The organism is Microbacterium sp. MAH-37 (assembly GCF_009758255.1).
GTDB lineage: Bacteria > Actinomycetota > Actinomycetes > Actinomycetales > Microbacteriaceae > Microbacterium.
In genome coordinates this window covers 1-56,324 of sequence record NZ_WSEN01000003.1, presented here as the reverse complement: position 1 = coordinate 56,324, position 56,324 = coordinate 1, and the positions used below count along the sequence as shown (strand labels likewise).

The 56,324-nt window shown below is 69.9% G+C and carries 56 protein-coding genes, 1 tRNA gene and 1 riboswitch (1 of these 58 running past the window's edge); of the genes, 43 read left to right on the top strand and 14 right to left on the bottom strand.

Translation table 11 applies throughout. The features are described 5' to 3' along the window. On the bottom strand, window positions 1-1,546 hold the 5' portion of the coding sequence (locus tag GON06_RS02645; RefSeq protein WP_157310756.1) for an ATP-dependent DNA ligase. Its footprint begins 848 nt before the window's first position; 1,546 of the gene's 2,394 nt are visible here — the first part of the coding sequence; the start codon lies at window positions 1,544-1,546; its stop codon lies off the left edge, out of view. 83 nt (window positions 1,547-1,629) lie between these two features. Between GON06_RS02645 and ku the strand changes: the two genes are divergently transcribed. Continuing rightward, on the top strand, window positions 1,630-2,439 hold the full coding sequence (ku, locus tag GON06_RS02640; protein WP_157310755.1) for a non-homologous end joining protein Ku: 810 nt from the start codon (window positions 1,630-1,632) through the stop codon (window positions 2,437-2,439). Window positions 2,440-2,472: 33 nt separating this feature from the next. On the opposite strand, the gene GON06_RS02635 is transcribed toward ku, so the two are convergent. Then, window positions 2,473-3,231 carry a DedA family protein gene (locus GON06_RS02635; protein WP_157310754.1) on the bottom strand — a complete coding sequence of 253 codons (759 nt, stop codon included), beginning with the start codon at window positions 3,229-3,231 and terminating at the stop codon, window positions 2,473-2,475. Window positions 3,232-3,384: 153 nt separating this feature from the next. On the opposite strand from GON06_RS02635, the gene GON06_RS02630 reads away from it, so the two are divergent. The 8 genes from GON06_RS02630 (at window position 3,385) to GON06_RS02595 (ending at window position 8,077) form a co-directional block, all read left to right on the top strand. After that, a tRNA-Leu gene (locus GON06_RS02630) sits at window positions 3,385-3,466 on the top strand. A gap of 207 nt (window positions 3,467-3,673) precedes the next feature. Continuing rightward, entirely contained in the window at window positions 3,674-4,816 is a 1,143-nt protein-coding gene (locus GON06_RS02625; protein ID WP_332837099.1) for a CpaF family protein, read from the top strand. Beyond that, window positions 4,813-5,670 carry a type II secretion system F family protein gene (locus GON06_RS02620; protein WP_157310753.1) on the top strand — a complete coding sequence of 286 codons (858 nt, stop codon included), beginning with the start codon at window positions 4,813-4,815 and terminating at the stop codon, window positions 5,668-5,670. Before GON06_RS02625 ends, GON06_RS02620 begins: the two co-directional genes overlap by 4 nt. Continuing rightward, window positions 5,667-6,605: a type II secretion system F family protein gene (locus tag GON06_RS02615; protein WP_157310752.1), complete on the top strand. Its 939-nt coding sequence runs from the start codon at window positions 5,667-5,669 to the stop codon at window positions 6,603-6,605. Before GON06_RS02620 ends, GON06_RS02615 begins: the two co-directional genes overlap by 4 nt. A 20-nt stretch (window positions 6,606-6,625) precedes the next feature. Next, window positions 6,626-6,814, top strand: a complete 189-nt coding sequence (locus GON06_RS02610) for a hypothetical protein (protein ID WP_157310751.1) — start codon at window positions 6,626-6,628, stop codon at window positions 6,812-6,814. Between the two features lie 24 nt (window positions 6,815-6,838). After that, the gene (locus GON06_RS02605; protein ID WP_157310750.1) at window positions 6,839-7,225 is read left to right on the top strand and encodes a TadE/TadG family type IV pilus assembly protein; all 387 of its coding nucleotides are present in this window, start codon (window positions 6,839-6,841) and stop codon (window positions 7,223-7,225) included. Then, window positions 7,194-7,643: a TadE family protein gene (locus GON06_RS02600; RefSeq protein WP_157310749.1), complete on the top strand. Its 450-nt coding sequence runs from the start codon at window positions 7,194-7,196 to the stop codon at window positions 7,641-7,643. The genes GON06_RS02605 and GON06_RS02600 overlap by 32 nt, the downstream gene beginning before the upstream one ends. After that, on the top strand, window positions 7,640-8,077 hold the full coding sequence (locus tag GON06_RS02595; RefSeq protein WP_157310748.1) for a pilus assembly protein TadG-related protein: 438 nt from the start codon (window positions 7,640-7,642) through the stop codon (window positions 8,075-8,077). The genes GON06_RS02600 and GON06_RS02595 overlap by 4 nt, the downstream gene beginning before the upstream one ends. 12 nt (window positions 8,078-8,089) lie before the next feature. Here the strand turns inward: GON06_RS02595 and GON06_RS02590 are convergent, their stop codons facing one another. Beyond that, window positions 8,090-9,283: an MFS transporter gene (locus GON06_RS02590; RefSeq protein ID WP_157310896.1), complete on the bottom strand. Its 1,194-nt coding sequence runs from the start codon at window positions 9,281-9,283 to the stop codon at window positions 8,090-8,092. A 100-nt stretch (window positions 9,284-9,383) separates the two neighbouring features. Here GON06_RS02590 and prfB point away from each other — a divergent pair, with 100 nt between their 5' ends. After that, window positions 9,384-10,496 carry a peptide chain release factor 2 gene (prfB, locus tag GON06_RS02585; RefSeq protein ID WP_157310747.1) on the top strand — a complete coding sequence of 371 codons (1,113 nt, stop codon included), beginning with the start codon at window positions 9,384-9,386 and terminating at the stop codon, window positions 10,494-10,496. A 6-nt stretch (window positions 10,497-10,502) separates the two neighbouring features. Here the strand turns inward: prfB and GON06_RS02580 are convergent, their stop codons facing one another. Next, window positions 10,503-11,453, bottom strand: a complete 951-nt coding sequence (locus tag GON06_RS02580) for a DUF2510 domain-containing protein (protein WP_157310746.1) — start codon at window positions 11,451-11,453, stop codon at window positions 10,503-10,505. A 92-nt stretch (window positions 11,454-11,545) separates the two neighbouring features. Beyond that, on the bottom strand, window positions 11,546-12,433 hold the full coding sequence (locus tag GON06_RS02575) for a DUF2510 domain-containing protein (RefSeq protein ID WP_157310745.1): 888 nt from the start codon (window positions 12,431-12,433) through the stop codon (window positions 11,546-11,548). 186 nt (window positions 12,434-12,619) lie between these two features. Between GON06_RS02575 and ftsE the strand changes: the two genes are divergently transcribed. From ftsE to smpB, 3 genes are read left to right on the top strand one after another with little or no spacing between them, the layout of a single operon-like run. Then, window positions 12,620-13,648, top strand: a complete 1,029-nt coding sequence (gene ftsE / locus GON06_RS02570; RefSeq protein ID WP_157310744.1) for a cell division ATP-binding protein FtsE — start codon at window positions 12,620-12,622, stop codon at window positions 13,646-13,648. Continuing rightward, window positions 13,645-14,559: a permease-like cell division protein FtsX gene (ftsX, locus tag GON06_RS02565; protein ID WP_332837098.1), complete on the top strand. Its 915-nt coding sequence runs from the start codon at window positions 13,645-13,647 to the stop codon at window positions 14,557-14,559. The genes ftsE and ftsX overlap by 4 nt, the downstream gene beginning before the upstream one ends. 40 nt (window positions 14,560-14,599) lie before the next feature. Then, complete coding sequence (gene smpB / locus GON06_RS02560; protein WP_157310743.1) at window positions 14,600-15,076, top strand: SsrA-binding protein SmpB; 477 nt, start codon at window positions 14,600-14,602, stop codon at window positions 15,074-15,076. Window positions 15,077-15,088: 12 nt separating this feature from the next. Here the strand turns inward: smpB and GON06_RS02555 are convergent, their stop codons facing one another. The 3 genes from GON06_RS02555 to lexA all read right to left on the bottom strand — a co-directional run bounded on the left by GON06_RS02555 (window position 15,089) and on the right by lexA (window position 19,290). After that, entirely contained in the window at window positions 15,089-16,621 is a 1,533-nt protein-coding gene (locus tag GON06_RS02555; RefSeq protein WP_232528106.1) for a fatty acyl-CoA synthetase, read from the bottom strand. Between the two features lie 27 nt (window positions 16,622-16,648). Next, window positions 16,649-18,505 (bottom strand): S9 family peptidase, encoded by a 1,857-nt coding sequence (locus GON06_RS02550; RefSeq protein WP_157310742.1) that lies wholly within the window; start codon window positions 18,503-18,505, stop codon window positions 16,649-16,651. A gap of 98 nt (window positions 18,506-18,603) precedes the next feature. Beyond that, entirely contained in the window at window positions 18,604-19,290 is a 687-nt protein-coding gene (gene lexA / locus GON06_RS02545) for a transcriptional repressor LexA (protein ID WP_157310741.1), read from the bottom strand. A gap of 274 nt (window positions 19,291-19,564) precedes the next feature. On the opposite strand from lexA, the gene GON06_RS02540 reads away from it, so the two are divergent. The 7 genes from GON06_RS02540 (at window position 19,565) to GON06_RS02510 (ending at window position 24,713) form a co-directional block, all read left to right on the top strand. Beyond that, entirely contained in the window at window positions 19,565-19,921 is a 357-nt protein-coding gene (locus tag GON06_RS02540) for a LysM peptidoglycan-binding domain-containing protein (RefSeq protein WP_157310740.1), read from the top strand. A gap of 31 nt (window positions 19,922-19,952) precedes the next feature. Continuing rightward, entirely contained in the window at window positions 19,953-21,035 is a 1,083-nt protein-coding gene (locus GON06_RS02535; protein WP_332837097.1) for a histidinol-phosphate transaminase, read from the top strand. Then, window positions 21,032-21,634, top strand: a complete 603-nt coding sequence (gene hisB, locus GON06_RS02530) for an imidazoleglycerol-phosphate dehydratase HisB (RefSeq protein WP_157310739.1) — start codon at window positions 21,032-21,034, stop codon at window positions 21,632-21,634. The genes GON06_RS02535 and hisB overlap by 4 nt, the downstream gene beginning before the upstream one ends. Further along, entirely contained in the window at window positions 21,631-22,266 is a 636-nt protein-coding gene (gene hisH / locus GON06_RS02525) for an imidazole glycerol phosphate synthase subunit HisH (protein WP_332837096.1), read from the top strand. Before hisB ends, hisH begins: the two co-directional genes overlap by 4 nt. A gap of 121 nt (window positions 22,267-22,387) precedes the next feature. Then, complete coding sequence (priA, locus tag GON06_RS02520; protein ID WP_157310738.1) at window positions 22,388-23,134, top strand: bifunctional 1-(5-phosphoribosyl)-5-((5-phosphoribosylamino)methylideneamino)imidazole-4-carboxamide isomerase/phosphoribosylanthranilate isomerase PriA; 747 nt, start codon at window positions 22,388-22,390, stop codon at window positions 23,132-23,134. Then, window positions 23,118-23,912 carry an SseB family protein gene (locus GON06_RS02515; protein WP_157310737.1) on the top strand — a complete coding sequence of 265 codons (795 nt, stop codon included), beginning with the start codon at window positions 23,118-23,120 and terminating at the stop codon, window positions 23,910-23,912. The genes priA and GON06_RS02515 overlap by 17 nt, the downstream gene beginning before the upstream one ends. 42 nt (window positions 23,913-23,954) lie before the next feature. Beyond that, window positions 23,955-24,713, top strand: a complete 759-nt coding sequence (locus GON06_RS02510) for a DUF3626 domain-containing protein (protein ID WP_157310736.1) — start codon at window positions 23,955-23,957, stop codon at window positions 24,711-24,713. On the opposite strand, the gene GON06_RS02505 is transcribed toward GON06_RS02510, so the two are convergent. Next, entirely contained in the window at window positions 24,706-25,110 is a 405-nt protein-coding gene (locus tag GON06_RS02505) for a DUF1844 domain-containing protein (RefSeq protein ID WP_378735754.1), read from the bottom strand. The two genes, GON06_RS02510 and GON06_RS02505, sit on opposite strands and share 8 nt — an antisense overlap. Window positions 25,111-25,384: 274 nt before the next feature. On the opposite strand from GON06_RS02505, the gene infC reads away from it, so the two are divergent. From infC to GON06_RS02465, 8 genes are all read left to right on the top strand, one after another. Beyond that, window positions 25,385-25,978: a translation initiation factor IF-3 gene (infC, locus tag GON06_RS02500; RefSeq protein ID WP_378735751.1), complete on the top strand. Its 594-nt coding sequence runs from the start codon at window positions 25,385-25,387 to the stop codon at window positions 25,976-25,978. Window positions 25,979-26,057: 79 nt separating this feature from the next. Then, window positions 26,058-26,252: a 50S ribosomal protein L35 gene (gene rpmI / locus GON06_RS02495; RefSeq protein ID WP_116243323.1), complete on the top strand. Its 195-nt coding sequence runs from the start codon at window positions 26,058-26,060 to the stop codon at window positions 26,250-26,252. Between the two features lie 30 nt (window positions 26,253-26,282). After that, a complete protein-coding gene (rplT, locus tag GON06_RS02490; protein WP_157310735.1) occupies window positions 26,283-26,669 on the top strand; it encodes a 50S ribosomal protein L20 in 387 nt (128 codons plus the stop codon). A gap of 81 nt (window positions 26,670-26,750) precedes the next feature. Further along, a complete protein-coding gene (locus GON06_RS02485; protein WP_332837095.1) occupies window positions 26,751-27,551 on the top strand; it encodes a TrmH family RNA methyltransferase in 801 nt (266 codons plus the stop codon). 91 nt (window positions 27,552-27,642) lie between these two features. Continuing rightward, a complete protein-coding gene (locus GON06_RS02480; RefSeq protein WP_157310734.1) occupies window positions 27,643-28,398 on the top strand; it encodes an amino acid ABC transporter ATP-binding protein in 756 nt (251 codons plus the stop codon). A gap of 51 nt (window positions 28,399-28,449) precedes the next feature. Beyond that, complete coding sequence (locus tag GON06_RS02475) at window positions 28,450-29,367, top strand: glutamate ABC transporter substrate-binding protein (protein ID WP_157310733.1); 918 nt, start codon at window positions 28,450-28,452, stop codon at window positions 29,365-29,367. A gap of 60 nt (window positions 29,368-29,427) precedes the next feature. Continuing rightward, a complete protein-coding gene (locus GON06_RS02470) occupies window positions 29,428-30,075 on the top strand; it encodes an amino acid ABC transporter permease (RefSeq protein ID WP_157310732.1) in 648 nt (215 codons plus the stop codon). Next, the gene (locus GON06_RS02465; RefSeq protein WP_157310731.1) at window positions 30,072-31,004 is read left to right on the top strand and encodes an amino acid ABC transporter permease; all 933 of its coding nucleotides are present in this window, start codon (window positions 30,072-30,074) and stop codon (window positions 31,002-31,004) included. Before GON06_RS02470 ends, GON06_RS02465 begins: the two co-directional genes overlap by 4 nt. A gap of 15 nt (window positions 31,005-31,019) precedes the next feature. Here GON06_RS02465 and GON06_RS02460 read toward each other — a convergent pair whose 3' ends face one another. Further along, window positions 31,020-32,525 carry a gluconokinase gene (locus tag GON06_RS02460; RefSeq protein ID WP_157310730.1) on the bottom strand — a complete coding sequence of 502 codons (1,506 nt, stop codon included), beginning with the start codon at window positions 32,523-32,525 and terminating at the stop codon, window positions 31,020-31,022. Between the two features lie 93 nt (window positions 32,526-32,618). Between GON06_RS02460 and GON06_RS02455 the strand changes: the two genes are divergently transcribed. The 3 genes from GON06_RS02455 to pheT are packed head-to-tail and all read left to right on the top strand — an operon-like array spanning window position 32,619 to window position 37,601. Then, window positions 32,619-34,037: a GntP family permease gene (locus GON06_RS02455; RefSeq protein WP_157310729.1), complete on the top strand. Its 1,419-nt coding sequence runs from the start codon at window positions 32,619-32,621 to the stop codon at window positions 34,035-34,037. Window positions 34,038-34,062: 25 nt separating this feature from the next. Beyond that, the gene (pheS, locus tag GON06_RS02450) at window positions 34,063-35,103 is read left to right on the top strand and encodes a phenylalanine--tRNA ligase subunit alpha (RefSeq protein ID WP_332837094.1); all 1,041 of its coding nucleotides are present in this window, start codon (window positions 34,063-34,065) and stop codon (window positions 35,101-35,103) included. Further along, window positions 35,103-37,601, top strand: a complete 2,499-nt coding sequence (gene pheT, locus GON06_RS02445) for a phenylalanine--tRNA ligase subunit beta (protein WP_157310728.1) — start codon at window positions 35,103-35,105, stop codon at window positions 37,599-37,601. The genes pheS and pheT overlap by 1 nt, the downstream gene beginning before the upstream one ends. A gap of 84 nt (window positions 37,602-37,685) precedes the next feature. Here the strand turns inward: pheT and GON06_RS02440 are convergent, their stop codons facing one another. Genes GON06_RS02440 through GON06_RS02430 form a run of 3 tightly spaced genes read right to left on the bottom strand, consistent with a single transcriptional unit; the run spans window position 37,686 to window position 40,998 of the window. Beyond that, the gene (locus GON06_RS02440; RefSeq protein WP_157310727.1) at window positions 37,686-38,906 is read right to left on the bottom strand and encodes a M20 metallopeptidase family protein; all 1,221 of its coding nucleotides are present in this window, start codon (window positions 38,904-38,906) and stop codon (window positions 37,686-37,688) included. Window positions 38,907-38,938: 32 nt separating this feature from the next. Further along, window positions 38,939-40,378, bottom strand: coding sequence for an MFS transporter (locus GON06_RS02435; protein WP_157310726.1), 1,440 nt, complete (start codon window positions 40,376-40,378; stop codon window positions 38,939-38,941). Window positions 40,379-40,392: 14 nt separating this feature from the next. Further along, entirely contained in the window at window positions 40,393-40,998 is a 606-nt protein-coding gene (locus tag GON06_RS02430; RefSeq protein ID WP_157310725.1) for a TetR/AcrR family transcriptional regulator, read from the bottom strand. Between the two features lie 91 nt (window positions 40,999-41,089). Then, window positions 41,090-41,183: riboswitch (TPP riboswitch) on the top strand. Here GON06_RS02430 and thiM point away from each other — a divergent pair. The 12 genes from thiM to GON06_RS02370 all read left to right on the top strand — a co-directional run bounded on the left by thiM (window position 41,175) and on the right by GON06_RS02370 (window position 54,740). Continuing rightward, window positions 41,175-42,023: a hydroxyethylthiazole kinase gene (gene thiM, locus GON06_RS02425; RefSeq protein ID WP_157310724.1), complete on the top strand. Its 849-nt coding sequence runs from the start codon at window positions 41,175-41,177 to the stop codon at window positions 42,021-42,023. Its footprint overlaps the riboswitch before it by 9 nt. Then, complete coding sequence (locus GON06_RS02420) at window positions 42,020-44,158, top strand: bifunctional hydroxymethylpyrimidine kinase/phosphomethylpyrimidine kinase (RefSeq protein WP_157310723.1); 2,139 nt, start codon at window positions 42,020-42,022, stop codon at window positions 44,156-44,158. Before thiM ends, GON06_RS02420 begins: the two co-directional genes overlap by 4 nt. A 251-nt stretch (window positions 44,159-44,409) precedes the next feature. Then, window positions 44,410-45,462 carry an N-acetyl-gamma-glutamyl-phosphate reductase gene (gene argC / locus GON06_RS02415; RefSeq protein WP_157310722.1) on the top strand — a complete coding sequence of 351 codons (1,053 nt, stop codon included), beginning with the start codon at window positions 44,410-44,412 and terminating at the stop codon, window positions 45,460-45,462. Beyond that, window positions 45,459-46,616: a bifunctional glutamate N-acetyltransferase/amino-acid acetyltransferase ArgJ gene (gene argJ / locus GON06_RS02410; RefSeq protein ID WP_332837093.1), complete on the top strand. Its 1,158-nt coding sequence runs from the start codon at window positions 45,459-45,461 to the stop codon at window positions 46,614-46,616. Before argC ends, argJ begins: the two co-directional genes overlap by 4 nt. After that, the gene (gene argB / locus GON06_RS02405) at window positions 46,613-47,521 is read left to right on the top strand and encodes an acetylglutamate kinase (protein WP_157310721.1); all 909 of its coding nucleotides are present in this window, start codon (window positions 46,613-46,615) and stop codon (window positions 47,519-47,521) included. The genes argJ and argB overlap by 4 nt, the downstream gene beginning before the upstream one ends. A 19-nt stretch (window positions 47,522-47,540) precedes the next feature. Continuing rightward, a complete protein-coding gene (locus GON06_RS02400; protein WP_332837092.1) occupies window positions 47,541-48,743 on the top strand; it encodes an acetylornithine transaminase in 1,203 nt (400 codons plus the stop codon). After that, window positions 48,740-49,711: an ornithine carbamoyltransferase gene (gene argF / locus GON06_RS02395; RefSeq protein ID WP_157310719.1), complete on the top strand. Its 972-nt coding sequence runs from the start codon at window positions 48,740-48,742 to the stop codon at window positions 49,709-49,711. The genes GON06_RS02400 and argF overlap by 4 nt, the downstream gene beginning before the upstream one ends. After that, entirely contained in the window at window positions 49,708-51,132 is a 1,425-nt protein-coding gene (argH, locus tag GON06_RS02390) for an argininosuccinate lyase (RefSeq protein WP_332837091.1), read from the top strand. Before argF ends, argH begins: the two co-directional genes overlap by 4 nt. 87 nt (window positions 51,133-51,219) lie before the next feature. Continuing rightward, on the top strand, window positions 51,220-51,861 hold the full coding sequence (locus tag GON06_RS02385; RefSeq protein WP_157310718.1) for a SatD family protein: 642 nt from the start codon (window positions 51,220-51,222) through the stop codon (window positions 51,859-51,861). After that, window positions 51,858-52,550, top strand: coding sequence for a hypothetical protein (locus tag GON06_RS02380; protein WP_157310717.1), 693 nt, complete (start codon window positions 51,858-51,860; stop codon window positions 52,548-52,550). Before GON06_RS02385 ends, GON06_RS02380 begins: the two co-directional genes overlap by 4 nt. Before the next feature lie 47 nt (window positions 52,551-52,597). Beyond that, complete coding sequence (tyrS, locus tag GON06_RS02375; RefSeq protein WP_332837090.1) at window positions 52,598-53,899, top strand: tyrosine--tRNA ligase; 1,302 nt, start codon at window positions 52,598-52,600, stop codon at window positions 53,897-53,899. A gap of 40 nt (window positions 53,900-53,939) precedes the next feature. Beyond that, on the top strand, window positions 53,940-54,740 hold the full coding sequence (locus GON06_RS02370) for a DUF4184 family protein (RefSeq protein ID WP_332837089.1): 801 nt from the start codon (window positions 53,940-53,942) through the stop codon (window positions 54,738-54,740). A gap of 7 nt (window positions 54,741-54,747) precedes the next feature. Here GON06_RS02370 and GON06_RS02365 read toward each other — a convergent pair whose 3' ends face one another. Next, window positions 54,748-56,013, bottom strand: coding sequence for a CoA transferase (locus tag GON06_RS02365; RefSeq protein WP_157310716.1), 1,266 nt, complete (start codon window positions 56,011-56,013; stop codon window positions 54,748-54,750). Window positions 56,014-56,324 lie beyond the last annotated feature (311 nt).

Sequence of the window (56,324 nt, the reverse complement as noted above, 5' to 3'; positions counted from 1 at the left end):
ACCAGGTGCCCAGCGCGCGGATGCCATCCCACTTGATCTCGGCCCAGCCGCGAGAGCGGGCGAGGCCGGCCGTGCCGTTCTCGGCGAGCATCGGCCGCGGGGTGGCCGCCGCGGCATCCGCGTTCGATGGAGGCACGGGCGCGGAAACCGGATGCCGGTGGCCTCGGCCCTCCTTCATCCGATGCAGCAGCCACTGCGACTTCTCACCGCTGCCGGAGGTGCGGATCAGCGCGAGGCGGGCCGTGCCGAGCCGCCCGCCAGGGCGGCCGGTGAATGTGCCGATCACCTCGTCGTCGCGCCACTTCTCGAGGTCGACGGTGCCCGTGTCCCAGATCGTCATCCCGCCGGCGCCGTACTCACCGTGCGGGATGGTGCCCTCGAACTCGAGGTACTCGAGCGGATGCGGCTCGGTCATGACCGCGAGATGGTTGCGGGCGGGGGAGTCCGGCACACCCTTGGGCACGGCCCAGCTGATCAGCACGCCGTCGCGCTCGATGCGCAGGTCGTGATGCAGGCTGCTGGCGTGATGCTCCTGGATCACGAACCGTGTGGTGTGCCCACCGGCCGCCGCGGCGGACGGCATCGGCTCCGGCGTCTTCGACGCATCGCGCTTGGCGAGGTACGGCGCCAGCGCGGCGGGGACCGGGGCAAGAGCGGCGAAGGGGTCGATGCCGGCCTCCACCCGGGCGATCACCTCGTCGAACTCGAGCTGGGCGAGGTCCGGATCGTCGAGTTCCTCCCAGGTGCGCGGCGCCGCGACCCAGGGGCGTGCCCTGCCGCGCAGCGAGTACGGGGCGATCGTCGTCTTGGACGCGTTGTTCTGGCTCCAGTCGATGAACACCTTGCCGGGGCGGAGCGCCTTCGACATCACGCTGGTGGCGAGGTCGGGATGGTCGGCCTCGATCGACCGCGCGAGCTCCTTGGCGACCGCGGAGGTCTGCTCGCTGGTCTGCGCGCCGGTGCCGTCCTCTTCGACGGGCAGCGCGGCGTAGAGGTGGATTCCCTTGCTGCCGCTCGTCACCGGCACCGGGTCGAGACCCATGCCGGTGAGGATGACGCGCGCGATGCGGGCGATCTCGGCGCACTCGGCAAGCCCCGCGCCAGGCCCAGGATCGAGGTCGAGGACGAGTCGGTCCGGGCGGCCCCGTCCGCCGGAGGAGGTGAACCGCCACTGCGGCACGTGCAGCTCGAGGGCGGCGACCTGCGCCAGCCAGACCAGCGTCGGCACGTCGTCGGCGAGCGGATACTCCTTGGTGCCCTCGGAGTGCTCGATCGGCATCCGCCGGATCCACTCCGGGGCGCCCTGTTCCAGCTGCTTGGTGAAGAAGGACGACTCCGGGGCATCCGCCGTTCCGACGCCCTCGACCCAGCGCTTGCGCGTCACGGGTCGTCCGCGCAGATGCGGCAGCATCACCGGCGCGACGCGGGTGACGTAGTCGATGATCTCGCCCTTGGTCGTGCCGGTGGACGGGTAGACGACCTTGTCGAGATTGGTGATGCGCAGACGGCGGCCGTCGATCTGCACGACCTGCCCGCCCGAAGCCATGGGGAAAGGCTAGGGCACATCGATCGCTGCCGGTATGTCAAGGGGGCTGGCCCGCGCCCGTGCCGCTGGTGTGTACTGGTGCCATGAGGACGATCTGGAAGGGCGCCCTGACCTTCGGGCTGGTGAACGTGCCGGTGAAGGTGTATTCCGCCACCGAGGACCACGACGTGTCGCTGCACCAGGTGCACGACGAGGACGGCGGACGCATCCGCTACCAGCGCGTGTGCGAGGTGTGCGGGCAGGTGATCCCCTACGCGGACATCGACAAGGCGTACGTCGACGAGGACGGCACCACGGTCGTTCTCACCAAGGACGATCTGGCGGCCCTGCCCGCGGAGAAGAGCCGCGAGATCGACGTGCTGGAGTTCGTGCCCACCGAGCAGGTCGATCTGCTCACGCTCGACAAGGCCTACTACCTGGAGCCGGACTCGAAGTCTCCGAAGGCGTACGTGCTGCTGCGCAAGACGCTGGAGCAGACCGATCGCACGGCGATCGTGCGGTTCACGCTGCGACAGAAGACGCGGCTCGCCGCGCTCCGGGTGCGGGGAGATGTACTGGTGCTCCAGACGCTGCTGTGGGCCGATGAGGTGCGCGAGGCCGCGTTCGCATCGCTCGACGAGGACGTGAAGATCAGCAAGAAGGAGCTGGAGCTCTCGTCGTCGCTGGTGGACAGCTACTCGAGCGACTTCGATCCGGAGGAGTACGTCGACGAGTACCAGCGCGAGCTGCGTACCCTCATCGACGCGAAGATCGAGGCCGGCGAAGGCTTCGACGTCTCGGAGACCTTCGCCGAGGAAGGCGCGGAGGAGGGCGGAGAGGTCATCGACCTGATGGCGGCGCTGCGCGCGAGCGTCGAGAAGTCGAAGGCCGCGCGCAAGAGGGATGCCGGCTGACCGGCATCCCTCTTGCTCAGCGGGTGACGACGCTCAGTGCTTGCCGTCGCCGTCGAAGTCGGGCGCGCGGTCGAAGACCTCCGGGTCAAGAGCCAGGGCCGAGGTCTCGGGAGCGACGACACCGGCAGCGGCATCCTCCGCGGCCTCGCGGCGCACCTTGCGGCGCTCGGAGAGATAGTGCCAGACCGTGATCAGCGCGGTGCCGAGCACAGCCGCGATCAGGATCAGATCGATGTACTCCTGCACGAAGTGGCTCAGCCACGGGATGTAGGCGATCAGATAGCCGAACATCGTCAGCCCGAAGCCCCAGAGCACCGCACCGATGAAGTTGTACAGCGAGTAGCGCTTCCACGGCATGTGGCCGACGCCCGCCGCGACAGGGGCGAACGTACGCACCATCGGCACGAAGCGCGCGAGCACGATGGTCAGCCCGCCGAATCGCTCGAAGAACGCGTTCGTGCGTTCGACGTTCTTCATGCTGAAAAGGCCCGATTCCTTGCGTTCGAAGACAGCGGGGCCGCCCTTGTGGCCGATGTAGTAGCCCACCTCGCCGCCGATGAACGCGGCGAGGGCGATCAGCAGCGCGACCGCCCAGATGTTCACGCCGAAGATGTCACTGGTGTGGGTGAGCAGTCCCGAGATCACCAGCAGCGTGTCGCCGGGCAGCAGGAAGCCCACCAGCAGACCGGTCTCGGCGAAGACGATGAAGCATACGACGAGGAGCGCCCAGGGCCCCGCTCCGGCGATGATCGTCTCAGGGTCGAGCCAGGGAATGAGTCCGGCGTGGTGCAAAAGAGGCTCCCGTCGAATGGCTGTGAAGCGGGCATGCGGGAACGACCGAAGAACGGCACCCCTGCCCGCGTTCCAGCATAGGGGCGCGAGGTGTTGTGCTGGCTGTGACTCTGCCTGACGTGCTGCGAGCGCTCAGTAGACTGAGGACACCGCGCGGGAGTGGTGAAATCGGTAGACACGCAGGATTTAGGTTCCTGTGCCTTCGGGCGTGTGGGTTCAAGTCCCACCTTCCGCACAGTGGGCGCGGGGCGGAGCCTCGCGCCCAGTGGGTGGAAGTCAGGCCCCTTGGACAACCGGGCCCCACCGGCGCGGAGGCTCCGCGCGACGCGCAGCGGCGCGTGGAGTGCGCCGGAGGGACTCAAGTCCCACCTTCCGCACTCGAGTTCGGGTCCCCTGTGGATAACTTTCGAGGCCGTTTCGCGATTTCTGACACGATGCCCTCGTGAGTCATCCGTCCGTGGTCGTCGCCGAGCGCGTCAGACGGCGCCTGCGCCTGGAGAACACCGATCCGTCCACGGCGCCCGAAGAGGCGCGGCGAATCGCGCAGGCAGAGGTGCGGCGGCACAACGACCTTGCGCTCGCCCGAGGCGAGGTGTTCATCGACGATGAGCTGGCCCTGGTGCGTGACGTGCTGGCATCCGTATCTGGTTTCGGCCCGCTGCAGCCGCTGCTCGATGATCCCGAGATCGAGGAGATCGTGATCAACGCGCCGGATCGGATCTTCGTGATCCGCCACGGCGAGAAGATCCGGCTCGACCTGCGCCTCACCGACGTGATCGTCCGCGATCTCGTGGAGCGGATGCTGCACGCGACGGGCCGCCGGGTCGACATCAGTCAGCCCTTCGTGGACGCCTCGCTTCCCGACGGCTCCCGACTGCACGTCGCGATCGCCGATGTCGTCCGGGGTTCTTGGGCGGTCAACATTCGCAAGTTCCTTCCGCTGCACCGCACACTCGACTCCCTCGTCGCCGCAGGCTCGATGCCGCCCGACGTCGGCCGGATGCTGCGATCGGCTGTCGCCGAAGGGCGGAGCTTCATCGTGTCCGGCGCCACGCATGCGGGCAAGACGACCCTGCTCGGAGCGTTGCTGGCCTCCTGCGCCCACGAGCAGCGCATCATCACGGTCGAGGAGACCTTCGAACTCGCCGTCGAAGGGCCTGACGTCGTCGCTCTCCAGGGCCGGCAGGCGAGCCTCGAGGGCAGCGGCGAGATCACCCTGCGCCGACTGGTCAAGGAGGCGCTGCGCATGCGCCCGGAGCGGCTGGTCGTCGGTGAAGTGCGTGACGCCGAGGCGCTCGACCTCGTGCTCGCACTGAACACCGGAGTTCCCGCGGCCGGAACCATCCACGCGAACTCGGCGTCCGAGGCGCTAGACAAGCTCTGCCTGCTGCCGCTGCTTGCCGGTCGGAACATCGACCGCGCATTCATCGCGCCTGCGCTCGCCTCATCCGTGTCGCTCGTCGTGCACGTCGTCCGCGACGCGGGCGGGCGACGCCGGGTGGCCGAGGTCCTGGCGCCGACCGGGGAAGTCTCCGGAGGACGCATCCTCACCCGTCTCGTCTACCGGGCGGAGGGCGCCGTATGACGCTGCTGCTCGGTGCGATGCTCGCCGCTGGACTCGTGCTCGTCGCATCCCCCTGGCTGTGGCCCGCAGGGGCACGCGCCGCGCGACCGGCGCGAGAAGGCGCCCTTTCGCGGCTGCTCGGTGAATCCGGCTATGGACGCACCGCGCCCCGCGCACTGATCGCGGTGATGATCGCCGCGGGGCTGGGCGCGGCAGCCATCGCGTGGCTGCTCACCTCCCTCCCCGTGCTCGGGGTCCTCGCCGGTCTCGTAGGCGCGGCCGCTCCGGTGCTGTACCTGCGCGGAAGGCGGCTTCGACTGCGCAAGGCCCGACGCCAGCTCTGGCCGGACGTGTGCGATCTGCTCGTCGCCGCGATCCGCGTCGGACTGTCCCTGCCCGACGCCGTGGCCTCACTCGCCGACACCGCACCTCAGGCGGTGCGACCGGCCTTCGCCGTGTTCGCCCGCGATCTGCGGGCGACCGGCCGTTTCGAGACCAGCCTCGACCGGTTGAAGGACACCCTGGCCGACCCCATCGCCGACCGCATCGTCGAGACGCTCCGCATGGCGCGCCAAGTGGGCGGCACCGAGCTGACCGGTGTGCTGCGCGCGCTCTCCTCATCGGTGCGTGCTGATGCCGCTCTGCGTGGCGAAGTGGAGGCCAGACAGTCCTGGATCCGGGGCGCCGCGGTGCTCGGCAGCGTCGCCCCGTGGGTGATCCTCGCGCTGCTGGCGATGCGTCCGGAGGGCGCGAGGGCGTACTCGACGCCCGAGGGCGTGATGGTGATCTGCTTGGGCGCGATCGTGTCCGTGGTCGCCTACCGGATCATGCTCCGAATCGGACGGCTGCCCGAACCCGGACGGTGGTTCGGATGAGCGGGGTGACCGATGCCGCGATCGCAGTCCTCCTCGGCGGGGCGCTCGCCGCAGGGCTGATCTCGGTCCTGTTCGCGCTCCCGCGCTGGCGTGCACTGCCGCTCGACCGCCGCATCGCGCCGTATGTGCGCGACGTCGTTCCCGACGAACTGATGCCGGCGGGGGTGCTGCCCAGCTCTGGACTGCTCCCGGTGAGCGGTCGTGGACTGCGTCCTCGACTGCAGGCCGGACTCGAGCGGATGCTGGGCGGCGGCGAGGTTCTGCGACAGCGGCTGTCCCAGGCGGGCAGCGACCAGGAGCCGGCGACCTTCCGCGCGCGTCAGCTGGGCTGGGCTCTCGCCGGTCTCGTGGCCGGTGCGGCCGTCGTCGTCGCGCTGGCGATGTCCGGGCGGCTGAGCGTGCCGACGGCGCTGCTGCCGATCATCGGCGCGGCCGTCGCCGCGGTCGGCTACGACGCGCAGCTGACGGCTCGGGCGAAGGCGCGTCGCGCGCGGCTGGTCGACGAGCTGCCGACGATGCTGGAGTTCCTCGCCCTGTGCCTGTCGGCGGGGGAGTCGCTGCCCGACGCGCTGAAGCGGGTCTCCTCGATCGGCACGGGCGAGCTGACCACCGAGTTGCGCAGGGTGGTGCTGTCGGTGAACACCGGCTCGCCGCTCGCCGACGCCCTCACTGAGATGGCGAGCCGGTTGCAGCTGCCAGCACTGAGTCGCGCCGTGGATCAGCTGGTCGCGGCGCTGGAGCACGGCGCGCCGCTGGCAGGAGTGCTGCAGGCGCAGGCGGGCGATGCCCGCGAAGAGGCGAAGCGGGTGCTCATCGAACAGGCAGGGCGCAAGGAGATCCTCATGCTTCTCCCGCTTGTCTTCCTGATCCTGCCCTTGAGCGTTCTGTTCGCCATCTACCCGGGGATGTTCATTCTGCGGCTCGGCCTCGGCTGAGTCAAGATCGGAGGAGACACATGAAGACCATCAGACGCTGGTTCCGCGACGCGCAGGAGCTCGCCGCAGACGAACGCGGCGATGTGCCGGGCTGGGTGCTCGTGACCTTGATGACAGCAGGGTTGGTCGTGCTGATCTGGGCCGTCGCCGGCCCGGCACTGACCGACCTGTTCAAGCAGGCGATGTCCAGCGTGTCCGGCATCGGCTGAGCGCAGATGCCGAGACGGGAGTGGATGCCGGCGGACGAACGCGGGTCGAGTCCCGTGGAGTTCGTCCTCGTCGGTGCGCTGCTCACCGCACTGACTCTCGCCGTCCTGCAGCTCGGGTTCGCCGTGTACGTCCGCAACGTCGTGCACGACGCGGCGGTGGAGGGGGCCCATTACGCGGCGCTGGCCGACACATCACTCAGCGAGGGCGCCGCGCGCACCGAACAGGTCATCACCAGGGCCGTCGGTACGGACTTCGCGGAGGATGTCGCGGTCGGCGAGAGCGGATCCCTCGGGCATCCGACCGTCGTCGTGCGGGTGCGCGCGACCCTGCCGGTGGTCGGCCTGATCGGCATCCCGTACGCGATGGAGGTGGAAGCGCATGCGCCGGTGGAGACCCTGGGCGAAGGATGAGGAGGGCTCGGCCGCGTTGGAGTTCATCGCCGCGGGCGTCCTGCTCCTCGTCCCGCTCGTCTACCTCGTGATCGCTCTGGGCGCTGTGCAGGAGCAGACCCTCGGCGCCGAGGCCGCAGCCCGGCACACCGCCCGCGCCATCAGCCAGGCGGCCGACCAGGGAGCAGCGAACGCGCGCGCTGAGGCCGTGCTCGCCAGCGTGCGGGACGAGTACGGGATGAGCGACGTCGATGTCGCGCTGAGCTGCGTCCCGGCGGGCGGCGCGTGTCCCCGGGCGGGAGCGACCGTCGTCGTGACCGTGTCCACGCGGGTGACCCTGCCGTTCATGCCGCCCGTGGCAGGGCTGGACCAGCTCACGGCGATCCCGATCGAGGCCTCCGCCGCGCAGAAGACCTCACGGCTGTGGGGTGCCGGATGACGATCCTGACCAGGCTCCGTGCCGCCGCGCTCGAGGACGAGGACGGCAGCATCCTGCCGCTCATCCTCGGCTACGTGCTGCTCGCGATCGCCGTCATCGTCGTCTGCGTGTGCGCGACCGACATGTACATCGCGCAGAAGCGCCTGGACGCACTCGCCGATGCCGCCGCGCTCGCCGGGTCGGACGGCTTCAGCCTGAACGTCGAGGGCGACGGGGTCCGTGCGGAGCTCGCCGACGATCTGATCCTCGAGCAGGCTGAGGCGATCGTGTCAGCGACGGCTCCGGAGGCCACGCTCGTGTCGGCCTCGAGTCCCGACGGAGTCTCCGCCAGGGTGACGGTCGCCGCGGCGTGGCATCCGCCGCTGTTCTCGCCGTTCGTCCCCGACGGCGTGCCGCTGCGCGCCACCGCCACCAGTCGCACGGCCCTGCAGTGAACCAGCCCGGGACTACTCGGTCATCCGCGGCACGTACCGGGGGATCCAGCGCAGGAACCCGGCGGCGCCGAGCAGCCCGACCGCGCCCATCACCGCCACAGCGAGGGGGAGGGCGGTCGCCGCGGTGATCGCCGACACCAGCAGCGGCGCCGCTGCGGCGCCGGCGTTGGTCAGCGTGCGCCAGGAGCCGAGGAACGCCGCCGGCTCGGCCTGCGGCGCGGTGTCGGCGCCGAGGGTCATCAGGATGCCGCTGGAGAGGCCGTTGCCCAGGCCCAGCACCCCGCCGAGGACGACGAACCAGACCGTCGCGGAGTCGAGGTCATGCGTGAAGGAGAGTGCCAGGAAGCCGAGCCCCATCAGGATGGTCGCAGGCAGCGCTGCCCACAGCCGGCCGAAGCGGTCCATGACCTGCCCGCTCGCATAGAACAGGGCGAAGTCGATCGCGCCGGAGACTCCCACCACGATCGCGATCGTCTGCGCATCCAGACCCAGCGAGACGCCCCACAGCGGCAGCACCACCTGCCGTGTCGAGCGCACCGCTGAGAGCGCGGCCGCCGCCACCCCGAGACGCCCCAGGACGGCGCGGTTGTTCCACATCGTGCGGATGACGCCGGTGCCCGGCGCCGTGCGCGGGCCCGGACCGTCAGCCGCCGACGGCGTCGCCGCGGCGAACTCCTTCTCAGGATCCGGACCGAACGCCACCAGCACGACGGTCGCTCCCACGCACACCAGGAAGAACCAGATCGCTGAATACGGCGTGCCGAACAGCCCGAGCAGCGCGGCAGCGACGAACGGGCCGATGAACACCCCGAGCCGGTTGCTGCCGCCGAGTAGTGACAGCGCCCTGGCGCGGAACGCGATCGGCACCCGCGTGGTCATGAACGCGTGCCTCGCCAGCCCGAACGCCGCGGCGCAGAAGCCCATCAGGAACACCGACGCCGTGAAGCCCCACAGCTCCGACGAGAGCAGCATCATGCCGGCGGAGCCCATCGACACGAGGCCCGCGATGATCATCGTCCAGCGCTCGCCGAGCCGGGCGACCGCCCAGCCGGCGGGCAGGTTCCCGCACAGCTCGCCGACGACGAGAGCGGATGCCACCAGAGCGGCCAGCGCGACGTCGGCGCCCAGCCGCGAGGCGATGATCGGGATCAGCGGGATGATCGCCCCGTCTCCGATGGAGAACAGGACCGTGGGTGCGTACACCATCGGCCCGAACTGTCTCAGGACCGATCCCGCACTCGTGCTCACCCCTCTCACGGTACTGGCATCGGGAGATCGAACCGCGCGGCGGTAGGCTGGTGGGACCATGCTCGAACTCGATCTCTCCGCCGACATCCAGGCCCTGCGACTCACCTTCGGCGACATCCGCGAGGTCGTCGACGTCTCCCGACTGCGCGACGAGATCGCGCGACTCAGTGAAGAGGCCGGCGCGCCCGACCTCTGGGACGACACGGAGCGCGCCCAGAAGGTCACCAGCGCGCTCAGCCACCGCCAGTCCGAACTCGCGCGCATCGAAGGAATCGCCCAGCGCCTCGACGACCTCGAGGTGCTCGTCGACCTCGCCAACGAGATGGGTGACGAGGACTCCGCGCAGGAGGCCCGCAACGAGCTCGCCGTGCTGACCGACACCATCAACCAGCTCGAGGTGCAGACGTTGCTCGACGGCGAGTACGACGAGCGTGCCGCGATCGTGACGATCCGCTCCGGCGCCGGCGGCGACGACGCCACCGACTTCGCCGAGATGCTCATGCGCATGTACCTGCGCTGGGCTGAGCGTCACAAGTACCCCGTCAAGGTGATGGACACCTCCTACGCCGAGGGCGCCGGCATCAAGTCCGCCACCTTCGAGATCGACGCGCCCTACGCGTTCGGCACCATCTCGGTCGAGGCCGGCACGCACCGCCTCGCGCGGATCAGCCCGTTCGGCTCCGCCGACAAGCGCCAGACCTCCTTCGCCGCGGTCGAGGTCATCCCGCTCATGGAGGAGGCCACCGAGGTCGACATCCCCGAGGCCGACATCCGCGTCGACGTGTTCCGCTCGTCCGGCCCCGGCGGCCAGTCGGTCAACACCACCGACTCGGCCGTGCGCCTCACGCACCTCCCCACCGGCATCGTCGTGTCGATGCAGAACGAGAAGTCGCAGATCCAGAACCGCGCCGCCGCCATGCGCGTGCTGCAGACCCGCCTGCTGCTGCTGCAGAAGGAGCAGGAGGCGGCGAAGAAGAAGGAGCTCGCCGGCAACATCACCGCGAGCTGGGGCGACCAGATGCGCTCCTACTTCCTCTACGGCCAGCAGCTGGTCAAGGACCTGCGCACCGGCTACGAGTCCGGCAACCCGGCGAATGTCTTCGACGGCGACCTGGACGGCTTCATCTCGGCCGGCATCCGGTGGCGCAAGCGCCGCGACGAGGACGACTGATCGGGATCAGCGGGCCGCGCCGCGCAGGCTCCCCGTGACGACGTCGCCCACAGGGTCGTAGACGATGCACTGCACGCTGCGATCATCGCCGAACTCCCAGGTGTCCTCGTTCGGCCAGAACCCGTAGAAGTCCAGCTCGGACTCTTCGTAGGGTGTTCCGACGAACTCCGTGAACGCCTCCTCGCAGGCCCTCATGGCCTCGACCTCGGTCGCCTTGTCGCCGGGGAAGTCGTCCTGCGTCATCGCGTACTCGTGGAAGACCTCCTCCGAGTGCTCAGTGGCGCACGGCAGGATGACCAGCTCGCCGGTGTCCTCATAGAGCGGCTGGTCGGTGGGCAGGCAGTCGCCGACCTGCAGCTCCCACCAGTCGATGGTCTCCGATCCGGGCGGTGCTGTCGCCGCCGGTGGCTCCGCGGACTCGCTGGGGAGAGGCCACGTGCTGGTGGGGTCGTCCGCGAGGCGGTCGAAGGAGCTGCTCACGAACGACACGAACAGCACGACGAAGGCGATCATCACGCCGACGGCCGAGACGATGAGTCCGGTCACTCCCGGCCACCGGGCGCCGGGACGCACCAGCGCGATGATCGACAGCACGATGGCGGCGAGGAGGACCAGCAGGCCGACGCCCACGACGGGCGGGATGCAGGCGAGCACGAGACCTGCGATCGACAGCCCGAACCCGACCCAGCCGGGGACGGACGGACGCCGGGCCGCCGCCTCCGCCGGCACGGAGCCGTAGGCGACGGGCAGTTGCGCACCCGGATATCCGGATGTCGCCGGGCCGGTGCTCGAAAGAGACCACTGCCGACCAGCCGCCGCGTCATCCGCGACGTAGGGCGGTTCGAAGACGGGGACCGGGGCAGCCTCGACCGGAGCGTAATGCTCGGTCCACTGTGCTCCGTCCCACCAGCGCTGGCGACCGGAACCGTCGTCGTACCAGCCTGCGGGGATGCTCATGGCTCATCTTCGCACGACGGAGGCGCTCCGGGATACGACGAAGGGCCCGGCGAGCCGGGCCCTTCGTGATCGGTCTCGATCGGTGCGGCGGATCAGCGCAGGGCGCAGGTCGGCGCCGCGTCCATCAGCTCCTGGCTGAAGGCGGCGAGAGCCTCCGCGTCGGTGAGCGCGGGCTCGCCGGAGGCGATCACCTGCAGCACGTCGTCGGAGATGTCGGAAGCCACGAACTCCTCGCCGAAGCACTGCATCTGGGATTCGGTGAAGGTGTCGGTGGTGCCCGTCGCGGTGATGATCGTCTCGATGCCGCTCGTGACCTCCTCGGCGGTCGGGCGGCCCGTGCTCGACGACGAGTCGGCGCTGTCGTCGGTGGTGTCATCGGTGCTCTCGGACTGGGTGTCAGAGCTGCTGCCGTCCGACGAGCCCTCGTAGGTGTTCGCACGGTTGATGGCGAACACGAGGAGTCCCGTGATGATGGCCGCGACGATCAGGCCGACGATCGACACCGCAAGGCCGACGATGCCGGGCCACTTGGCGCCCTTCATGAACAGCGCGATGATCGAGAGCACGAGGCCAACGAACGGCAGGAACGGGCCCACGAACGGGATCCAGCAGAGCAGCAGGCCGAGGATCGCGATGCCGAAGGCGATCCACGCGAGCACGGAGACCTTCTTCTTCTCCGGCCCGCCGGGGACGCCGCCGACCGGGTACGCGCTCGGCGTGTAGGCGCCGGGATACGCTGCTCCCGTGGCCTGGCCGGTCAGCGGGTAGCCGTCCGATGCGAAACCGGGACCCTGGTGCCCGGCGGGCTCCGGGATGCCCGCTGCGGCCAGCTCGGCCGAGAGGGTCTGCTCGGGCGAGCTCGCCGAAGTCGGCGCGCCGCCCTCGAACTGCTCGGGGGCGAACTGATCGGTCCACTGCGCGCCGTCCCACCAGCGCTGCCGGCCGGAGCCGTCGTCGTACCAACCTGCGGGAATGCTCATGATGCTCCTCGTCGCGCCGTCATCGCCGGCGCCGATCCTCCGTGTCGGGCGGAATCGCCCCGTGTACGTGTATATCAGCCGTGACGGACGGCGGCCATGGGCATCGCTCCCCATCGCGCGGCGGTCCGTGCGCGGGGGAGTGTCGCTGAGAGCCTGCGCGCCCCGCCCGCTTAGGCTCGAAAGGCCATGATCCGATTCGAGAACGTCACCAAACGGTACCGCGGCACCAAGCGTCCCGCCCTGGACGAGGTCGACTTCGAGGTGGAGCGGGGCGAGTTCGTCTTCCTCGTGGGAGCCTCGGGGTCGGGCAAGTCCACGTGCCTCCGTCTCATCCTGCGCGAAGACGTGCCCACCACAGGCCGCGTCGCCGTGCTGGGCCGCGACCTGCGCTCGCTCGCCAACCGCAAGGTGCCTTACTTCCGGCGCAACATCGGCTCGGTGTTCCAGGACTTCCGCCTGCTGCCGTCGAAGACCGTCTATCAGAACGTCGCGTTCTCGTTGCAGGTGATCGGGTCGTCGCGCGGATTCATCCAGCAGGCCGTCCCCGAGGCGCTCGCGCTGGTGGGGCTGGAGGGCAAGGAGAAGCGGATGCCGCATGAGCTCTCCGGCGGAGAGCAGCAGCGCGTCGCGATCGCCCGGGCCCTGGTCAACCGCCCGCAGGTCCTGCTCGCCGATGAGCCGACCGGAAACCTCGACCCCGCGACCTCCGTCGGCATCATGCAGCTGCTCGCCCGGGTCAACGCCGGCGGCACGACGGTGCTGATGGCGACGCACGAGGCGGGCTTCGTCGACCAGATGCAGCGCCGCGTCATCGAGCTGCAGGACGGCGTGATGGTCCGCGACGAGAGCAGCGGCGGCTACGGCGACACCTCGAACATCCCACGGCTCACGCCGGAGGCGCTGCGCGGGGCTGCCGCGACGGCCGCGCTCACCGCGGTGCAGGAGGTACAGCGGCAGACCGAGGCGGTGCCGGTGATCGTGCGGGATGCGGCGGAGAGCGAGCCCGTGCCGCTCACGGCGCCCGCTCAGAAGCCGGACGCTGAGGAGGCGCCGCCTGCGGCCCCCGAACCGACTGCTCCTGCACTCCCGCCGGACGGGCAGAGCCCTCGCACGCATCCGATCGTCCTGCCCGACGTCGACGTCGCCGAGCTCGGCGTGGCCGGCCGCCTCGGGCTGAGCGATGACGATGACGAGGAAGTGGGACCCACGTCGTGAACTTCGGACTCATCCTGAAAGAGGCGCTCGGCGGGCTCCGCCGCAACCTGTCGATGGTGATCTCGGTCATCCTCGTCACCTTCGTGTCACTGACCTTCGTCGGCGCCGCGATGCTGATGCAGACCCAGATCAGCACGATGAAGGCCTTCTGGGGCGAACGTGCCGAGGTCACCGTCTACCTGTGCTCGCCGCTGTCGACCACGGAGGGCTGTTCCACCGGCGCTGCCACGCAGGACCAGATCGACGCCGTCAAGGCGCAGCTCGGAGGCGAGGCGCTGAAGCCGCTGATCAGCGACCTGCGGTTCGAGACGAAGGAAGAGGCCTTCAAGGACTTCGTCGATCAGTTCGGTCAGGAGCAGGCGGACGTCTACGGCGTCGATGCGATGTCCGAGTCCTTCCGGGTCACTCTCAAGGACCCCAGCAAGTCCGACGTCATCACCGAGGCCGTGGGCGGCATGCCGGGTGTCGATGAGGTCAACGACCAGCGCAAGCTGCTCGATCCGCTGTTCTCGGCGCTGACCGTCGCGACCTACATCGCCGTCGGCATCGCCGTGCTGATGCTCATCGCGGCCGTGCTGCTGATCGCCACCACGATCCGGCTGTCCGCCTATGCACGGCGCAAGGAGATCGGCATCATGCGCCTCGTCGGTGCGTCCAACCGGGCCATCCAGACGCCGTTCGTGCTCGAGGGGGTGTTCTCGGCGTTCATCGGATCGGTGCTGGCGGGCGTCGCCGTGCTGGCCGGAGTGAAGTTCGGCGTCGAGGGCTATCTCGCTGAGCGGGTGCCGTTCATGCGCCCGCTGGTGGGCATGCAGGATGCGATCTTCGTGGTGCCCGTGCTGATCGGCATCGGCGTGCTGCTGGCCGCCCTGTCGGCGGGGTTCGCGATCCGGCGCTGGCTGCGCACCTGACCGTGTAGGCTGAAGGGCTGTCTGTCGTCAGGAGAAGAACATGCCCAGGGAACGCGGTGAGAAGGTCATCGCGACCAACCGTCGCGCACGCCACGACTACAACCTCGAGAAGTCGTATGAGGCGGGCCTCGTGCTCACCGGCACCGAGGTGAAGTCGCTGCGCCAGGGTCGCGCGAACCTCAGCGACGGCTATGCGTTCATCAAGGGCGGCGAGGCCTACCTCGACGCCGTGCACATCCCGGAGTACTCGCAGGGGCACTGGACGAACCATGCGTCCAAGCGCATCCGCAAGCTGCTGCTGCATCGCGAGGAGATCGCCAAGCTCGAGCACGCCGTGTCGGCGGGCGGCTACACGCTCATCCCGCTGCGGCTGTACTTCTCGGACGGGCGCGCCAAGGTCGAGATCGCCCTGGCCAAGGGCAAGCGCGAGTTCGACAAGCGGCAGACCCTGCGGGAGCGTCAGGACAACCGCGAGGCCGAGCGCGCGATGCGCATGCGCAACCGCATGGGGGAGTGAGCAGAGTTCTGCTCAGGCGTCGCGCAGCTCCCGCTTGAGGATCTTCCCACTCTGGTTCCGCGGCAGCGCGTCGATGAACCGGACGGCCTTGGGCACTTTGAACGGCGCTAGCCGCTCTCGCACATGCGCGATCAGCTCCGTCTCCGTCACGGATGCATCTGGCCTGCGCACCACGCAGGCCACGATCGCTTCGATCCAGCGTTCGTCCGGCACGCCGATCACCGCCACTTCGGCGACCTCAGGATGCGTGTAGATGGCGTCCTCCACCTCACGGGACGCCACCATGATGCCGCCTGTGTTGATGGCGTCCTTGATGCGGTCGACCACGGTCAGGTATCCCGCCTCGTCGCGGGTGACGAGGTCGCCGGAGTGGAACCAGCCGTCGCGGAAAGCCTCCGCGGTCTCCTCGGGCTTGTCCCAGTAGCCCTGCGCCAGCTGCGGTGAGCGGTACAGCACCTCGCCGGGTTCTCCGGCGGGGACGTCGTCGCCGTTCTCATCGACGACGCGGGTCTCGACGAAGAGGATGGGCCGTCCCGCCGACGCGGGCCGCTCCTCGTGTTCCTCCGGACGCAGCACGGTGGCCAGCGGTCCGATCTCGGACTGTCCGAAGCAGTTGTAGAACCCCAGCGCGGGGTAGCGCTCGCGCAGCCGGTTCAGCACGGTGACGGGCATGATCGAGGCGCCGTACTGCGCCTTGGTGAGCGAGGACAGATCGGCGGTGTCCAGGTCCGGATGGCCGGCCAGCGGCACCCACACCGTCGGCGCGAGGAACAGCGACCCGATGCGCTCCTCCGCGACGGTGCGCAGGATGCGGGGGATGTCCGGTGCGGGCAGCAGGCGGACGGTCGCGCCGATGGCGAGGTAGGGGAGCATGAAGACGTGCATGGCAGCGGAGTGGTACAGCGGCATGCAGATCAGAGGTGCGTCGCCGGGCTTCAGGTCGAGAGCCACGATCACCGAGGAGTACTCGGCGACGAGCGCGTCGTGGGTGAGCATCGCGCCCTTGGGCTGGGAGGTGGTACCGGAGGTGTACAGCAGCTGCACCAGGGAGTCGCCGTCCACATGGGCGGAGAGCTCGGACACATCGCCGGTGCTCGCGCCAGTAAGGAAGGAATCGTCCTCGTCGCGCAGCGGGGCGACGAGCTCCACGGCCGTGTCGGCGCGCACGGTGTCGAAATGCGCGCGCAGCTGCGGGTCGACCAGTGCAGCCCTGGCACCGGACTGCGCGATGAGGTAGGCGAGCTCGGCGCCGTGCAGTGCGTAGTTGACCGGCACGTGCACGAGACCCGCCCTGGCGATCGCGAGGAAGGCGATGACATACGCGTCGGAATTCGTGCCGTACGTCACCACGCGATCTCCGGCGTCGAGCCCCCAGGCCCGCAATCCCGCGGCGGCGCGCGTGACGGCGTCGTCGAGTTCCCGATAGGTCCAGTCCCGGCCTTCGAAGCGGAGTGCGACGGCGAGCGGGTCGCGGGAACTGCTGCGCCGCAGGACGGCATCGACGGTGTTGGTGCGCCAGGGCTGAGGAGGGGACGTCATCGTCATGACGATCACGCTATCTCAGCTCGTATCTCACGCCGGAGCGAACCCGAACGTCCGGCCGAGGAAGCGCAACTCTGTCTCGAGGGACGTGATGATCGACTGGGCGGCACGGAATCCGTGTCCCTCGTCAGGGAAGAGGACGTACTCGTGATCCACGCCGCGCGCGGCCAGCGCTTCGGCGATCGCCTCGGACTGGGACGGCGGCACCACGCGGTCCTCGCCGCCCTGTTCCAGCAGCACGGGTACGTCGATGCGGTCGATGTGCGTCAGCGGTGAGCGGTCGATGTACACCTGCTCGGCCTCGGGCAGCGGTCCGACGAGCCCCGTGAGGTAGTGCTTCTCGAAGTCGTGGGTCTCGGCTGCCAGCATCCGCAGGTCCGCGACGCCGTACCGGCTGATCCCCGCGGCGAACACACCGCCGCGCACCAGCGCGCTGAGCACGGTCCATCCGCCTGCCGAGCCGCCGCGGATCGCGATGCGGGCAGGATCCGCGGCACCGGATGCCGCAAGTCCCCGCGCGGCGGCGATCACGTCGTCCACGTCCACCACGCCCCACTGGCCGTCCAGTCGCTCGCGGTAGGTGCGGCCGTAGCCGGTGGACCCGCCGTAGTTGACGTCGAGAACGCCGATGCCGCGACTCGTCCAGTACGCATACGCGGTGGATGCCGCGCCGCCGACGTGCGCGGTCGGGCCGCCGTGCACCATCACGATGTACGGCGGGAGCTCGCCGTCCGGAGCCGTGGCATCGGGGTTCGTCGGCGGGTAGTCGAACGCGTGCACGGGGCCGTGCGGGCCGTCGAACGTCACCGGCCGGGGGGTCGCGATCCAGTCCCGGTCGACCGGGGTCCCGCCGCGCACTGCGAAGCTCTCGCCGGTCGTGGTGTCCAGCAGCCACAGGCCTCGGTCGACGGTCGCCCCGGCGCCGGAGACCAGGATGCGGCCGCCCGCGGCATCGTCGATGCTCGCCTCGGCCGTGACCGGCAGCGGCAGGCGCGCGGTGCTGCCGTCGCGCTCGATCAGCACGATCTCGTCGGAGCCGTTCGTCCGCACCGCCACGACGCGACCGTCGCCGAGCGGACGGTACCAGCGGGTGCCGAGCACCCACAGCCCGCCGCCGGTGTCGGCGTCGGCCGGGTACGTCGTCCGTGAGAGCACATGCAGGCCGTCCAGCTCCACCCGCTCCAGGTTCCACCGTCCGGACGGATCGTCCACGAAAAGCAGCTCGCGATCGGAGACCCACTCCGGCTGCAGCGCGGTGCTGCTGCCGATCGTCGCGAGGTCATCCGTGCCGATCCTCGCGATGTGCAGCAGGCACTGCTCCCACGGCATCCGGATCGTGCTCCACTGCACCCACGCGATCCGCGTGCCGTCCGGAGACAGCGCGGGGTGGGCGACGAAGCCGCTCGTCGAGATGAAGATGCGCACCGCCGTCTCGTCCTCGGCGGCGGAGCCGTCCGTCGGGATCTCGACGATCGAGCGGGAGTGCTGGTCGCGGCGCAGATCCTCGCGCACCGCGAGCAGGCGTCCGTGTTGCACGGAGAGACCCCCGAACTGGGGGCCGGGTGCGGTGAGCGGCTCCGGTGCGCCGCCCCGCGGCATCCGATAGACGCGCTGATCGCCGGCATCGACGAAGAACAGCGTGCCGGCGCCGTCCGCCGACCATGCACCGCCGCCGTACTCGTGCACACGCGAACGAGCGCTCCACGGTGCGGGCAGGATCTCGAGCCCGCTCGAGCTGCGCACGGTGACCCTGCCGCCCTCGGCGGGCACCGATTCGCCCCACCAGATCTCGTCGCCGACGAACCGGGCGCCGTCGAGCCGGGGCGACGCCGCCGCCATGCTCGCGGCGTCGAAGGGGGAAGACCAGGTGCCGTACGGGGATGCCATGACTCGAGCGTAGACACGTTGCTGTTCGCGCTGCGAGCTTTTGCTCGTGCGGCGCGTATGTGCGCAGCGCGAGCGGCATCCTGTCGCGCGAGCGGAACTCAGACCGCGCGGAGCACTGCGACGACCTTGCCGAGCACGACGGCGTCGTCGCCGAGGATCGGTTCGAAGGACGAGTTGCGGGGCAGCAGCCAGGTGTGGCCGTCGCGCTGCCGGAAGGTCTTCACGGTGGCCTCGCCGTCGAGCATCGCCGCGACGATCTCGCCGTTCTCGGCGGTGTGCTGAGAGCGCACGACCACCCAGTCGCCGTCGCAGATGGCGGCGTCGATCATCGACTCGCCGTTGACCTTCAGCATGAACAGCTCGCCCTTGCCCACCAGCTGGCGGGGCAGCGGGAAGATCTCCTCGACCTGCTGCTCGGCGGTGATGGGCACGCCGGCGGCGATCTGGCCCACCAGGGGGACCAGCGCGGCGTCGCCGACCGGGGGAGCAGTGTCGGCCGGGTTCTCGGTGCTCGTGCCCGGCAGGTCGATCAGCACCTCCATGGCACGGGTCTTGCCCGGGTCGCGGCGCAGGTAGCCGCTCAGCTCGAGCTGACCGAGCTGATGCGTGACGCTGGAGAGGGACTTCAATCCGACGGCGTCGCCGATCTCGCGCATGCTCGGCGGATAGCCGTAGGTCGCGATGGACGTCTGGATCACCTCGAGGATCGCCATCTGCTTCGCGCTCAGGCTCTTGCGGCGGCGGGTGCGCGGCATCTCGGATGCGTTGCCTGCGATGTCGCTCATCGGTGCTCCTTCGTGCGCCTGCCCACCGTGCTCCGCTGCGTGCCGATTCGAATGTCGGTGGTCCGTGGTGGGGTGTCGTTATCGAAACCGTATCCGAGAAGTCGCCGGAATCGGAAGATCTGTTCGAGCGTGTCGGTGAACTCAGTGGTCCGGATTTCGAAGAACGCTTGACAAGTATTCGATATCGAAGATAACTTCGGAACACAGCTTCGCATCCGCCGTTCCCGGCCGAGCGGCGGATGCGAAAGCTGATTCCACTGACGAGGAGCACGACATGAGCACCATCGGCATCGCCCCCACCCGGATCGTCGGCACGCACACGCGACTGCGGATGACGCGGCGCGGTCGCCGGGTGCTCAGCGCGCTCGTCGCCGCTCCGATCGCGCTCGGCATCGCCTACGCGGGCGTCGCCGGCGGGTCGGCGCTCGCCTCGGGTGAGCACGCGGCTCCGGTGGACTTCGACACTGTCATGGTGATGCCGGGTGACACCCTGTGGTCGATCGCCGGCGAGGTCGCTCCCGGTGCCGACCCGCGCGACGTGATCGACGAGATCAGCGGCCTGAACAACCTGCACGGCGGTGTGCTGCAGGTGGGCCAGGAGCTGGCCGTCCCGCAGCGTTATACGGACTGAGCGGCACAGACGATCGCCCTACGATTGTCAGGTGACCTCACTCGACGAGCTGCCCCTCCGCGATGACCTGCGCGGACTCACACCGTACGGCGCGCCTCAGGCGCCGCTGCCGGTCGCGCTGAACGTCAATGAGAACACGCATCCGGTTCCCGACGACGTCGCCGCCCAGATCCTGGAGGACATCGCCGCGGCGCTGCGTGACGTGAACCGTTACCCGGACCGCGAGTTCACCCGCCTGCGGGAGGGGTTCGCAGCCTACCTCGGCCACGGGCTGCGCCCGGAGCAGATCTGGGCGGGGAACGGGTCGAACGAGGTGCTGCAGCACATCCTGCAGGCCTTCGCCGGTCCCGGACGCACGGCCTTCGGCTTCGCGCCGACCTACTCGATGTACCCGCTGCTCTCGCAGGGCACCGGCGCACGATGGATCGTGGGCACCCGCGGTGACGACTATCGGATCACCTCAGAGGATGCTGCGGCGCAGGTCGCCGCGGCGGACCCGGATGTCGTCTTCCTGTGCGCGCCGAACAACCCGACCGGCACCCCGCTCGGGCTGGACGTGGTCGAGGCGGTCTACGACGTCGCACGCGGCGTCGTGATCGTCGATGAGGCCTATCACGAGTTCGCGCCCAAGGGAGCGCCGTCTGCGCTCACACTGCTCGAGGGACGTCCGCGTCTCGCCGTCTCGCGCACCATGAGCAAGGCGTTCGCCTTCGCCGGCGCCCGCGTCGGCTATCTCGCGGCCGACCCGGTGTTCATCGATGCGCTGCGTCTGGTGCGGCTGCCGTACCACCTGAGCGCTCTGACCCAGGCGGCGGCGACCGCCGCGCTGCGGAACTCGTCGACGATGCTGCGCATGGTCGACGAGATCGTCGTGCAGCGCGACCGCATCACCGCCGGCCTCACCGAGCTCGGCTACCTGCCGCACGAGTCGTGGTCGAACTTCGTGCTGTTCGGCGGCGTCGAGGACCGGCGCGCCACCTGGCAGGCCCTCTACGATCGCGGGGTGCTGATCCGCGATGTCGGGATCCCTGGCCACCTCCGCGTGAGTGCGGGCACGGAGGCGGAGACCTCGGCGTTCCTGGACGCCATGGCCTCGGTAGGATCGGCAGCATGAGCGACCGCACCGCCAGCCGCACCCGCAGCACGTCCGAGTCCACCGTCGAGCTCGAGGTGAACCTCGACGGCACCGGTCGCAGCAGCATCGACACGTCCGTGCCGTTCTTCGACCACCTGCTCACGGCGTTCGCGAAGCACTCGCTCACCGACCTCACCGTGCGGGCCTCCGGCGACACGCACATCGACGCGCACCACACCGTGGAGGACGTGTCGATCGTGCTGGGTGATGCGATCCGCGAGGCGCTGGGTGACAAGGCCGGCATCTCGCGCTACGGCGACGCACTGGTCCCGCTCGACGAGGCGCTCGCGCAGGCCGTCGTCGACATCTCCGGACGTCCGTACCTCGTGCATGAAGGCGAGCCCGCGGGCTTCGAGTTCCATCTCATCGGCGGCCACTTCACGGGATCCCTGGTGCGGCACGCGTTCGAGGCGATCACGTATCACGCCGGGCTGACCGTGCACGTGCGCGTGCTCGGCGGGCGCGACCCCCATCACATCGCCGAGGCGGAGTTCAAGGCCTTCGCGCGCGCGTTCCGTCAGGCCAAGGCCCTCGACCCGCTGGTCGTGGGCATCCCGTCCACGAAGGGCGCGCTGTGAGTGGTACCCCTCGCGTCACCGTCTACGACTACGGATCAGGCAATGTGCACTCCGCTGTCAAGGCGCTGGCGGCGGCCGGCGCCGAGGTCGAGCTGACCGGAGACCGCTCGAAGGCGCTCGAGGCCGACGGGCTGTTCGTGCCCGGGGTGGGCGCTTTCGCCGCCGTCGCGCAGGCGCTCCGCTCGCACGGCGGCGACGAGATCATCGAACGACGCCTCGCCGGCGGGCGGCCGGTGCTCGGGGTGTGCGTCGGCATGCAGGTCATGTTCGAGCGCGGCGTCGAGCGCGGACAGGATGCCGAGGGACTCGGCGAGTGGCCGGGCACCGTCACCGAACTCGACTCACTCGTGCTGCCGCACATGGGCTGGAACACCGTCGAACCGGGCGAGGGAACCGTGCTGTTCCGGGGCATCGAGCGCGAGCGGTTCTACTTCGTTCACTCCTTCGCCGCGAAGCAGTGGGAGCTCGACGTCCAGGCGCCGTTCCCGCAGCCGGCGGTCACCTACGCCACGTACGGCGAGCGCTTCCTCGCGGCTGTCGAGAACGGTCCACTCACCGCGACGCAGTTCCATCCCGAGAAGTCCGGCGACGCCGGCATCCGGCTCCTGCGCAACTGGGTGTCATCGCTCTGAGGCGGATGCCGGGGCGGGTTCGACCGGGAGCGTCACGGCATTTGAGACGCCGCCGCGCCCGGGCTACGCTTTTCTCTCGTGCCCGGGGACCGGGCATCCGATCTTCCCGAACAAGGACGACATGAACGACTTCGCGTCAACCCCCTCTCTCATCCTGCTGCCCGCGGTCGACGTCGCCGGCGGCAAGGCCGTGCGCCTCACCCAGGGCGAGGCCGGCACCGAGACCAGCTACGGCGATCCCGTCGACGCAGCAGGGGAGTGGGTCGACCAGGGTGCCCAGTGGATCCACCTCGTGGATCTGGACGCGGCGTTCGGGCGCGGCAGCAACGCCGGCATCCTGCGCAAGGTCATCAAGCAGTACCGCGGCGTGAGCGTCGAGCTCTCCGGCGGCATCCGTGACGACGCGAGCCTCGAGGCCGCTCTGGAGTCCGGCGCCTCCCGCATCAACCTCGGCACCGCCGCGCTGGAGAACCCGGAGTGGGCCGCCGACGTCATCGCCCGCTACGGCGAGGCCGTCGCGGTCGGACTCGACGTGCGCGGCACGACCCTCGCGGCACGTGGCTGGACGAAGGAGGGCGGCGACCTCTGGGAGGTCCTGGACCGCCTCGAGGATGCCGGCTGCAGCCGCTACGTCGTCACGGACGTCACCAAGGACGGCACGCTGCGCGGCCCGAACCTCGACCTGCTGCGTGAGATGACCCAGCGCACGCCGAAGCCCGTCGTGGCCTCGGGCGGTATCTCCAGCCTCGACGACATCGCCGCGCTGCGCGAGCTGGTGCCGCTGGGCGTCGAGGGCGCGATCGTGGGCAAGGCGCTGTACGCGGGCGCGTTCACTCTGGCCGAGGCGCTGGATGTCGCCGGCGACTGACGACGCCGAACCCCACGGCCACGGCAACAGCGCCGACTCGGCCGGGGTTCCCTGGGAGGGGCGCAGCTTCGAGTCGAACCAGCACGCCTCCGACGACGGCTCCGCCGACCCCGCACTGCTGGACGCCCTGCTCCGCTTCCGATCGGGCGACGGCTCCCAGGTCGAAGTCGTGGACGCGTTCCGGTCCGCGCGAGTGCTGGTGCCGCTGGTCGCGGAGAAGGGCGACGAGGGCGTGGGCCCCACGGGCCTGAAGGTCGACAAGACCCAGGAGCTCTCGATCGTCACCGTCGCCGCGCCCGATGGGCGACGCGTGCAGCCGGTGTTCTCCTCCGTGCAGACGATGTCGCGGTGGGATGCCACCGCGCGGCCGATCCCGGTCGAGGCCGTGCGCGTGGCGCTTTCGGCTTCGAGCGAGGAGACCGACCTCATCGTCCTGGACCCGGCATCCGACACGGAGTTCGTGTTCCGCCGACCTGCCGTCTGGGCGGTCGCACAGGACCAGCGCTGGGAGCCGAGCTTCCTCTCTCCGGAGGTGTTCACCGCGCTGCAGGCGAGCGTCGCGCACGAGCTCGCCGTCATCGACGTGCACGTCTCGTCCGGCGACCCGGATGCCAGGATGCGCGGCCCTGAACTGATCGTGACCCTGGAGCTCGCCGACGGGCTGGATCAGCAGACCCTCGACGCCGTGCTCGCCCGTCTCGCGCAGCGCTGGGCCGCCGACGACCGCATCGCGGTGCTCGTCGACTCGCTGAGTGTGAAGCTCACTCGCGCGGCCTGAAACACGGCCGGGCGTCGGGCGGCGCTCACCTAGAGTCGAGGGATGCCCACGACCGTCGCGCTCCATTTCCACCCGAACTGGCCCTTCCAGGGCGGATCAGTGATCGAGGCGATGGCCGAGGCGGGAAGGTACCGCTCCCAGTTCGAGACCGCCACCTCCAACGGAGGCCTGACGGCGCATCCGGGAGGAGACCGTTGGCGGTGGGAGAGTCGTCTGTTCGCCGGTCGATACGACGGCCGCCCGGCCGAGGAGCGCCCGGTGTACGGGGCGGTCGTCGGAGAGGACGCCTACGGCCCCGCGACGCGGTTCGGATCCGCTCATCTGCGGCTGCGTCCGGAGGTCACCGCGCGGACCACCTTCTGCTACCCGGACTCCGTCTTCGAGCCGGACGGTGTCGTCGAGGAGGACGGCGCGGATGCGCTCGTCGCGCGGATGCGGGCGGACGACCTCGATCTGCTCGACAGGTACGTCGAGGCGCATGTGCACGGCGGCATCCGCTTCGCGGTCGATGTCGAGGCGGTCGTGCTCGACCCGTGCTTCCGTGGAACCGCGGTGCAGGATGCGGCCGAGCACCTGGGCTGCGCCGTCGAGTTCCATCCCGGGTTCCTGGTGCGCACCGAAGACCTCGACGAGGAGTATCGCGGTCCCGAGCCTCTGCGGCTGGCTCGAGAACTGGGGGTGGAGCTGACCCCGGAGGTCGTCGGTGCGGCGGTGCGGTCTGGTCGTCACGACCCGCAGACGCTCAAGCGCGTCTGGCATCTGCTCGCCCGCTACGGCCGCGTCGGGATTCCGGTCAGCTGACCGGCCCGGTCCACTTCTCGCCCGGACCCTTGCCCACCGGGTCGGGGACGGCGGAGGCCTCGCGGAAGGCGAGCTGCAGCGAGCGGAGTCCGTCTCGCAGGGGGCGTGCGTGCGCGTCGCTGATCTCGGGGGCGCCGGCGGTGATGAGGCCCGCGAGGGCGTTGATGAGCTTGCGTGCCTCGTCGAGGTCGAGCTGCGAGTCGGGGTCGTCGGCGAGGCCGAGCTTCACGGCCGCCGCGCTCATCAGGTGCACCGAGGTCGTGGTGATGACCTCCACTGCGGGGACGTCCGCGATGTCGCGCGTGGCGGCGTTCGCCGCCTCCTCCTGCTGCGCCCAGCGCTCGTGGCGCTCGTCGTCGTGGTGGTGCTGCGGCTGGTCCTGGTCAGGAATCGTCACTTCGGGGTGCCTTCTGGTAGACTTCAGCGGGCTCCGGAGCGTCATGCTCCGGCACGAAAGAGGATTCATTCCCACCCGCGCTTGCCGTTCCAGGCTACCGGGTTCTGCACCCCGCCGGATTCCGGTGGAAAGGGTGCCAAGCCGGTGCTTCTGACGCATCGGCGGGTGGGGAGACTCCGATTTCGCCCGGAACGTCGCACGACGGACCGGTGGCCGAAACCCCACGTCTAAGGAGTTCCGCATCAGCGATCCCCGCACCAATGACCGCATCCGAGTGCCCGAGGTCCGCCTCGTCGGCCCCGGAGGCGAGCAGATCGGCGTCGTCGCCATCCAGGTGGCGCTGCGTCTTGCGCAGGAGGCCGACCTCGACCTCGTCGAGGTGGCTCCCAACTCGAAGCCCCCCGTGGTCAAGATCATGGACTACGGCAAGTTCAAGTACGAGGCTGCGCAGAAGGCGAAGGAAGCGCGCCGCAACCAGGCGAACACCATCCTCAAAGAGGTCCGGTTCCGCCTGAAGATCGAGGCTCACGACTACACGACCAAGCTCAAGCGCGCCGAGGGCTTCCTCAAGGCCGGTGACAAGGTCAAGGCCATGATCCTGTTCCGCGGCCGCGAGCAGTCGCGCCCCGAGCAGGGTGTGCGCCTGCTCCGCAAGTTCGCGGAGGATGTCGCCGAGTTCGGCACCGTCGAGTCCAACCCGACGATCGACGGCCGCAACATGGTGATGGTCGTGGCCCCCCTGAAGAACAAGTCCGAGGCGAAGGCCGAGCAGAACGCGGTCCGCACCGCGAACAAGCAGGCCGCACGCGACGCGAAGAACGGCGCCGGTGCGCCGGCTCCGGCCGCCGAGGACGCCCCCGCGGAGTGATCCGCCCCGCAGCTCCCGCCGCGTAGGCAGGCGGGTACCCCACCAGCATCCGCACGGGTGCCACACGAAGGAAGAGAAGATGCCGAAGCAGAAGACCCACTCGGGTGCTAAGAAGCGCTTCAAGATCACCGGCAGCGGCAAGCTGAAGAAGCAGCAGGCAGGTATGCGCCACAACCTCGAGCACAAGTCGAGCCGTCGCACCCGCCGTCTGAACCAGGACCAGGTGCTGTCGAAGGCAGACACCAAGGTCGCGAACAAGCTCCTCGGCCGCTGACGCGCCCGAACGCACGATAGGAACACGAAAATGGCAAGAGTCAAGCGCGCAGTCAACGCGCACAAGAAGCGTCGCGTCATCCTCGAGCGCGCCTCGGGTTACCGCGGCCAGCGTTCGCGCCTCTACCGCAAGGCGAAGGAGCAGGTCACCCACTCGCTCGTCTACGCGTACCGCGACCGTCGCAAGCGCAAGGGCGACTTCCGCCGCCTCTGGATCCAGCGCATCAACGCCGCTGCCCGCCAGAACGGCATCACTTACAACCGCTTCATCCAGGGCCTCGGCCTCGCGGGTGTGCAGGTCGACCGTCGTATGCTCGCCGAGCTCGCCGTGACCGACGCCGGTGCGTTCGCGACGCTGGTCGAGGTCGCGAAGAAGGCGCTTCCCTCGGACGTCAACGCTCCGAAGGCCGCTGCCTGATCATCCGGCATCCACGAAGGGCGTCTCCCGCACGGGAGGCGCCCTTCTGCGTTCCCCCGCGCCGTTCCCTAGACTGGGCGTGTGCTGGAGAATCCTCGCTCGCCCCGTGTCCGTGCCGTCGCCAAGCTCACCAAGCGCAGCGCGCGCACCGAGGCGGGTCTGTTCCTGCTCGAGGGTCCGCAGGCGGTGCGCGAGGCGCTGACGTATCGCCCGGAGGCGATCGTCGACCTGTTCGTCACCCCGACCAGCTGGGAGAAGCACGCCGACCTGCGCGACATGGCGGCGGATGCCGGTGTCGAGGCCGAGTTCGTCACCGAGAGCGTGCTCGCCGCGATGGCCGACACAGTCACCCCGCAGGGCCTGGTGGCCGTCGCCCGGCAGACTCCGACCTCGGTGAGGGACATCTTCGCGGCATCCCCGCGCCTGATCGCGATCTGCGAGGAGGTGCGCGACCCGGGCAACCTCGGCACGATCATCCGCGCCGCCGATGCGGCGGGAGCGGATGCCGTGGTGCTGACGGGCCGCACCGTCGACCCGTACAACCCCAAGGTGGTGCGCTCCACCACGGGATCTCTCTTCCACCTGCCGGTGTCCGTGGGCGGCGACCTCGCCGACGTGGTGCAGCGCGCGCACGCGGCGGGCCTGCAGATCCTCGCGGCGGATGTGAAGGGTGACGACCTGCTCGCGGCCCGCGCCGAGGGAGTGCTCGCGCAGCCCAGCGGATGGCTGTTCGGCAACGAAGCCCGCGGCCTGGACGACGATGCGCTCGGGCTGGCCGACCGCGTCCTGAGGCTGCCGATCTTCGGCCGTGCCGAGTCGCTCAACCTCGCCACCGCGGCCAGCGTCTGCCTGTACGAGAGCGCGTTCGCGCAGCGCGCCTGAGAGGTTTCCGCCTCGTTTCCGCCTGGTCACGAAAGCACAACAGCGTATTTCGCTCTCGCGCGGTGTCCGGCGTGCGCTCTAGTGTGGAGGCATGGCAGAGAGCAAGGGCGCGGACGCCCTGGTCGTGGTCGACCACGTCGAGAAGCACTATGGCGACTTCCACGCGCTGAAGGACATCAATCTCACCGTCGACAAGGGCGAGGTGGTCGTCGTCATCGGCCCGTCGGGTTCCGGGAAGTCGACGCTGTGCCGCACGATCAACAGGCTCGAGACCATCACCAGCGGCGAGATCCGCATCGACGGCGATCTCCTCCCCGCCGAGGGCAAAGGGCTCGCGAAGCTCCGGGCCGATGTCGGCATGGTGTTCCAGTCGTTCAACCTGTTCGCCCACCTGACGATCCTCGAGAACGTCACGCTCGGCCCGATCAAGGTGCGTGGCATGAAGAAGGCGGATGCCGAGAAGGAGGCGATGATCCTCCTGGAGCGGGTCGGCGTCGGCCAGCAGGCGCAGAAGCTTCCCGCGCAGCTCTCCGGCGGACAGCAGCAGCGCGTCGCGATTGCGCGCGCCCTCGCCATGCAGCCCAAGGTGATGCTCTTCGACGAGCCCACCAGCGCCCTCGACCCCGAGATGATCAACGAAGTGCTCGACGTCATGGTGCAGCTCGCCCACGAGGGCATGACCATGATCGTCGTCACCCATGAGATGGGCTTCGCCCGCAAGGCCGCGAACCGCGTCGTCTTCATGGCGGACGGGACGATCGTCGAAGAGGCGACGCCGGAGGAGTTCTTCACGAATCCGAAGAGCGACCGCGCGAAGGACTTCCTCTCGAAGCTGCTCACCCACTGACCTTCCCCGCGCAGAGATCCTGCGCACCCACAGCACATGAAGGAGACGCACATGCGACGCACCAAGACTCTCGCGGCGATCGGAATCGCCGCGACCGCCCTGCTCGCCCTGACGGCGTGCAACAGTGGTTCCCCCAGCAACCCCGGCGGCACCGGCGGGGGCGACGGCGGCGGTGACGCCGACAAGACGCCGTGGACGGTCGCCAAGGACGTCACGCTCGACGGCAGCCCCACGTTCGACGCGATGGAGAAGCGCGGCAAGGTCGTCGTCGGTGTCAAGGAGGACCAGCCCGGTCTCGGCTACCTCGACGTGACCACCGGTGAGCGCAGCGGTTTCGACATCGACATCGCGCGCTGGATCGCCGCCTCGCTCGGCTTCGACGAGGACAAGATCGACTTCCAGGCGATCGCCTCGGCCAACCGCGAGCAGGCGATCGTGAACGGCGACATCGACTACTACGTCGGCACCTACTCGATCACCGACAAGCGCAAGGAGCAGATCGACTTCGCCGGCCCCTACTTCATCACCGGTCAGGGCCTGCTGGTCGCGGCGGACAACGACACGATCAAGAGCGAGAAGGACCTGAACAAGGACACCACGGTGTGCTCGGCGACGGGCTCGACTCCGATCCAGAACATCCGCACGAACTTCCCCGAGGTTCCCACCAAGGAGTTCGACCTGTATTCGGCCTGCGTCGAGGCACTGCTGAACGGCACCGTGCAGGCGGTCACGACCGACCAGGCCATCCTGATCGGTTACGCGGCCCAGGATCCCGACAAGCTGAAGGTCGTCGGCGAGCCGTTCACCGTCGAGAAGTACGGCGTCGGCCTGACCAAGGGCGATGACGCGCTGCGCACGCACATCAACGACCTCTTCACCGACGGCAACGACGTCTGGCAGCAGATCTTCGACAACAACCTCGGCTCGACAGGCATCAAGGTCGAGCAGCCCGAGGTCGACGCGTACTGATCATCCGGTCGGGGGCGGCGTGAGCCGCCCCCGACCTCGCACCTGACAGGGGGAGGCTCCATGGGAGTCATCTTCGACAACATGGATCTGTGGCCCCAGGCGCTGGGGAACACCCTCATCCTCTTCTTCGCTGGCGGGCTGCTCGCGCTCGTGCTGGGCATCATCGTGGGCGCCATGCGCGTCTCGCCGGTGCCCATCGCCCGCGCCGTGGGCACGGTCTACGTCAACCTGGTGCGCAACACCCCGCTGACGCTGGTCTTCTTCTTCTTCGTCTTCGGCTATCCCCAGCTGGGGCTCCCGAGGCTCAACGCCGTCACGCTCGGTGTTCTCGCGCTCGGCATCTACACCGCGACCTACGTCGCCGAGGTCCTTCGCGCCGGCATCAACACGGTGCCCGTCGGGCAGGCGGAGGCCGCGCGCGCGATCGGACTCCCATTCGGGCAGGTCATGACCCTGGTGGTGCTCCCGCAGGCGTTCCGCTCTGTGGTTCCGCCGATGATGAGCGTCTTCATCGCCCTGCTGAAGAACACCACGGTCGCCGCCGGATTCGCGATCACCGAGCTGGGCGCCGTCCGTGCGTTCATGAGCGAGCGCGGTGAGAACGCGCTCGTCGTGCTGCTCTGGGTGGCGGCCATCTTCGTCGTCCTGGTCATGCTGCTGAGCTGGGCGCAGCGAAGCCTCGAGAACAAGTGGAGGATCGCGCGATGAGCTCCGTGCTGTACGACGTCCCCGGCCCGAAGGCTGTGCGGCGCAACCTGATCCTCGGTGTCGTGACCGTGCTGGTCGTGCTCGCGATCGTCGGCTTCATCGCCTACCGGTTCGCCGTCACCGGTCAGTTCGACCCCGCCCGCTGGTACGTGTTCACCTTCACTGCCGTGTGGGAGCAGATCCTCACCGCGTTGGGCAACACACTCGCGGCATTCGCGCTGGCTGCCGTGCTGAGCCTCGTGCTCGCCTTCGTGCTCGCGATCGGCAGACTGTCCGACCACGCGTGGGTGCGCGTCCCGGTCACGGTGATCACGGAGTTCTTCCGCGCCGTCCCGGTGCTCGTGTTCATGATGCTGCTCTTCTACGGTCTCCCCGTGATCGGCATCAAGATGGCCCCGTACTGGGCCGTCGTGCTCGCACTGATGATGTACAACGGATCGGTCCTCGCCGAGGCGCTGCGCGCCGGCGTCGAGGCGCTGCCTCGTGGCCAGAAGGAAGCCGGCTACGCGATCGGTCTGCGCAAGAGCGGCGTCATGACCCTGATCCTGCTGCCGCAGGCGATCCGTGCGATGCTCCCGGTGATCATCTCCCAGCTGGTCGTCACGTTGAAGGACACCGCGCTCGGGTTCATCATCACCTACCCGGAGCTGCTGTACTTCGCGAAGCTCCTCGGCTCCCAGCAGGGGCGTCCCGTCCTGCAGTCCGCGATCGTCATCGGCGGCATCTACATCGTGATGTGTCTGATCCTGGCTGCGATCGCGAAGTGGGTCGAGAAGAGGACGTCGCGGTCGCCGAAGCTGAAGGGCTACACCCCGGATGGCGGCGGCGGGGATCCGAGGATCCACGACGGCTCGACGGTGACCGAGGTCATCGCGATGCAGCGCGGCGCGGGCAAGTTCGACGCCGGCAGCGGCATCCCGCCGCAGTGAGATGCGGTGATCGCGCTACGGCGCGATCACCGCGTCGTACGCGTCGGTGAAGCGCCGACGCAGGTCGGCGTAGTACTCACGCTCCGCGGCATCCGGCAGCACCGGATCGGTCGGCGGGATCTGCGCCATCGGCCTGCCGGGGTCGAGCACGGACAGCGCGATGACGGCCGCGCCGCGCATGGTCACGCGCTTGACGTTCACCACCTGCACCGGGAACCCGATCGCCTGCGTCACGACGCGCATCAGACCGGGGAAGTGCCCGGTCACGCCGCCGGACGCGATCACTCGCTGAACTCCGGGGTTCGCCTCGACGAGCTGCGCGAACACCCGGGCGTACGACACCGCCACGCCCTCGGCGGCGCCCCGCCACAGATCCAGCGGCGTCGTCGAGGATGACACGCCGGTGAGCACCGCCCGAGCGTCTCCCGCCCATCCGGTGGCGCGCTCTCCGGTGAGGAACGGCAGCATCAGCGGTGTTCCCGCCGCAGGGGGAGCGGTGAGCGCCTGTTCGATCGCCTCGGGCGGCGCGGCGGCGAGCGTGGCCTTCAGCCACAGCATCACGCGGCCCACATCGTTCAGCGCGCCGCCGACGATCGACTGCGAGCGTGAGACGCGGTACGCCCACAGACCGGCGGGCAGTACCTCGGGCGTGCCGTCGACGATCACGCGGATCGCGCCGGAGGTGGCGGCGGACATCGCCGCGACATCCGGGGTGTCGGCGCCGACACCGACGTTCGACGCGTAGCCGTCCGGCACAGCGGGGAACCAAGCGGCGCCCTCGAGGGCGGGCCAGCGCTCGGCGACCGCGGGGGAGACATCGGTCAGCGGCTGATCGGGGTCGACGATCGGCGCGAAGCGCGAGCGGTCGACGCCCGCCTCGGCGAGCAGTTCGTCGTCGAGCTCGCAGGTGTGCCGGTTCAGGATGCCGGCCCAGGCCATCGTGGAAGTCGCGGCGCCCTCGACGCCTGCCAGCACGGCGTAGACGTACTCGCCGAGCGAGAGGAACTTCGCCGTCCGTGCGAAGACGTCCGGGAACTCGTCCTGCAGCCAGAGCAGACGGGGCGGGTGATAGCTGGTGTGCAGACGCGCGCCGATGCGCTGATGCACGGCGGTCTCGTCGAGGCGCGCGCGGAGCTGCGCGAGGTGCGCCGATGACCGGGAGTCGGCGTACGTGAAGCACGGCGTCAGAGCGTGCCCGTCCGCGTCCACACACACCAGGGACGAGGCGAACGTGTCCATCACGACGGCGCGGATGCGGCCGGGGGCGATACCCTCGGTGACCTGACCGATCAGGTCGGCGACCTCTGCGGTGACCTGATCGGCGTCGATCTCGACCGTGCCGTCCGCGGCTTCGGTGAACAGGTGGTCGGCCTTCGCCATGCGGCGCTTCACCGGCCGTGCGTAGGCGTCGTAGAGACAGCACCTGGTCGAGCCTGAGCCGATGTCGATCGCGAGGACGAACGGATCAGGAGCATCCTCGATCGTGATGCTGCGGGTCGTGGGGACATCCTCGTGCGCCATCTGCTCACCCCTCTCGCGGCCGATCCTATCCGTCCGCTAGCGTGTGCGGTACGGAACGGGCCGAGGTCGACCCGCCGCAGTGAGGAGTTCGTCATGCACGTTTCCTTGAGTTCCGGGTCAGCAGTCCTCGGCGGGCTCCTGCCGTTCGCGGATCCGGTGAAACCGGCCGCCGGCACGACGCAGCTCATCATCGCCGCGATCGTCTCGATCGCCGTGATCGTCGTGCTCATCGTCTGGGTGAAGATGCATCCCTTCTTCGCCCTGATGCTCGGCGCGGCGGTGATGGCCATCGCGGCGAACATGGGCTTTGAGCACGCCTTCACCTCGTTCTCCCTCGGACTGGGCTCCACCGTCGGCGGCGTCGGCGTACTGATCGTGCTGGGTGCGGTGATCGGCAGATTCCTCACCGAATCCGGCGGCGCCGACGAGATCGTCGACACCATCCTCGCCAAGACACCGCTGAAGCGGCTGCCCTGGGCGATGGCGTTCGCCGCCTTCATCATCGGCATCCCGCTTTTCTTCGAGGTCGGGGTGGTGCTGCTCATCCCGATCGTCATGCTGGTCGCGAAGCGCGCCAAGCTGCCGGTGATCCTCGTCGGCATCCCCGCGCTCGCCGGCCTCTCCGCGCTGCACGGCCTGGTGCCCCCGCACCCCGGCCCGCTGATCGCCATCGATGCCCTCGGCGCGAACCTCGGACTGACCCTCGCGTTCGGTCTGCTCGTCGCCATCCCCACCGTGATCATCGCCGGTCCCGTGCTCGCCAAGCCGATGGCCAGATGGGTGCCCATCCAGGCCACCAGCCAGCTGCTCACCGCGGTGGACGATCGGGACGGGGAGGAGCGCCGGCGTCCGTCGTTCGGCGTCGCACTGTCGGTGGTGCTGCTGCCGGTGGTGCTGATGCTGCTGATGACCGTGGTCGAGGCGACCGGGATCGACGACTCGCTCTTCGGACAGATCCTGGTCTGGATCGGCACGCCGCTGCAGGCCCTGCTGATCACGTCGCTGTACGCGATGATCGTGCTCGGCACCGCGCTGGGCCGCTCGATGGCGGAGGTCTCGAAGGAGACCGGCGCGGCCTTCGCGCCGATCGCCTCGATCCTGCTGATCGTGGGCGCGGGCGGCGGGTTCAAGCAGACTCTCGTCGACTCCGGCGTCGGGCAGGTGATCGGCAACGGCATCGCCGGCTCCGGCATCCCGCTGCTGATCGCCGGCTGGCTGGTGGCGGTCGTCATCCGCCTGGCCACGGGATCCGCGACCGTCGCCACCATCACCGCGGCGGGGATCATGGCGCCGCTGGTGGGCGACCTCAGCGCCACGCACGTCGCCCTCATGGTGCTGTCGATCGGTGCGGGCTCGGTGTTCCTCTCGCACGTGAACGACGCCGGCTTCTGGCTGGTGAAGGAATACTTCGGACTCACGGTCGGGCAGACCTTCAAGACCTGGAGTCTGATGGAGTGCGCGGTCTCGGTGGTGGGGCTGGCGGGGGTGCTGGTGCTCGGTCTGATCGTCTGACCGCGCGCCGGTAGACTCGGTTCTCGTGTCAGATGCCCCAGAGATCACGCCCGAGGCGGTGGAATCCGCCGTCGCCGCCGCGCTCGAAGCGATCGGCGCCGCCGCCGACACCGCAGAGCTGAAACAGGCCCGCCACGACCACGTCGCCGAGGGATCGCCGCTCGCGGTGCTGAACGCCTCGATGCGCCAGGTCGCGCCCGAGCACAAGGCGACGTTCGGCAAGCTCATCGGCCAGGGTCGCGGTCGCGTCACCCAGGCGCTGGCGGCCAAGGAGGCCGAGCTCGCCGAGGCCGAGACCGCCGCACGCCTCGAGGCCGAGCGCGTCGACATCACCGCGGTGCCCTCGCGCACCCGCGTCGGCGCCCGGCATCCGCTGACCCTGCTGCAGGACCAGATCTGCGACATCTTCGTCGGCATGGGCTGGGAGATCGCGGAGGGCCCCGAGCTCGAGCACGAGTGGTTCAACTTCGACGCCCTGAACTTCGACGTGGACCACCCCGCCCGCCAGGAGCAGGACACCTTCTACGTGGACCCGCCCTCCCGCCACCTGGTGATGCGCACGCACACCAGCCCGGTGCAGGTGCGCTCGATGCTCGACCGCGATGTGCCGATCTACGTGCTCTGCCCCGGACGCGTGTACCGCACCGACGAGTTCGACGCGACCCACCTGCCGGTGTTCACCCAGTTCGAGGGCCTCGTCATCGACAAGGGCATCTCGATGGCGCACCTCAAGGGCACCCTCGACCACGTCGCCCGGCAGATGTTCGGGCCGGAGGCGAAGACCCGCTTCCGCACCAACTACTTCCCGTTCACCGAGCCCTCGGCCGAACTCGACCTGTGGCACCCGACCTTCAAGGGCGGCGCGCGCTGGATCGAGTGGGGCGGCTGCGGCATGGTCAACCCCAACGTGCTGCGCGCGGCGGGGATCGACCCCGAGGTCTACAGCGGCTTCGCGTTCGGGATGGGCGTCGAGCGCGGGCTGATGTTCCGCAGCGACGTGAAGGACATGCGTGACATGGCAGAGGGCGATGTGCGCTTCAGCGAGCAGTTCGGGATGGTGGTGTGATGCGCGTCCCGCTCTCGTGGCTGCGTGAATACGTCGATGTGGCACCGGATGCCACGCCGGAGGACGTCCTCGCGGCGCTGGTGACGGTCGGGTTCGAAGAGGAGGACATCCATCGCTTCGAGATCTCCGGTCCCGTCGTGGTCGGCCGGGTGCTCTCGGCCGAGCCGGAGCCGCAGAAGAACGGCAAGACCATCAACTGGTGCCAGGTGGACGTCGGCGAGGCCGAACCCCGGGGCATCGTCTGCGGCGCGCACAACTTCGTGGCCGGTGACAAGGTCGTCGTGACCCTGCCCGGTGCCGTGCTGCCCGGCCCGTTCCCCATCGCGGCGCGCAAGACCTATGGTCATGTGTCCGACGGCATGATCGCCTCGGCACGCGAGCTGGGCCTCGGCGATGAGCACGACGGCATCATCGTGCTGTCCACGCTTGGCCTCGACCCCGAGGTCGGCACCGACGCGATCGCGCTGCTCGGCCTCGACGACGTCGCCGTCGACATCAACGTCACGCCCGACCGCGGCTACGCGTTCTCGATTCGCGGCGTTGCCCGCGAGTTCTCGCACGCGACCGGCGCGGCCTTCCGCGACCCGGCCGACCGTGACGCCGCCGACCTCATCCCCGGTGACGGTCACACGGCCGTCATCGCCGACGAGAACCCGATCCGCGGTCGCGTGGGCGCCACCGAGTTCGTCACCCGCGTCGTGCGCGGCGTCGACCCGTCCCGGCCCACGCCGCCGTGGATGGTCTCGCGCCTCGTGCTGGCCGGGATGCGCCCGCTGGGCGTGCTCATCGACATCACCAACTACGTGATGCTCGAGCTGGGCAACCCGGTGCACGGCTACGACCTCGACAAGCTCGACGGCACGATCACCGTGCGTCGCGCATCGGCGGGTGAGAAGATGGTCACCCTGGACGGTCAGGAGCGCACCCTGCACGTCGAGGACCTGCTCATCACCGACGGCTCGGGCCCGATCGGCCTCGCCGGCGTGATGGGCGGTGGCACCACCGAGATGAGCGAGACCACGCAGAACGTGCTCATCGAAGCCGCCACCTTCGACCAGGTCACGATCGCGCGCTCCGCGCGCCGGCACAAGCTGCCCAGCGAGGCGTCCAAGCGCTTCGAGCGCGGCGTCGACCCGCGCATCCCGTTCGTCGCGGCCCGCCGCGTCGCCGACCTCATGGTCGAGCTCGCCGGCGGCACGCTGACCGACGAGGGTGGCGCGCTGTTCGCCGAGATCGCCACCGCCACCATCGAGCTGCCCTCGGGCTTCGTGCCGGGGCTCATCGGCGTCGAGTACACCGATGCCGAGATCGCCGGCGCGCTGGAGACGATCGGCGCATCGGTCCAGACCACGGATGCCGGCTGGCTGGTCACCCCGCCGAGCTGGCGCCCCGACCTCACCGACGAGTGGACGCTCGCGGAGGAGGTCGCCCGCATCCACGGGCTGGACCGCATTCCGTCCGTGCTGCCGGTGCCGCCGTCAGGGCGCGGCTACACCGTGCTGCAGCAGGGTCGGCGGCGCGTGGCCGACGCGCTCGCCGCAGCGGGATTCGTCGAGACGCCGGCGTTCCCGTTCACGAACGAGCAGCAGAACGACCTGCACGGATCCGCCTCGGGGGAGCATCTGCCCAGCATCCGCCTGGCGAACGCCCTGGACGGCCAGGCGCCGTTCCTGCGCCGCTCGCTGATCCCTGGCCTGGTGCAGACCGCGCACCGCAACGCGGCGCGCGGACTCACCGATCTGTCACTGTTCGAGACCGGCATCGTCTTCACGCCAGAGCCGGGGGTCGAGTACGGCACCGCCGAGGTGCCGCCGCTCGGCGTCCGCCCGTCCGACGAGAAGCTCGCCGAGCTGAACGCCGCGATCCCGCCGCAGCCGCGGCACCTCGCGGTGCTGCTCGCCGGCAACACGGCGCCCCGCCAGCCCGGTCGCGCTGCCGAGGCGGCCGGGCTCACGGAGGCGCTCGACGCGGTCCGCGTCGTGGCATCCGCCGCGGGCGTCGAGATCGACGTGACCCAGACGTCGCGCGCCGCGCTGCACCCCGGTCGTGCCGGTGCGCTGAGCGTAGGCGGCGAGGAGGTCGGCTACGTCGGCGAGCTGCACCCGCAGGTCTCGGCGGACGCCGATCTGCACGGGCGCGTCACGGTTCTCGAGCTCGACCTCGACCGCGTGCTGTCGCTGGCGGGTGAGCGCATCGTTGCGGCATCCCTCTCCGGGTTCCCGGCGGCGACGCAGGACGTCTCGCTGGTGCTGCCGGCCGATGTGCCGGCCGCCGAGGTGCGCGCTGCGCTGATCGCCGGCTCCGGTGAGCTGCTCGAGTCGGTGCGACTCGTGGACGACTACCGCGGCGAGGGTCTCGACGAGGGCTTCAAGAGCCTGAGCTTCGCGCTGCGCTTCCGCGCGGACGACCGCACCCTCACCGCCGCCGAGGCGACCGAGGCGAAGCTCGCCGGAGTCGCCGTCGTCACGGAGCGCTTCGGAGCCAGCATCCGCGACTGACCGCGGAACCCCTGCTGATTGCCGAGACCCCGGCTGATTCACGTGGATCAGTCGGGGTCTCGGGCGTTCGAGGCGTGCCGGGGATCACCCCTCGGCGGCCGCCTTGCGGAGCCGGGCGATCGCGAGACCGGCGAGGATGGCGGCTTCGCGCCCGAGAACGGAGTCGTCGAACAGCACGTGCGGCGAGTGGTTCATCGCGGCAGTGGCGAGCTCGACGTCGTCGGGGGTCGAGGAGAGCGAGATGAACGTGCCCGGCACCTCGGCGAGCACGAACGAGAAGTCCTCCGAGCCCATCATGCCGTGCGGGGCGACGATCACCTGCTCCTCGCCGAGGAGCTCGCGCAGCTCGTCGATCACGAACTCGGTCTCGGCCTCGTCGTTCACGGTCGGGATGTACTGGGTGGTGAAGTCCACCTCCGCGGTGCACCCGTAGGCCGAGGCGATTCCCTCCGCGAGCGACGTGATGAAGCCGGGCAGGGCGTCGAGCGCGGCCTGCGACATCGTGCGGACCGTCGCCCCGAGCGTCGCCGACGGCGGGATGACGTTGATCGCCTCACCGGCGCTGAGCTGAGTGACGCTGATCACCACCGGGTCGAAGGCGTCGAACCGTCGTGTGATCATGCTCTGCAGCTGGGCGGCGATGAGCGAGAGCGGCAGCACGGGGTCCGCGGCGCTCTGCGGCTGGGAACCGTGCCCGCCCCTGCCGTGCACCGTGATGTGCAGGGTGCTCGAACCGGCCAGCAGGGTGCCCGCCTTGGTGGCGACGATCCCGCGCGGTCCGGGGCCGACGTGGATGGCATAGGAGCCGACGGGGCGCTCGCCCGCGGCGTCCAGGATGCCTTCCTCGATCATCACGGATGCCCCGTTGCAGCCCTCTTCGCCGGGCTGGAACATGAAGACGACCGAGCCCTCGATCTCTTCGCGGCGGGCGCTGAGCAGCCGTGCCGCGCCGACCAGGCCGGCGGTGTGCAGATCGTGGCCGCAGGCGTGCATGCGGCCGGTGGTCGAGGCATAGTCCAGATCGGTCTCCTCGCGAACGGGCAGGCCGTCCATGTCGCCGCGCAGCAGCACCACGCGACCCGGCTTCCCGCCGCGCAGCACGGCGGTGATCGAGCTGGTCTTCACACCGGTCGTGATCTCGAGCGGAAGGCCCTCGAGAGCCTGCAGCACGCGCTGCTGGGTCCAGGGCAGATCGAGCCCGACCTCCGGGTTGCGGTGCAGATCGCGCCGCAGCTCCTGCAGATCGGGCAGCAGCGCTTCGGCGTCGTCGACGAGTGTCGTCGTGGCGTCGTCGATGAGGGTCATGATGTCTCCTAGTGTTCTGATGCGGTCAGGGGTCAGGCGGCTTCGGTGGCGACTGTGTGCAGGGCCGTCGTCTGAGTGCCCCGCACCCGGACGAGCAGCAGCAGGACGAACGCGAGCGCGAACGCCGCAGCGCAGATCAGCCACACGGTGACGTAACCGCCGATGGATGAGGCGAGCGCGCCGGGCAGCGCGAAAGCGCTCAGGACCACGGCGAACACGGCACCGGCGACCGAACCGCCGAGGGTCTTCAGCGTGTTGTACAGTCCGGTGGCGATCCCGGTCTCGGTCGCCGGCGACAGCTCGGCGACCAGTGCGGGGAGCGCGCCGAGCAGGAGGCCGCCGCCGAAGCCGGACAGCGCGACGGTGGCGATCACGGTGGGCAGCGACGCGTGCCCGATCGCGAGCAGCACGTTCGCCAGGGCAGCGAGCCCGACGCCGAGCATCAGCACTCCTCGCATCGTCGTCCTCGCCGCGATCGTCGCGAAGAGCGCGGCGCCGATGGCGGCCACCAGGGCGGATGCCGCGGTGAGCAGCCCGATCACGCCGGAGGACAGCGCGAAGCCGTAGCCGACCTCGTCCGGGTCGGCGGCGTAGAACGTCGTCATGACGGTCTGCGTGCCGAACAGGCTCATCCCGAACAGGAAGGATGTCGCGTACACCGGCCAGAGCGCACGAGAGGCGACCACCCGCACGTTGATCGCCGGGCTGGCGACGCGCAGCTCCCACAGGATGAACCCCACGACGATCGCCGCGGCGACGACCAGCGTGGCGATGGTGGTGAGGTTTCCGAATCCGGCGCCCTGGGCGCTGCGCAGACCGAACAGGATCGCGAGCATGCCGACGGCCAGGAGCGCGAAACCGAGCCAGTCGATCTTCGACAGCGTGCGCGTGGTGGACTCGGGGACCACGGTGAAAACGATGATCGCGCAGACGAGGACCACGGCCGCGGGGACGAGCAGCGCAGGGACGATGGGCATCGCTGCTCCCACGAAGCCGCCGATGATCGAGCCGGCCACAGCGCCGATCGTCAGCGCGGAGACGAGCATGCCGACCGCACGACGTCCGGACTGGCCCTGGACGCGGCTGTGCACGATTCCGATCTCGAGAGGGAGCCAGACGGCGAGGGGCCCGATCAGCAGACGCGCCGCGAGCATGACGGGCAGGTTCGGCGCGAGGGCGGTGAGCAGGGTGCCGGCGAGCACCAGCACGATGCCGATGCGGAGCATGAGGCGGTGCCCGAAGATGTCGCCGAGCCGGGACAGGATGGGCACGCAGACGGCGGCGGCGAGGGTCTGCACGGTGTTGAACCAGGTGATGTCGGCGTCGCTCACGCCGAGGTGCTCGGCGATCTTGCCGAACAAGGGCAGGTAGTAGCCCTGGATGAATCCGCTGGTGAGCTCCACGAAGACGAGGAACCCGACGACGGCGGCGACCCGCTGCGTCGTTGCGGCGGGAGTACTGGGTGTGGTCATGGACGGGTGTTCTTTCACATAGGTGACGGTGCATCGGGCGATACACCGAGGAGGAGCTGGACGATGCGGCGGGTGTGCGCATCCTCCAGACCGACTCCGCGCATGGATGAGCGGTAGAGGCTGTATCCGGACAGGGCGTCGATCACGTCGTCGGCGTCGACGTCCTGGCTGATCTGCCGGCGCTCCTTGCCGCGCGCGATGATCTCGCGGGCACGGACGCGTCGAGCGGCGAAGTAGCGCTCCCAGATGTGCGGGCGCACCTCGGGCGCGAGCATCGCGGACAGCAGCGAGCCGGACGCGTTCCGCTCGTCGGAATCGGGCTGCAGCCCGCTCGTGATCTCGTCGTTGATCGCGATCAGATCGGAGACGACGTCGCCACTGTCCACCGACTCGGCAGAGGCTGGGAGTGTGCGTGCGATGGCGGCGGCGGCGAGTTCACCGGGGGTGCTGAACCTCCGGTAGACGGCGGCCTTGCCACAGCCGACCGTGGCGGCCAGCTGCTCGATGCGCAGTCCTGCGAATCCGCTCGCGGTGAGCACGCGCAGCGCCTCTTCGAGGATGCGCTCGGTGAGATCGGTGTCTCTGGGTCGTCCGCCCCGGGGGCGAGCCTCTTCGCTCATGTGGGGGAAGGTAGCAGGATTTCGACAGAAACGGAACGGTTCGTTTCATATTTGTCGTCCTGGTGACACCGGGAGCACGAATAGACTGCCTCGCAGTGACACGGGGTGCCGCATCGGCGGCTGAGAACACACCCGTCGAACCTGATCTAGTTCGTACTAGCGAAGGGATGTCGCCCATGAGCGATCCTCTGCACCCGTCCGCCGTCCTCGACGACACCGCCCGACTGCTGGAGGCGCTGCGCGCAGCGCCTCCGCTGACGCACTGCATCACCAACAGTGTGGTCACCGGCTTCACCGCCAACGTGCTGCTCGCCGTCGGCGCGGCTCCGGCCATGGTCGACATCGTCGGCGAGGCCGGGATGTTCGCCTCCATCGCCTCCGGGCTGCTGGTGAACCTCGGCACCCCCACGCCGGAGCAGCGCGCGGCGATGCTGGAGGCGGTGGGCGGAGCATCCGCCGCCGGCACGCCGTGGGTGCTCGACCCGGTGGCGATCGGGGTGCTCCCGATCCGCACCGATCTGGCCCGTGACCTGGTGGGGCGCCGGCCCACAGCCGTCCGGGGCAACGCCTCCGAGATCCTCGCCCTCGCCGGACTCAGCGCCGGCGGTCGTGGCGTCGACGCGACCGACGACACGGATGCCGCATCCGACGCCGCCCGGCATCTGGCGCGCGAGCACGGCAGCGTCGTCGCCGTCTCCGGCCCCGTCGACCTGCTCACCGACGGTGAGAGCGAGGTGCGCATCGCCAACGGCACCGCCCTGCTCACCCGGGTCACCGGTGGCGGCTGCGCCCTCGGCGCCGTGATGGCGGCGTTCCTCGGCGCGGCGCGCGGCACGGGCATCCCGGCGCTGCACGTCGTCGCTGCAGCCTCCGTCGTCTACGAGATCGCCGCGGAACGCGCCGCCGCAGTGTCCGACGGACCGGGCAGCTTCGCCGTCGCCCTGCTCGACGCGCTCGCCGCGGTCTCGCCGGCGGATGTGGCGGACGCCCGCGTCGACGTCGTCGCGCTGGAGGTCGCACGATGAGCCTCGACCTCTCGCTCTACCTGGTCACGGATGCCGCGCTGAGCGGCCCTCGCGGAGTCGCCGTGGTCGTCGCGGAGTCCGTCGCGGGCGGCGCACGTATCGTGCAGCTGCGCGACAAGCACGCGACGGATGCCGAGGTCGTGGAGCAGCTCGTCGAGCTCTCTGCCGTGATCGACGGGCGTGCCCTGCTCGTCGTCGACGATCGGCTCGATGCCGCACTCGAGGCCCGCCGCCGCGGTGCGCGCGTCGACGGGGTGCACGTCGGTCAGTCCGACGCCTCGGTGCTGGACGCCCGCGCGGCGCTCGGACCGGACGCGATCGTCGGCCTCACCGCGAACCGACCCGAGCACCTCGACGCGGCGCGCGCGCTGCCCGCCGGAACGGTCGACTATCTGGGCGTCGGGGTCGTGCATCCGACCACGACCAAGGCCAACCATCCGCCGGCACTCGGCGTGGACGGATGGGCCGCCTTCACCGCGCACAGCCCGCTGCCGTGCGTCGCGATCGGCGGGATCGGCCTCGATGACGTCGCCCCGCTGCGCGCAGCGGGTGCCGCGGGCGTCGCGGTGGTCTCCGCGATCTGCGCCGCCGACGACCCGCGAGCCACGAGCCGTGCGTTCCTGCGCGCCTGGCACGGCGGCCGTGCGCCGCGGGTGCTGAGCATCGCCGGCAGCGATCCGTCCGGCGGTGCCGGCATCCAGGCCGACCTCAAGTCGATCGCCGCGAACGGCGGCTACGGCATGGCGGCGATCACCGCGCTGACGGCGCAGAGCACGCAGGGCGTGCGCAGCGTGCACGTGCCGCCGGCGGACTTCCTCGGCGAGCAGCTCGACGCGCTCGCCGACGACGTGGACATCGACGCCGTGAAGATCGGGATGCTCGCAGACGCGGAGATCATCCGCACGGTGCGGGAATGGCTCGACCGGGTGCGCCCCGAGACCGTGGTCCTGGACCCGGTGATGGTCGCCACCAGCGGTGACAGGCTGCTGGACGCCGCCGCCGAGGACGCGCTGCGCGGGCTGCTTCCGCTGGCCGACGTCGTCACGCCGAACCTGCCCGAGCTGGCTGTGCTCGCCGGTGAGCCCCAGGCAGGCGACTGGGAGCAGGCGCTGGAACAGGCCGCCCGTCTCTCGGAGCGGTACGGAGTGCTGGTGCTGGTCAAGGGCGGGCACCTGGATTCCGCCGATGCGCCGGACGCGTTGGTCGGCCCCGACGGTGCGCTCGCTGCGTTCTCCGATCCGCGGATCGTCACGGACAACACGCACGGCACCGGATGCTCGCTCTCGTCGGCCCTCGCCTCGCGTCGCGCGCGAGGCGCCGATTGGCCGACGGCGGTCGCCGAGGCACGGGCGTGGCTGCGCGAGTCGATCGCCGCCGGCTCCGACCTCGACGTCGGCCGCGGCCATGGCCCGGTGTCGCACTTCGCGGGCCTCTGGGCGCGCGGCGGGATCGACACGGTGCCGACCGCGGAGCGTGTCGCCGACGACTGGTGGCAGCGGATCGCCGGCATCCGCCGTGGGATCGACGACCTGCCCTTCATCCGAGCCCTCGCCGACGGCACGCTGCCGCGGGACGCGTTCGTCTTCTACCTCGGACAGGACGCGCTGTACCTGCGCGAGTACGCACGAGTGCTGGCGGCCGCGGCGTCTCTGGCCCCGACCTCCACGGAGCAGGCGTTCTGGGCGCAGGGGGCGCAGGGCGCGATCGCAGGCGAGCTCGAACTGCACGAGTCCTGGCTGAGCGAGGAACGCACGTTCGCGGCGGATCCTGGCCCGGTGACGACCGCCTATCTCGACCATCTCCGGTCGGTCGCGTTCGGCGGTGACTACGCGGAGCTCGTCGCGGCCGTGCTGCCCTGTTACTGGCTGTACGCCGATCTGGGGGAGAGGCTCGGCGCCGGCGACTTCGGCGCCCACGCGCTGGACCCCGACCATCCCTACGCATCCTGGCTCGCGACCTATGCCGATCCCGCGTTCGCCGAGGCGAACCGGCGCGCGATCGCGATCGTGACCGCAGCGGCGGCGGATGCCGCGCCTGAGACGCGCGCTCGCATGTACGCGGCGTTCGAGCGCGCCGCGCAGCTCGAGCTGGACTTCTTCGCCGCTCCGCTGCCGGAGGCCGCCGCAGTTCTGTGACGACCGGGATTTGCGCATGCCGCGACGAGGGCGATATCGTCGCGACATGCCTTCGGCCGTCATCGCTCCCGCCTCGCGGTTCCTGAGCGAGCGTAGCGAGACGAAGTGCGTGGTGAGCGCTGCTCCTGTGCGCCGACGCCGCAGCGGCCGCCGACTCTAGGCGACCCTGCGCTCCCGTCCTGCGTTCGGACGGGGAGAGTGCCGGTGTCGCCGCCCCGGTCCTCCCCACCTCCGACCGTTAAGGTAGATCCATGACGTTTTCCGTCGCCGTCTCCGGCGCTTCCGGCTATGCGGGCGGCGAGATCCTGCGCCTCCTCGCCGCGCATCCCGACATCGAGATCCGCACCGTCACCGCACACTCCAACGCCGGCCAGCCGCTCGTGCAGCACCAGCCGCACCTGCGTTCGCTCGCCCACCTGACGCTGCAGGACACCACCCCCGAGATCCTCTCCGGGCACGACATCGTCTTCCTCGCGCTGCCGCACGGACAGTCCGGGCAGTACACCGACGCGCTCGGCGACGCGCCCCTCGTGATCGACGCGGGCGCCGATCACCGGCTCACCTCACAGGATGCCTGGGACGCGTTCTACGGCGGCGGCTTCCACGAGCCATGGACCTACGGCGTGCCCGAGCTCACCGTCGACGGTGTGAAGCAGCGCGAGTACCTGCGCGGAGCCACCCGCATCGCCGCCCCGGGCTGCAATGCGTCGACCGTGAGCCTCAGCCTCGCTCCCGGCGTCGCCGCGGGCATCATCGATCCGGGCGACATCGTCACCGTGCTCGCGGTCGGGCCGTCCGGAGCGGGTAAGAGCCTCAAGCCGCACCTGCTCGGCAGCGAACTGCTCGGCACCGCCAACCCCTACGCCGTCGGCGGCACCCACCGGCACATCCCCGAGATCCGCCAGGCCCTCGCCGCGGCTGGCGGGGTCGCGGGCAACGGCATCCGCATCTCCTTCACACCAGTGCTCGTGCCGATGGCCCGCGGCATCCTCGCCACCTCGACGGCGCCGATCGTGCCCGGTGCGAGCGACTCCGACATCCGGGACGCCTGGCAGCAGGCCTACGGCGACGAGACCTTCGTGCAGCTGCTCCCGGAGGGGCACTTCCCGCGCACCGCGGACGTGCTCGGCGCGAACACCGCGCTGATCGGACTCGCGATCGACCGCGCCGCGAACCGCGTCACCGTGGTGACCGCCGTCGACAATCTCGTCAAGGGCACCGCAGGCGCTGCCGTCCAGTCCATGAACATCGCGCTCGGCCTTCCCGAGGACCGCGCCCTCACCGTGAACGGAGTCGCACCGTGACCGTCACCGCACCCCAGGGTTTCGAGGCGGCCGGCGTCGCCGCCGGCCTGAAGTCGACAGGGAAGCCCGACGTCGCCGTGGTCGTGAACCGCGGCCCGCGCAAGATCGGCACCGCCGTGTTCACCAGCAACCGCGCCAAGGCCAACCCGATCCTGTGGTCGCAGCAGGTCGTCGCCGACAAGGTCGTGGAGGCCGTCGTGCTCAACTCCGGTGGAGCGAACTGCTTCACCGGCGAGTTCGGTTTCCAGACCAGCCATCTCACCGCGGAGAAGACCGCCGAGCTGCTGGGTGTGAGCGCCGGCGACATCGTGGTCTGCTCCACCGGCCTCATCGGCACCGGCGACGAGGGCTTCCGCGCCAAGGTGCTCGACGGAGTCGAGCGCGGGATCGCCGGGCTGTCGGCCGACGGCGGTCAGTCCGCCGCCGAGGCGATCATGACCACCGACACCGTCTCGAAGACCGCCGTCGTGAGCGGTGACGGCTGGACCATCGGCGGCATGGCGAAGGGAGCCGGGATGCTGGCTCCGGGCCTGGCCACGATGCTCGTCGTGATCACGACCGACGCCGATCTCGAGGCGCACGAGGCGGATGCCGCGCTGCGCCGCGCCACCGGCACCACCTTCGACCGCCTCGACTCCGACGGCTGCATGTCGACCAATGACCAGGTCACGCTGCTCGCCAACGGCGCCAGCGGCGTGAAGCCCGACCTGGACGCCTTCGACGAGGCGCTCGCCGACCTGTGCGCGCAGCTGGCCAAGAAGCTGCAGCAGGATGCCGAGGGCGCGAGCCACGACATCACGATCGAGGTCCGCGGTGCGGCATCCGTCGTCGACGCCGTGGAGGTGGGCCGCTCTGTCGCCCGCAACAACCTCTTCAAGGCCGCGATCTTCGGCAACGACCCGAACTGGGGGCGTGTGCTCGCCGCGATCGGCACCACGAACGCCGAGTTCGACCCGTACGACACCGACGTCTTCATGAACGGCGTCCGCGTCTGCACCGCAGGAGGCCCGGATCGCCCCCGCGAGGAGGTCGACCTGACCCCGCGCGCGACCGATCTCATCATCGACCTGAAGGTCGGAGACGAGACGGCCACGATCCTCACCAACGACCTCACCCACGACTACGTGCACGAGAACAGCGCCTACTCCTCATGACAGATCTGCAGGACACCCCGCCCGACGTGGCCGCCGGGAAGGCCGCCACGCTCATCGAATCGCTGCCGTGGCTGAAGAAGTTCCGCGACCAGATCGTCGTGGTCAAGTACGGCGGCAACGCCATGGTCAGCGATGAGCTGCAGGACGCCTTCGCCCAGGACATCGCCTATCTGCGCTACGTCGGCGTGCAGCCCGTGGTGGTGCACGGCGGCGGCCCGCAGATCTCGAACATGCTCGATCGGCTCGACATCCCCAGCGAGTTCAAGGGCGGCTACCGGGTCACCAACACCGAGGCGATCAGCGTCGTCCGGATGGTGCTCACCGGGCAGGTCAACCCGCAGCTGGTCGGCAAGATCAACTCGCACGGCCCGATCGCGACCGGCCTGAGCGGTGAGGACGCCGGACTGTTCGGCGGGCGCCGCCGCGGCGTCATGATCGACGGCGAAGAGGTCGACCTCGGCCGCGTCGGCGACGTCGTGCAGGTCGACCCCACGCCCGTGCTCGACCACCTCGCCGCGGGCCGCATCCCGGTCGTGTCGTCGATCGCGCCGGATCTCGACCACCCGGGGCAGTCGCTGAACGTGAACGCGGATGCCGCGGCATCCGCCCTCGCCGTGGCGCTGGGCGCGCGCAAGCTCGTGATCCTCACCGACGTGCCCGGCCTGTACGCGGACTGGCCGAACCGCGACTCGCTCGTCTCGCACCTGACCTCGAGCGCGCTCACCGAGATGCTGCCGCGGCTGGAGTCGGGGATGATCCCGAAGATGCGGGCCTGCCTCGACGCGGTCGAGAGCGGCGTCGACGCCGCGGCGATCATCGACGGCCGGGTACCGCACTCGGTGCTCGTCGAGCTGTTCACAAGCAAGGGAATCGGAACGGAAGTGGTGGCGGATGCGTCGCACTGAGCGAGCGGAGCGAGACGAAGTGAGTGACTGGCAGAACGAAGCATCCCGCGACCTGATGAGCCTGGGCGGGCGCCTCGCGCTGCTCACGCACGGCGAGGGCTCGCACGTGTGGGACGCCGACGGCACCCGCTACCTGGACTTCCTCGGCGGCATCGCCGTGAACTGCCTCGGGCACGCGCATCCTGTGTTCGTCGAGGCCGTGTCGCGCCAGGCGGCGACGCTCACGCACATCTCGAACTACTTCGCCTCGCCGGCGCAGCTCGAGCTCGCCGCACGGCTGAAGCGGCTCGCCGGCACGGGGGAGCAGGGCCGGGTGTTCCTCACGAACTCCGGCACCGAGGCCAATGAGACGGCGATCAAGCTCGCCCGCCTGCACGGGCGCGAGACCGGCCGCACCACGATCCTGGTGCTCGACGGAGCGTTCCACGGCCGCACGATGGGTGCGCTCTCGCTGACGCCCAAGGCGATCTACCGCGACCCGTTCCAGCCGGCCGTGCCGGACGTCCGCACCGTCGAGCATTCGATCGAGAGTCTCGAGGCGGCCTTCGACGACAGCGTCGCGGCGATCTTCATCGAGCCCATCCAGGGCGAGGCGGGCGTCATCGAGCTGCCGGACGGCTTCCTGCGGCGGGCCCGTGAGCTCGCGACGCAGCACGGCGCACTGCTGATCCTCGACGAGGTGCAGACCGGATCCGGACGCACGGGCGAGTGGTTCGCGTTCCAGCGATTCGGGGTCACCCCTGACGCCATCACACTGGCGAAGAGCATCGGTGCGGGCTTCCCGCTCGGCGCGCTCGTCACCTTCGGCGCCGCCAGCGACCTTTTCTACCCCGGCACGCACAACTCGACGTTCGGCGGCAACCCGCTGGCATCGGCGGTGGCGAACGCGGTGCTCGGCCACATCGAGGACGAGGACCTGCTCGCGAACGTGAACGAGCGCGGCGCCGAGCTGCGCGCCGGCGTCGAGAACCTGCCGCTCGTCACCGGCACCCGCGGTGCGGGTCTGCTGATCGGCATCACCCTGTCGCATCCGGTCGCCGCCGCGGTGCGCGAGGCCGCGCAGGCGCGCGGGCTCATCATCAACGCCCCCACCGAGGACGCGATCCGCATCGCCCCCGCCTACACGATCGGCGACGCCGAGGTGGCGGAGTTCCTCGACCTGTTCGGCCAGGCGCTCGGCGCCGTGGCATCCACTCTCACCCCTACGGAGACCCCCGCATGACCCGCCACCTGCTGCGCGACGACGACCTGACCCCCGCCGAGCAGGCCGAGATCCTCGATCTCGCGCTCGAGCTGAAGAAGGACCGCTGGGCGAACAAGGCGCTGGCGGGTCCGCAGACCGTGGCCGTGATCTTCGACAAGTCGTCCACCCGCACCCGCGTGTCGTTCGCGGTCGGCATCGCCGACCTGGGCGGCTCGCCGCTGATCATCTCGACGGCGAACAGCCAGCTCGGTGGCAAGGAGACCCCCTCCGACACCGCCCGGGTGCTGGAGCGCCAGGTCGCCGCGATCGTGTGGCGCACCTACGCCCAGTCGGGTCTGGAGGAGATGGCCCGCGGCACCCGCGTGCCGGTGATCAACGCGCTCTCCGACGACTTCCACCCCTGCCAGCTGCTGGCGGACCTGCTCACGATCCGCGAGCACAAGGGCGAGCTCGCCGATCTCACGTTGACCTTCTTCGGTGACGCCCGCAGCAACATGGCGCACTCCTACCTGCTGGCCGGCGTCACCGCCGGGATGCACGTGCGCATGGCCTCACCCGAGGCGTACGCGCCCCGCGCGGACGTGGTGGTCGACGCCGAGCGCCGCGCCGCCGAGACCGGCGGCTCGGTCACCCTGCTCGACGATCCCCGCGAGGCCGCACTCGGCGCCGATGTGATCGTGACCGACACCTGGGTGTCGATGGGCAAGGAGGAGGAGAAGAAGCAGCGCCTGCGCGACCTCGGCGGGTTCAAGGTGACCTCCGAGATCATGAGCCTGTCCGACCCCGAGTCGATCTTCATCCACTGCCTGCCCGCCGACCGCGGCTACGAGGTCGACTCCGAGGTCATCGACGGGCCGCAGAGCGTCGTCTGGGACGAGGCCGAGAACCGCCTGCACGCGCAGAAGGCGCTGCTGGTGTGGCTGCTCGACAAGCAGGAGGCGGCAGAAGCGTGCGATGCACTGAGCGAGCGGAGCGAGTCGAAGTGACCGACAACCACGGCACAAACGAGGGTGCGCTCTGGGGCGCGCGCTTCGCCGGCGGGCCCTCACCCGAGCTGGCCGAGCTGAGCCGTTCCACGCACTTCGACTGGATCCTCGCGCCCTACGACATCGCGGGTTCGCACGCGCACGCCACGGCCCTGGAGGCCGCGGGGTATCTGGAGGCCGATGAGGCCGCACGGATGCACGCCGGACTCGATGCACTCGCAGCGAAGATCGCGGACGGCACGCTGCTGCCCGATCCCGGTGACGAGGACGTGCACGGGGCGCTCGAGAAGGCTCTCATCGCCGAGGTCGGCGCCGAGCTGGGCGGCCGCCTGCGGGCCGGCCGCAGCCGCAACGACCAGATCGCCACGCTGGTGCGGATGTATCTGATCGACCACGCGAAGGTGATCGCCCGCGATCTGCTGCGGGTCGTCGACGCCCTGGTCGCACAGGCCGAGGCGCACCCGGACGCGATCCTTCCCGGGCGCACGCACCTGCAGCACGCGCAGCCCGTGCTGCTCGCGCACCACCTGCAGGCGCACGCCTGGCCGCTCGTGCGCGAGCTCGAGCGACTGGTCGACTGGCGCCGCCGCGCCGGCGTCTCGCCGTACGGCGGCGGTGCGCTGGCGGGTTCGACGCTGGGACTCGACCCTGCGCTGGTGGCCCGCGAACTGGGCCTCGACCGTCCGGCGGAGAACTCCCTCGACGGCACCGCGGCCCGCGACGTGGTCGCGGAGTTCGCGTTCATCACGGCGATGACCGGCATCGACCTTTCTCGCCTTTCCGAGGAGATCATCCTCTGGAACACGCGCGAGTTCGGCTTCGTGACCCTCGACGACGCGTACTCGACCGGGTCGAGCATCATGCCGCAGAAGAAGAATCCCGACATCGCCGAGCTCGCCCGCGGCAAGTCCGGGCGCCTGATCGGAAACCTGACCGGTCTGCTCGCGACGCTCAAGGCGCTGCCGCTGGCGTACAACCGCGATCTGCAGGAGGACAAGGAGCCGGTGTTCGACTCTGTCGTCACGCTCGAGGTCGTGCTGCCGGCGTTCGCCGGCATGATCGCCACGCTGCGGTTCGACACGGGGCGGATGGCCGAGCTCGCGCCGCAGGGGTTCTCGCTCGCGACCGACGTCGCGGAGTGGCTGGTCAAGCGCCGGGTGCCGTTCCGCGATGCGCACGAGGTCTCCGGCGCGCTGGTGCGCGCCTGCGAGGAGCGGGGGATCGGACTGGAGGATGCCTCGGACGAGCTGCTGCTGTCGGTCTCGGAGCACCTGACGCCCGAGGTCCGCGAGGTGCTCTCCATCGAGGGTTCCGTGGCATCCCGTTCGGGTGCGGGCGGCACCGCACCGGAGCGTGTGGCGGAGCAGCGCAGCGAGCTGATCGAGCGCGCCCAGGCGGCGGCGCACGCACTCGGACTCTGATCCGACCATGCATGCCCGATGCATGCATATCTCTGAGAAATAGCCATAACACGCATAATTTGAGAATATGCGTGTTATGGTTATGTCATGGTCATCGCCGTGATCGCAGACATCGTCGGCTCGCGCCGGCTGCAGGATCGGGCGGCTGCGCAGCAGCAGCTCGACGACACCATCGCGCGCGTCGAGGAGCGGCATCCGCTCGCGCTGCAGCCGCTCCGGCCCACGGTCGGCGACGAGCAGCAGGGCGTCTACGCGCGGCTGGAGGATGCTCTGGTCTCGCTGCTCCTGGTGCAGCTCGCGCTGCCCGAGGGGGTGGAGTTCCGGTTCGGAGTCGGCATCGGCGAGGTGCGCTCGGTCTCCTCCGCGCACCGCGAGCTCTCGGACGGCACCGCCTGGTACGCCGCTCGCGACGCGATCGAGTCCGTGCAGGAGCGACAGCGCGGCATGCCGGGCATCCGCACCTGGATTGTCGGTGCTCCAGGCCAGGATGAGGTCATGCCCTCCGCCATCGCCGTTTACAACGCCTACCTGCTGCTGCGTGACGACATCGTCACCCAGATGAACGCGCGCGCGAGGCGCCTGACCCTCGGCAGGCTCGAGGGCCTGTCGCAGCAGGATCTCGCGGCGCAGGAGCAGATCACCCAGCCCAGCGTGTCCAAGGCGCTGCGCGGTTCGGGGGCGAACGCGCTGATCGCCGGCATCGAGCAGCTCCGCGGGACGCGCGCATGATTCTCGCCGGACTCCTGCTGTTCGCGATCGGCGCCGTCGACCTGGTGCGCCAATTCGTTCCCGCTCGGCGGCGCTGGGTCGGCTATGCCGTCGCAGGGCTCGCGCTGATCCTGATCGGCTCGTTCTGCAATGCCGCCGGGTACATGGTCGTCGCGGGCGTCGGTGCGGCGGCATGGCTGCTCAGCATGCCGGATCGTCCGGAGGGACGGCAGGGATTCTGGCCGGCGGTGGTCCTCGCCGTGGCATCCGTCGCCTGCGTCGTCCTGCTGGGCGACCGCACTCCCGGCGGATGGCTGCTCGAGTCGCCGTTCGGGCGTGTCTCGCTCGATCTGGCCGTGCTGGTGCTGGGCACCGTCGTCTTCCTGCTGGAGTCCGGCAACGTCGTGGTGCGTGCAGCGCTGGCCGGCGAGCACACCTGGAAGCCGACCGCGGATCAGGGCGGCTTCAAGGGCGGGCGGCTGATCGGTCCGCTGGAGCGGGTGCTCGCGTTCTTGCTCATGCTCGTACCGGCCTACTCGCTGCTCGCCGCGCTGCTCGCGGCGAAGGGCATCGTGCGGTTCCCGGAGATCTCCAAGGACGGCGAGACCGGAGCACGCGCGGAGTACTTCCTGGTGGGCAGCCTGGTCAGCTGGGCGATGGCGCTCGGCGGTGCGCTGCTGGTGTGGTGGGCGGCGAACACCGGCCCTTGAGCGAGCGCGAGCGAGACGGAGGGCACCGCGCTGATAGCCTTGAGCGCGTGTCTGAAACCGCTCTGACGACAGCGCCGGTGGCGCTCGATCCCACGTTCGAGAACGTGTGGGACGAGCTGCTGTGGCGCGGACTCGTCCACGTGTCCACCGATCAGGAAGCGCTGCGCGCGCTGCTCGCCGGGGACCCGATCACGTATTACTGCGGTTTCGATCCCACCGCTCCGAGCCTGCACCTGGGCAACCTCGTGCAGCTGCTGCTGCTGCGTCGCATCCAGCTCGCCGGGCACAAGCCCCTCGGCCTGGTCGGCGGATCGACCGGTCTGATCGGCGACCCGCGTCCGACGGCCGAGCGCACGCTGAACACGCGCGAGACCGTCGAGGAATGGGTGGGCCGGCTGCGCGCCCAGGTCGAGCGCTTCCTCAGCTTCGAGGGCGAGAACTCGGCGCGCATCGTGAACAACCTCGACTGGACGGCGCCGATGTCGGCGATCGACTTCCTGCGCGAGATCGGCAAGCACTACCGCGTCGGCACAATGCTGAAGAAGGACGCGGTCGCCGCGCGCCTGAACTCCGATGCCGGCATCAGCTACACCGAGTTCAGCTACCAGATCCTGCAGGGTATGGACTTCCTCGAGCTGTACCGGCAGTACGACTGCGTGCTGCAGACCGGCGGCAGCGACCAGTGGGGCAACCTCACCAGCGGCACCGATCTGATCCACCGCGTCGAGGGCGTCTCCGCACACGCGATCGGCACGCCGCTGATCACGAACAGCGACGGCACCAAGTTCGGCAAGAGCGAGGGCAACGCGATCTGGCTGGACGCCGACATGTGCAGCCCGTACCGGATGTACCAGTTCTGGCTGGGCACGGCCGATGCCGACGTGATCGAGCGGCTGAAGATCTTCACGTTCCTCACCCGCGCCGAGATCGACGAGTACGCGCAGCTGGTGGAGGCCGAGCCGTTCCGCCGCGCTGCACAGAAGCGTCTGGCCCTCGAGGTCGTCGCGACGGTGCACGGTGCGGAGGCGGCGGCAGCCGTGATCGCGGCATCCGAGGCGCTGTTCGGCCAGGGTGATCTCGCGACGCTGGATGCGGCGACGCTGCGCACGGCCCTCGACGAGCTGCCGAACGCGACGGCGGATGCCGGCACGTCGGTGCTCGACGCGCTGGTGTCGACCGGCCTGGTCTCGAGTGCCTCCGAGGCGCGCCGCGCGATCTCGCAGGGCGGCGTGTCTGTCGACGGGCAGCGCGTCGAGGACGTCGATGCGACCGTCCCGTTCGGTCTTCCCGGTGGTGTCTCCGTGCTGCGCCGCGGCAAGAAGACCCTCGCCGGGGTGTACCGGGGCTGACGCTCAGGAGGGGCGCGAGCGTCGTTGGTAGCGTCGTCGCGTGCCCTTCACTCCGAGCCATGCGATCGTCGCGCTGCCCTTCGTGCGCACGCCGCTGGTGCCGGCGGCGATCGCGATCGGAGCCATGACCCCGGACCTGCCGCTGTTCCTCCGGGGGCTCGGTCCGGACTACGGGTTCCTGCATGCGGTGCCGAACCTGCTCTGGACGAGCCTGATCGCTGCGGTGCTGCTGCTGCTCTGGCGAGTGGTGCTGCGCCCGGCATCCGTCGAGCTGGTGCCGGCATCCGTCGCTGCGCGACTGCCGGACGAGTGGCGGAGCAGGGGAGCGGATGCCGTTCGTCAGACGTTCTGGCGCGACGGAAAGCCCTGGTATCCGCTGCTTCTGCTGGCCTCGCTGATGATCGGCGTCGCCTCGCACATCCTGTGGGACTCGTTCACGCACGAGGGGCGCTGGGGAGTGCAGGCGTTCCCGATCCTCGATGAGTCGTGGGGGAGCATCCTCGGCTACAAGTGGCTGCAGTACGGGTCGGGGCTGATCGGCCTGATCGTCCTGGCGGTGTACGCGGTGCTGTGGCTGCGTCGTCGGCCGATCGGCGCCGCGGAGCAGTCCCTGCCGCGCTGGATCCCCGTCGTCTGGATCGTCGCGCTCCCCGTGCCGCTGGTGCTCGCGGCCGCCGTGGGCTATGCGGTCTGGGGGCCGTTCACCACGCAGTTCACGCCCGCGCATCTCGCGTACCGGACGCTTCCGCCGGTGTGCGGTCTGTGGGGCGTGGCGACGCTCGTGCTGTGCGCGGCGATCGTGATCCGGACGCCGGCGAAGGTGGCCGCCGGAAACCGGTGAGCGCGGATCACCAGGTCGGTTCGTCGCCGCCCCAGGGGCGCGGCGCGGCGAGCGGATGCCCGGGCAGCGCGGAGCGGACCGTGCGGATGCGATGGCCCGCGACGAGGAACTCCTCGGTGTGCGCGGCGGGATCGTCGACGGTCATCGGCCCGGGATCCTCGCTGCGCGACATGCCGAGCAGCTCCGCGGCGACCCGCCGCAGCGACGTGCGCACGAGCTGCGTGCGGCCGGTGCGCCTGCGCAGCGCCATGCAGATCGCGGCCGCCAGCAGATAGCCGGCGGAGTGGTCGAGTGCCTGCGCAGGCAGCACGCCGGGGGTCGTGCCGTCGGGTGACTCCACCATCGCGATCCCGGACTCCGCCTGCACGAGGCTGTCGAATCCGCGCCGCTCGGGCTGATCGACGCCCCACGCGCTGAGCTGCGCGATCACGATTCCCGGACACCGCTCGGCGATCGCGTCGGGGGAGAGCCCGAGCGTCGCGAGTCCGGACGGCCGATAGCCGAGCACGACGACGTCCGCGGCGTCGAGCAGTTCGCCGAACCGCGTCGAGCGCGCGTCCAGGAGCGCGGACCGCTTGCCGTGGCCGCTGTCGAGATGCTGCCATTCGGGTTCCGGCAGGTGTGGGGGATCGATGCGCAGCACGTCCGCGCCCAGTGCGGCGAGGGTGCGGGTGCACACCGGGCCCGCGATAACGCGGGTGAGATCGAGGACGCGGATGCCGGCGAGCGAGCCGGTCACGGGTGCGCGGGCGACGGATGCCGCGTCGAGCATGTCGATCTCGACCAGAGGTGCCCGGCGAAGCGCGGTGTCGTGGACGGGGTCCTCTCGCAGGACGGGGACGGCGAGACCGCCGGCACTGGTGATGCGGGCGACGATCGACGCGGTGCTGCCGTCGGCGAACGCGGCGGCGGGATCACCCTCGTCCAGTTCGAGCGCACGACGGAGTGCCGCCGCGTGATGCGGGTAGTTGGCGTGCGTGCGCACCCACCCGTCCGAGGTGCGCCAGAAACCGGAGAGCGGAGCCCAGACGTTCGGCGCGATGCCGTCGATCGTCAGGAGCGCGGCGCTCCGGTAGGAGGCGGCGATGCGGTCGGGATCTGGGGCGTGGGTGCCGCCGGCTGCGAGCACGGCGGAGACGACGCTGGACCAGGCCAGTTCCCCCGTGCCGAGGCGCGAAGGCAGGGGCACCGGATGCGGGGGAGCGGCCAGTTCGTCCGGTACCGCGCTCTCGAGCCCGAGGTCCGCGCAGATCCGCCGCAGCACAGTCGTCATGCCGCCACGCTACGCCGGGAGACGGGCCCGACACGCCCGAGAACGGAGGCGGATTTGCCGGATGCTCGGGATCCACGTAAGTTATTACATGTTCGCCCCAAGCGGTTGAGCGAAAGGCCGGAAGGTCCAGCTCCCCTCCAAGCGGCGGACCACCTCCCATCACTTGATCCCACGGCTTCGTGGGTCTACGATGGAAGGTCCCGGCTCCGGACAGACTGTTTTGACAGTCTCTGGTCTGCCGGTTATGGTTGTGAAGTTGCCCTGCGCGTCTCCATCAGGTTCTGGTGGGTGTGTGGGTGCGTCCGATCCTT

Coding starts and splice junctions, on each gene's coding strand:
- GON06_RS02455 (WP_157310729.1), top strand. CDS start 32,619: ATGCACGTTTCCTTGAGTTCCGGGTCAGCAGTCCTCGGCGGGCTCCTG.
- priA (WP_157310738.1), top strand. CDS start 22,388: ATGAACGACTTCGCGTCAACCCCCTCTCTCATCCTGCTGCCCGCGGTC.
- GON06_RS02480 (WP_157310734.1), top strand. CDS start 27,643: ATGGCAGAGAGCAAGGGCGCGGACGCCCTGGTCGTGGTCGACCACGTC.
- rpmI (WP_116243323.1), top strand. CDS start 26,058: ATGCCGAAGCAGAAGACCCACTCGGGTGCTAAGAAGCGCTTCAAGATC.
- thiM (WP_157310724.1), top strand. CDS start 41,175: ATGAGCGATCCTCTGCACCCGTCCGCCGTCCTCGACGACACCGCCCGA.
- GON06_RS02460 (WP_157310730.1), bottom strand. CDS start 32,525: ATGGCGCACGAGGATGTCCCCACGACCCGCAGCATCACGATCGAGGAT.
- GON06_RS02515 (WP_157310737.1), top strand. CDS start 23,118: ATGTCGCCGGCGACTGACGACGCCGAACCCCACGGCCACGGCAACAGC.
- lexA (WP_157310741.1), bottom strand. CDS start 19,290: ATGAGCGACATCGCAGGCAACGCATCCGAGATGCCGCGCACCCGCCGC.
- GON06_RS02435 (WP_157310726.1), bottom strand. CDS start 40,378: ATGACCACACCCAGTACTCCCGCCGCAACGACGCAGCGGGTCGCCGCC.
- smpB (WP_157310743.1), top strand. CDS start 14,600: ATGCCCAGGGAACGCGGTGAGAAGGTCATCGCGACCAACCGTCGCGCA.
- ku (WP_157310755.1), top strand. CDS start 1,630: ATGAGGACGATCTGGAAGGGCGCCCTGACCTTCGGGCTGGTGAACGTG.
- GON06_RS02510 (WP_157310736.1), top strand. CDS start 23,955: ATGCCCACGACCGTCGCGCTCCATTTCCACCCGAACTGGCCCTTCCAG.
- ftsE (WP_157310744.1), top strand. CDS start 12,620: ATGATCCGATTCGAGAACGTCACCAAACGGTACCGCGGCACCAAGCGT.
- GON06_RS02385 (WP_157310718.1), top strand. CDS start 51,220: ATGGTCATCGCCGTGATCGCAGACATCGTCGGCTCGCGCCGGCTGCAG.
- hisB (WP_157310739.1), top strand. CDS start 21,032: ATGAGCGACCGCACCGCCAGCCGCACCCGCAGCACGTCCGAGTCCACC.
- GON06_RS02430 (WP_157310725.1), bottom strand. CDS start 40,998: ATGAGCGAAGAGGCTCGCCCCCGGGGCGGACGACCCAGAGACACCGAT.
- GON06_RS02540 (WP_157310740.1), top strand. CDS start 19,565: ATGAGCACCATCGGCATCGCCCCCACCCGGATCGTCGGCACGCACACG.
- pheT (WP_157310728.1), top strand. CDS start 35,103: ATGCGCGTCCCGCTCTCGTGGCTGCGTGAATACGTCGATGTGGCACCG.
- argB (WP_157310721.1), top strand. CDS start 46,613: ATGACAGATCTGCAGGACACCCCGCCCGACGTGGCCGCCGGGAAGGCC.
- GON06_RS02600 (WP_157310749.1), top strand. CDS start 7,194: ATGCGCCGGTGGAGACCCTGGGCGAAGGATGAGGAGGGCTCGGCCGCG.
- GON06_RS02380 (WP_157310717.1), top strand. CDS start 51,858: ATGATTCTCGCCGGACTCCTGCTGTTCGCGATCGGCGCCGTCGACCTG.
- GON06_RS02575 (WP_157310745.1), bottom strand. CDS start 12,433: ATGAGCATTCCCGCAGGTTGGTACGACGACGGCTCCGGCCGGCAGCGC.
- GON06_RS02615 (WP_157310752.1), top strand. CDS start 5,667: ATGAGCGGGGTGACCGATGCCGCGATCGCAGTCCTCCTCGGCGGGGCG.
- GON06_RS02610 (WP_157310751.1), top strand. CDS start 6,626: ATGAAGACCATCAGACGCTGGTTCCGCGACGCGCAGGAGCTCGCCGCA.
- prfB (WP_157310747.1), top strand. CDS start 9,384: ATGCTCGAACTCGATCTCTCCGCCGACATCCAGGCCCTGCGACTCACC.
- GON06_RS02465 (WP_157310731.1), top strand. CDS start 30,072: ATGAGCTCCGTGCTGTACGACGTCCCCGGCCCGAAGGCTGTGCGGCGC.
- GON06_RS02605 (WP_157310750.1), top strand. CDS start 6,839: ATGCCGGCGGACGAACGCGGGTCGAGTCCCGTGGAGTTCGTCCTCGTC.
- GON06_RS02620 (WP_157310753.1), top strand. CDS start 4,813: ATGACGCTGCTGCTCGGTGCGATGCTCGCCGCTGGACTCGTGCTCGTC.
- GON06_RS02365 (WP_157310716.1), bottom strand. CDS start 56,013: ATGACGACTGTGCTGCGGCGGATCTGCGCGGACCTCGGGCTCGAGAGC.
- GON06_RS02475 (WP_157310733.1), top strand. CDS start 28,450: ATGCGACGCACCAAGACTCTCGCGGCGATCGGAATCGCCGCGACCGCC.
- GON06_RS02595 (WP_157310748.1), top strand. CDS start 7,640: ATGACGATCCTGACCAGGCTCCGTGCCGCCGCGCTCGAGGACGAGGAC.
- GON06_RS02470 (WP_157310732.1), top strand. CDS start 29,428: ATGGGAGTCATCTTCGACAACATGGATCTGTGGCCCCAGGCGCTGGGG.
- GON06_RS02420 (WP_157310723.1), top strand. CDS start 42,020: ATGAGCCTCGACCTCTCGCTCTACCTGGTCACGGATGCCGCGCTGAGC.
- GON06_RS02440 (WP_157310727.1), bottom strand. CDS start 38,906: ATGACCCTCATCGACGACGCCACGACGACACTCGTCGACGACGCCGAA.
- GON06_RS02590 (WP_157310896.1), bottom strand. CDS start 9,283: ATGGTGTACGCACCCACGGTCCTGTTCTCCATCGGAGACGGGGCGATC.
- GON06_RS02580 (WP_157310746.1), bottom strand. CDS start 11,453: ATGAGCATCCCCGCAGGCTGGTACGACGACGGTTCCGGTCGCCAGCGC.
- rplT (WP_157310735.1), top strand. CDS start 26,283: ATGGCAAGAGTCAAGCGCGCAGTCAACGCGCACAAGAAGCGTCGCGTC.
- argF (WP_157310719.1), top strand. CDS start 48,740: ATGACCCGCCACCTGCTGCGCGACGACGACCTGACCCCCGCCGAGCAG.
- GON06_RS02555 (WP_232528106.1), bottom strand. CDS start 16,621: ATGACGATGACGTCCCCTCCTCAGCCCTGGCGCACCAACACCGTCGAT.
- argC (WP_157310722.1), top strand. CDS start 44,410: ATGACGTTTTCCGTCGCCGTCTCCGGCGCTTCCGGCTATGCGGGCGGC.
- GON06_RS02550 (WP_157310742.1), bottom strand. CDS start 18,505: ATGGCATCCCCGTACGGCACCTGGTCTTCCCCCTTCGACGCCGCGAGC.